This window comes from Kitasatospora sp. NPDC096077 (genome assembly GCF_040303245.1).
In the GTDB taxonomy this organism is placed as follows: Bacteria; Actinomycetota; Actinomycetes; order Streptomycetales; family Streptomycetaceae; genus Kitasatospora.
In genome coordinates this window covers 1-57,671 of record NZ_JBEOSV010000054.1, presented here as the reverse complement: position 1 = coordinate 57,671, position 57,671 = coordinate 1, and the positions used below count along the sequence as shown (strand labels likewise).

At 73.1% G+C, this 57,671-nt stretch carries 35 protein-coding genes and 1 pseudogene (1 of these 36 running past the window's edge); 13 read left to right on the top strand and 23 right to left on the bottom strand.

Annotated features, from left to right (window positions below; all coding sequences use genetic code 11):
- Window positions 1–1,575: the 3' portion of an FAD-dependent monooxygenase gene (locus ABTZ03_RS32680; protein ID WP_350516761.1), read on the top strand. Its footprint begins 75 nt before the window's first position; only the last 1,575 of its 1,650 coding nucleotides appear in the window; the start codon falls outside the window, past its left edge; its stop codon occupies window positions 1,573–1,575.
- 64 nt (window positions 1,576–1,639) lie between these two features.
- Here the strand turns inward: ABTZ03_RS32680 and ABTZ03_RS32675 are convergent, their stop codons facing one another.
- The 4 genes from ABTZ03_RS32675 to ddaH form a co-directional block, all read right to left on the bottom strand.
- A complete protein-coding gene (locus tag ABTZ03_RS32675) occupies window positions 1,640–3,160 on the bottom strand; it encodes an FAD-dependent monooxygenase (RefSeq protein ID WP_350516760.1) in 1,521 nt (506 codons plus the stop codon).
- A gap of 8 nt (window positions 3,161–3,168) precedes the next feature.
- Window positions 3,169–3,897 carry a VC0807 family protein gene (locus tag ABTZ03_RS32670; RefSeq protein WP_350516759.1) on the bottom strand — a complete coding sequence of 243 codons (729 nt, stop codon included), beginning with the start codon at window positions 3,895–3,897 and terminating at the stop codon, window positions 3,169–3,171.
- Window positions 3,898–3,952: 55 nt separating this feature from the next.
- Window positions 3,953–4,594, bottom strand: a complete 642-nt coding sequence (locus ABTZ03_RS32665) for a TetR/AcrR family transcriptional regulator (protein ID WP_350516758.1) — start codon at window positions 4,592–4,594, stop codon at window positions 3,953–3,955.
- A gap of 132 nt (window positions 4,595–4,726) precedes the next feature.
- Window positions 4,727–5,584 carry a dimethylargininase gene (gene ddaH, locus ABTZ03_RS32660; RefSeq protein WP_350516757.1) on the bottom strand — a complete coding sequence of 286 codons (858 nt, stop codon included), beginning with the start codon at window positions 5,582–5,584 and terminating at the stop codon, window positions 4,727–4,729.
- A gap of 336 nt (window positions 5,585–5,920) precedes the next feature.
- Here ddaH and dhbA point away from each other — a divergent pair, with 336 nt between their 5' ends.
- The 6 genes from dhbA (at window position 5,921) to ABTZ03_RS32630 (ending at window position 11,509) form a co-directional block, all read left to right on the top strand.
- The gene (gene dhbA, locus ABTZ03_RS32655; protein ID WP_350516756.1) at window positions 5,921–6,673 is read left to right on the top strand and encodes a 2,3-dihydro-2,3-dihydroxybenzoate dehydrogenase; all 753 of its coding nucleotides are present in this window, start codon (window positions 5,921–5,923) and stop codon (window positions 6,671–6,673) included.
- An 89-nt stretch (window positions 6,674–6,762) separates the two neighbouring features.
- On the top strand, window positions 6,763–7,941 hold the full coding sequence (locus tag ABTZ03_RS32650; RefSeq protein WP_350516755.1) for an isochorismate synthase: 1,179 nt from the start codon (window positions 6,763–6,765) through the stop codon (window positions 7,939–7,941).
- Window positions 7,938–9,530, top strand: coding sequence for a (2,3-dihydroxybenzoyl)adenylate synthase (locus ABTZ03_RS32645; RefSeq protein ID WP_350516754.1), 1,593 nt, complete (start codon window positions 7,938–7,940; stop codon window positions 9,528–9,530). The genes ABTZ03_RS32650 and ABTZ03_RS32645 overlap by 4 nt, the downstream gene beginning before the upstream one ends.
- Before the next feature lie 37 nt (window positions 9,531–9,567).
- Window positions 9,568–10,200: an isochorismatase family protein gene (locus ABTZ03_RS32640; protein WP_350516753.1), complete on the top strand. Its 633-nt coding sequence runs from the start codon at window positions 9,568–9,570 to the stop codon at window positions 10,198–10,200.
- Window positions 10,197–11,009, top strand: a complete 813-nt coding sequence (locus tag ABTZ03_RS32635; RefSeq protein ID WP_350516752.1) for an ABC transporter ATP-binding protein — start codon at window positions 10,197–10,199, stop codon at window positions 11,007–11,009. Before ABTZ03_RS32640 ends, ABTZ03_RS32635 begins: the two co-directional genes overlap by 4 nt.
- Window positions 11,006–11,509 carry a GNAT family N-acetyltransferase gene (locus tag ABTZ03_RS32630; RefSeq protein WP_350516751.1) on the top strand — a complete coding sequence of 168 codons (504 nt, stop codon included), beginning with the start codon at window positions 11,006–11,008 and terminating at the stop codon, window positions 11,507–11,509. Before ABTZ03_RS32635 ends, ABTZ03_RS32630 begins: the two co-directional genes overlap by 4 nt.
- Before the next feature lie 66 nt (window positions 11,510–11,575).
- Here ABTZ03_RS32630 and ABTZ03_RS32625 read toward each other — a convergent pair whose 3' ends face one another.
- The 14 genes from ABTZ03_RS32625 to ABTZ03_RS32560 form a co-directional block, all read right to left on the bottom strand.
- Window positions 11,576–12,703, bottom strand: a complete 1,128-nt coding sequence (locus tag ABTZ03_RS32625) for a FecCD family ABC transporter permease (protein WP_350516750.1) — start codon at window positions 12,701–12,703, stop codon at window positions 11,576–11,578.
- The gene (locus ABTZ03_RS32620; RefSeq protein ID WP_350516749.1) at window positions 12,700–13,764 is read right to left on the bottom strand and encodes a FecCD family ABC transporter permease; all 1,065 of its coding nucleotides are present in this window, start codon (window positions 13,762–13,764) and stop codon (window positions 12,700–12,702) included. The genes ABTZ03_RS32625 and ABTZ03_RS32620 overlap by 4 nt, the downstream gene beginning before the upstream one ends.
- Window positions 13,761–14,600, bottom strand: a complete 840-nt coding sequence (locus ABTZ03_RS32615) for a siderophore-interacting protein (protein ID WP_350516748.1) — start codon at window positions 14,598–14,600, stop codon at window positions 13,761–13,763. The genes ABTZ03_RS32620 and ABTZ03_RS32615 overlap by 4 nt, the downstream gene beginning before the upstream one ends.
- Before the next feature lie 97 nt (window positions 14,601–14,697).
- Window positions 14,698–16,452, bottom strand: coding sequence for an ABC transporter ATP-binding protein (locus ABTZ03_RS32610; protein WP_350516747.1), 1,755 nt, complete (start codon window positions 16,450–16,452; stop codon window positions 14,698–14,700).
- The gene (locus ABTZ03_RS32605) at window positions 16,445–18,265 is read right to left on the bottom strand and encodes an ABC transporter ATP-binding protein (protein ID WP_350516746.1); all 1,821 of its coding nucleotides are present in this window, start codon (window positions 18,263–18,265) and stop codon (window positions 16,445–16,447) included. The genes ABTZ03_RS32610 and ABTZ03_RS32605 overlap by 8 nt, the downstream gene beginning before the upstream one ends.
- Window positions 18,266–18,342: 77 nt before the next feature.
- Window positions 18,343–18,567, bottom strand: a complete 225-nt coding sequence (locus ABTZ03_RS32600) for an MbtH family protein (RefSeq protein WP_350516745.1) — start codon at window positions 18,565–18,567, stop codon at window positions 18,343–18,345.
- A gap of 56 nt (window positions 18,568–18,623) precedes the next feature.
- A complete protein-coding gene (locus tag ABTZ03_RS32595; RefSeq protein WP_350516744.1) occupies window positions 18,624–28,340 on the bottom strand; it encodes a non-ribosomal peptide synthetase in 9,717 nt (3,238 codons plus the stop codon).
- Window positions 28,337–40,783 carry a non-ribosomal peptide synthetase gene (locus ABTZ03_RS32590; RefSeq protein WP_350516743.1) on the bottom strand — a complete coding sequence of 4,149 codons (12,447 nt, stop codon included), beginning with the start codon at window positions 40,781–40,783 and terminating at the stop codon, window positions 28,337–28,339. The genes ABTZ03_RS32595 and ABTZ03_RS32590 overlap by 4 nt, the downstream gene beginning before the upstream one ends.
- A gap of 129 nt (window positions 40,784–40,912) precedes the next feature.
- Window positions 40,913–41,905 carry an ABC transporter substrate-binding protein gene (locus ABTZ03_RS32585; protein ID WP_350516742.1) on the bottom strand — a complete coding sequence of 331 codons (993 nt, stop codon included), beginning with the start codon at window positions 41,903–41,905 and terminating at the stop codon, window positions 40,913–40,915.
- A gap of 124 nt (window positions 41,906–42,029) precedes the next feature.
- Window positions 42,030–42,290 (bottom strand): phosphopantetheine-binding protein, encoded by a 261-nt coding sequence (locus ABTZ03_RS32580; RefSeq protein ID WP_350516741.1) that lies wholly within the window; start codon window positions 42,288–42,290, stop codon window positions 42,030–42,032.
- A 57-nt stretch (window positions 42,291–42,347) separates the two neighbouring features.
- Window positions 42,348–43,706, bottom strand: a complete 1,359-nt coding sequence (locus ABTZ03_RS32575) for a lysine N(6)-hydroxylase/L-ornithine N(5)-oxygenase family protein (RefSeq protein ID WP_350516740.1) — start codon at window positions 43,704–43,706, stop codon at window positions 42,348–42,350.
- 212 nt (window positions 43,707–43,918) lie between these two features.
- Window positions 43,919–44,827 carry an acetylglutamate kinase gene (gene argB / locus ABTZ03_RS32570; RefSeq protein ID WP_350516739.1) on the bottom strand — a complete coding sequence of 303 codons (909 nt, stop codon included), beginning with the start codon at window positions 44,825–44,827 and terminating at the stop codon, window positions 43,919–43,921.
- Between the two features lie 173 nt (window positions 44,828–45,000).
- The gene (locus tag ABTZ03_RS32565) at window positions 45,001–45,654 is read right to left on the bottom strand and encodes an HhH-GPD-type base excision DNA repair protein (protein WP_350516738.1); all 654 of its coding nucleotides are present in this window, start codon (window positions 45,652–45,654) and stop codon (window positions 45,001–45,003) included.
- A gap of 423 nt (window positions 45,655–46,077) precedes the next feature.
- Window positions 46,078–47,322 (bottom strand): RNA-guided endonuclease InsQ/TnpB family protein, encoded by a 1,245-nt coding sequence (locus ABTZ03_RS32560; protein ID WP_350516737.1) that lies wholly within the window; start codon window positions 47,320–47,322, stop codon window positions 46,078–46,080.
- Window positions 47,323–47,346: 24 nt separating this feature from the next.
- Between ABTZ03_RS32560 and tnpA the strand changes: the two genes are divergently transcribed.
- Entirely contained in the window at window positions 47,347–47,793 is a 447-nt protein-coding gene (tnpA, locus tag ABTZ03_RS32555) for an IS200/IS605 family transposase (RefSeq protein ID WP_350516736.1), read from the top strand.
- Window positions 47,794–47,834: 41 nt separating this feature from the next.
- On the opposite strand, the gene ABTZ03_RS32550 is transcribed toward tnpA, so the two are convergent.
- Entirely contained in the window at window positions 47,835–48,854 is a 1,020-nt protein-coding gene (locus ABTZ03_RS32550; RefSeq protein ID WP_350516735.1) for an ATP-grasp domain-containing protein, read from the bottom strand.
- 930 nt (window positions 48,855–49,784) lie between these two features.
- Here ABTZ03_RS32550 and ABTZ03_RS32545 point away from each other — a divergent pair.
- The 3 genes from ABTZ03_RS32545 to ABTZ03_RS32530 all read left to right on the top strand — a co-directional run bounded on the left by ABTZ03_RS32545 (window position 49,785) and on the right by ABTZ03_RS32530 (window position 51,798).
- Window positions 49,785–50,249, top strand: a complete 465-nt coding sequence (locus ABTZ03_RS32545; protein WP_350516734.1) for an RICIN domain-containing protein — start codon at window positions 49,785–49,787, stop codon at window positions 50,247–50,249.
- Between the two features lie 500 nt (window positions 50,250–50,749).
- Window positions 50,750–51,130 carry a tyrosinase family protein gene (locus ABTZ03_RS32540; protein ID WP_350516733.1) on the top strand — a complete coding sequence of 127 codons (381 nt, stop codon included), beginning with the start codon at window positions 50,750–50,752 and terminating at the stop codon, window positions 51,128–51,130.
- A gap of 248 nt (window positions 51,131–51,378) precedes the next feature.
- Window positions 51,379–51,798, top strand: a complete 420-nt coding sequence (locus ABTZ03_RS32530; protein ID WP_350516732.1) for a TetR/AcrR family transcriptional regulator C-terminal domain-containing protein — start codon at window positions 51,379–51,381, stop codon at window positions 51,796–51,798.
- Window positions 51,799–51,870: 72 nt separating this feature from the next.
- On the opposite strand, the gene ABTZ03_RS32525 is transcribed toward ABTZ03_RS32530, so the two are convergent.
- From ABTZ03_RS32525 to ABTZ03_RS32510, 4 genes are all read right to left on the bottom strand, one after another.
- Window positions 51,871–52,461: an NADPH-dependent F420 reductase gene (locus tag ABTZ03_RS32525; protein ID WP_350516731.1), complete on the bottom strand. Its 591-nt coding sequence runs from the start codon at window positions 52,459–52,461 to the stop codon at window positions 51,871–51,873.
- A 993-nt stretch (window positions 52,462–53,454) separates the two neighbouring features.
- Window positions 53,455–53,736: a hypothetical protein gene (locus ABTZ03_RS32520; RefSeq protein ID WP_350516730.1), complete on the bottom strand. Its 282-nt coding sequence runs from the start codon at window positions 53,734–53,736 to the stop codon at window positions 53,455–53,457.
- 332 nt (window positions 53,737–54,068) lie between these two features.
- Window positions 54,069–55,016, bottom strand: a complete 948-nt coding sequence (locus tag ABTZ03_RS32515; protein ID WP_350516729.1) for a chymotrypsin family serine protease — start codon at window positions 55,014–55,016, stop codon at window positions 54,069–54,071.
- 25 nt (window positions 55,017–55,041) lie between these two features.
- Window positions 55,042–55,491, bottom strand: a complete 450-nt coding sequence (locus tag ABTZ03_RS32510) for a fucose-binding lectin II (protein WP_350516728.1) — start codon at window positions 55,489–55,491, stop codon at window positions 55,042–55,044.
- Window positions 55,492–56,040: 549 nt separating this feature from the next.
- Between ABTZ03_RS32510 and ABTZ03_RS32505 the strand changes: the two genes are divergently transcribed.
- Together ABTZ03_RS32505 and ABTZ03_RS32495 are read left to right on the top strand one after the other, a co-directional pair.
- Complete coding sequence (locus ABTZ03_RS32505; protein ID WP_350516763.1) at window positions 56,041–56,685, top strand: ISAs1 family transposase; 645 nt, start codon at window positions 56,041–56,043, stop codon at window positions 56,683–56,685.
- Window positions 56,686–57,275: 590 nt separating this feature from the next.
- Window positions 57,276–57,671: pseudogene (locus tag ABTZ03_RS32495) on the top strand (hypothetical protein); the annotation flags it as partial.

The following is a 57,671-nucleotide window of genomic DNA, read 5'->3' as shown; positions in this document are numbered from 1 at the left end:
CGGCGGCGCGGGGTCGGCTGCCGCGTCGTGGACCGGCTGCCGGTCCGGGCGCCGTTCGCGAAGGCGGTGGGCATCCAGCCGCGCACCCTGGAGCTCTGGGACCGGACGGGGCTGGTGCGGGCGGCCGTGGAGGCCGCGGTGCCGATGCGCGGGCAGCTGACCTACGTCGACGGGGTGGAGGAGGGCCGGATGGAGCTGGCGCTGCCGCCCGAGGTGCCGTACGGCTTCGCCGCGCTGCCGCAGTACGAGACCGAGCGCATCCTCGACGAGTTCCTGGGCCGCTTCGGGACCGCCGTCGAGCGCGGCGTCGAGCTGGTGTCGTTCACCCAGCGCGACGACGGGGTCATCAGCCGGCTGGTCTCCTCCACCGGAACGGCGCAGGAGGAGGTGCGTTCGCAGTTCCTGGTGGGCTGCGACGGCGCGCACAGCCTGGTGCGCAAACAGCTCGGGCTCGCCTTCGAGGGCGGCGCCTTCCCCGAGGAGTACATGCTGGCCGACGTCGAGGTCGACTGGGACCTGCCGCCCGGCTACGGCCTGCGCGCCATGCACCGCGCCGCCGACGGCACCGTCGACGACCTGCTGGTCTGCATCCCGCTGCCCGGCCGCAGGCGGTACCGGATGTCCATGATGGTGCCGCCCGCGCTCTCCCGGGCCGGCGGGCACCAGGACACCGACGGCGTGGCCCACGGCCTGGAGGAAGGCGGCCGGCTCCCCACCCTGCCGGACGTCCAGGCGGTCCTGGACCGGCTGTCCCCGCAGCCGACCACCGCCTCGGCCCTGCGCTGGTCCTCGGTGTTCCGGATCAGCCACCGGCTGGCGGACCGCTACGGCGAGGGCCGGGTCCTGATCGCCGGGGACGCCGCGCACATCCACCCGCCGACCGGCGCCCAGGGCATGAACACCGGCATCCAGGACGCCTACAACCTGGCCTGGAAACTGGCCCTCGCCGTCCACGGCACCGCCCACCCGGACCTGCTCGCCAGCTACGGGGCCGAGCGCCGGCCGGTCGGCGCGGAGGTCGTCGGCCGCACCGTGCGGCACGCCGCCCAGGGTGTCCAGGCCGACCCCGAGGACCCGGCGACCCTGCTGCTGCGCGAGGCCCAACTGCTCGTCGGCTACCGGGGCAGCCCGATCGTGGCCCCGCCGGACGGAGACGGGGACGGCCCGCAACCGGGCGACCGGGCCCCGGACTGCGGCGGCCTCGCCCACGACATCGCGGCCTATCCGCAGCGCCTGTACGACCTGCTGCGCGACCGCGACCACGTACTGCTGCTGTACCAGGACGGCGGCGACCGACCGGACGAACTCATCGATGCGGCAAGAAAACTGACGTCGAATCAGATCACCGTGTACGTGCTCCTCGCCGCCGGAGCGCAGCCCGATCCGGCGGCGCCGCCCGGGTACCGCGACGCCGCGGGCGAGTTCGCCCGGGCCTACGGGGTGCGCGACCGCACGGCGTTCGTGGTCCGCCCGGACGGCTACCTGGGGGCCCGCCTCCGCCCGCCCACCCCCGAGAACCTGACCGCCCACCTCGCCCAGGTCTTCCGCGGCCCGCCCCCCGGCCTCGCGACCTGAGGCACGGACGGCCGACGGACCCGAGGTCCTCGCCTCGACGAGGAGGAGGTCCGCATCACGGCCGTCACCGCCGACCGGTCCGGTCGCCGGTCGGCACGGCGGCTGCGCCGAACCAGCCGGCGAGGGCGGCGTCCAGGCCGTGGGGCGCGTCGGCGCGGCCGACCCAGCACACGTACCCGTCGGGGCGGACCAGGGCTGCCTCGGCTTCGTCGACGACGGGCGCACCGGTCGAGCGGTCGAGGCGGTCGAGGCGGTCGAGGCGGTCGAGGCGGTCGGCCCAGGGTTCGGCAACGGCCGCGGCCGGGGATCCGGCGTCGGCCAGGACAGCGCCCCGGCCGGCCGGAAGCCCGAGGCCGGGGACTCTGCGCCCCAGCGACGGATGGTCCGCGGCTCCGGGCACCGGGTAGCGGATGTCCGTGCCGGCGATCATCGCGGCGACGCGCCGGTTGGCAGCCGGCTCGCCCAGCAGGTCGCTGAGCAGGTCGCGCACCACCATGGCGTCCGGGTCGGGGAGCGTCAGCACCACCTGGGCGCGGGTGTTGGCCAGGACTCGGGCGCCGACGGCGTGCCGTTCGGTGTGATAGGTGGCCAGGAGCCCCTCGGGGGCCCGTCCTCGTAGCGTCGCGGCGAGCTTCCACCCCAGGTTGAACGCGTCCTGCATGCCGAGGTTGAGGCCCTGCCCGCCGGCGGGGGCGTGGATGTGGGCGGCGTCACCGGCGAGCACCACCCGGCCCTCGATGTAGCGCTCGGCCTGCCGGGAGGCGTCGGTGAAGCGGGAGGCCCAACGGACGCGGCGCAGTTCACGGGACGGGCCGGGACAGCGGGCCAACGCCGCACGGACCTCGTCGTCGGTGACCGGCGCGTCACGGTCGGCGCCCTGCTGGTCGGGGCCGCCGAAGGTCAGCCGGTACACGCCGTCGCCGAGCGGGAGCACGAAGGCGACTCCGGCCGGGTCCGGGGCCAGGTCGGGCAGTTCCCAGGGCTCACCGGAACCGCCGGTCCCCCCGGCGGTGGGGGCGAGTTCGACGTCGGCGACGGCCATGCCGATGCGACCGTCCCGCCCGGGGAAGGGCGTGCCCAGGAGGCGGCGCACCGTGCTGCGCCCGCCGTCCGCACCCACCAGGTACCGGGCGCGCACGGTCTGCTCGGTGCCGTCGGGTCCGTGGAGGGTGGCGGTCACGCCGTCCGCGTCCTGCCGGAACGACGTCAGCTCGCGGCCTCGCAGCACCGGGACGCCGTACCGGTCGAGCCGGCCCTCCAGGAACTCCTCGACACGGGCCTGGGGGATGCCGACCTGGTACGGGAACGCGGTGTCCAGGGCGGAGTAGTCCAGTGGCAGTCCCGCGAAGTGGCCGGCGGGCAGGAGGGTCAGCGACCGGTCCAGGAGCGGTGCGAGCCAGCCGCGGCAATCCAGCACCTCGGCGGTGCGCGGTTGCAGGTTGAGGGCCTTGGAGTGGCCGCTGCGTCGCGGCAGTCGCTCCGCGACGGCAGCGCCCACTCCCGCCAGGCCCAGTTCACAGGCGAGCAGCAGACCGGTCGGCCCGGCCCCTGCGATCAGTACCTCGGTCTCGATGTCGGCGCCCATGATCGGCATCAGAGCTTCAGGCCGTTGCGGGTGACGTACCAGTTGTGGAAGCCGATGAGGCCGCCGAGCATCGCCAGCCAGAGCAGGGTGCTGGTGAGCGGGAAGGCGTCGACCGGGATCGTGTACACGAGCACGACGCGCAGCACGGCGTCGAGCAGGAAGACCGCCCCCCACACCGCGGTGAGGGTGCGCAGGTGGTGGCGGAACGTGGGCTCGGTGTCCCAGCGCGCCTCCCACTCGGCCAGGCCGGTCTGGCCGACCTTGGCGATGACGATGCCGCGCGAGGCGGTCATGATGAACGGCCGCCGGGTGAGCAGGGTGCCCAGCACCCAGCAGCCGATCGCCGCGGTGATCCAGCTGTCCCGCAGGTTCAGCACCCGCGGGCTGCCGCTGACCATGGACAGCACGGTGGCGATGACCACCAGGGAGAGCGAGAACAGGGCCATCGCGTTCACGCGCCGCTGCCGCACGATGCCGTAGACGATCCACGGCACCAGCATCAGGCCACTTGCGACCAGCGCGAACCACTGGCCGGTGCCGACGGCGCGCAGTCCGTAGTAGGAGCCGATCGGCAGGACGAGCTCGAACAGCAGCTGCGCGCCGATCTGCCGGCGCAGCGCGGTGGTGCGGCGCCGGACCTCGGCCGCTGCCGCTCGGTCGTCCGCCCTGGCCTCGGGGGCCTCGGTGGTTCCGACGGGCTGGTTCGGGTCGGTCGGTGTCGGCTGGTTGGTGGCCATGCTGTGTTCCCCCTGTGCGTTGGTGTCCGTGCTCGTGCTGTTGGTCCCCGTGTGGTCAGGTCGACTTCCGGGTGGCCCGGTCGAAGAGGTTCGCGAGTTCGTGTCCGGCGGCGTGTGCGTCCAGGCCGGGTTCGTCGCGGGCGCGGCGCACCACGTCGTCGATCGCGGCACGGATCGCCCGCATCATCACCCACGGGTCGAAGTCGCAGAACTCGCCCGCGGCCTGCCCCTTGTGAATCTGCTCCACCTGGAACGTGAGGATCGCCTCCATCCCCTCGGTGAACGCGACCATGCCCGGGTCGCCGCCGCGCAGGTTGCCCAGCACCTCGGCGATCGCGGCGAGGTGGTTCGGGTGGTCGACGAGCAGGTCGAGGTTGCCCTCGATGGAGGCGCGCAGCCGGGCCGCGTAGCTCTCGTGGGCCTCGATGCGCGGCCGCAGGTAGCTGTCCGCGACCCGCATCGCCTCGGCCACGACCTCGCGCATCAGGTCGTCCCGGCCGTCGAAGTGGTAGGAGATCATCCCTGTGCTGCTCAGCCCCGCCCGCTCGGCGATCTTCGCGAACGACGCCCGCTGGTAGCCGACTTCGGCGATCACGTCGATCGCCGCGGCGACGATCTGGGCACGGCGTCCCGTCTCCGTGAAGGACCTCGCTCGCCCCGCACCTCGCTGCTTGCCCGTGCTGTTTCCTGCTTGCATGAGCAAAACGGTAGTGCCGTTTGCTCGCCCGAGCAAGAGCGGGATCGACGGAACGGCGTGCCTCGCGAACTCGCAGGTCACCGGCCTGCCGTGAGCCCCCGCCGGGGGCGCCGACCGGCGCCCCCGCTCACCTCAGGAACGCAGTTCCAGGGTGCAGCACTTCACGCTTCCGCCCGCGTACAGCAGCTCGGTCAGATCCACGCCGATCGGCTCGAACCCCCGGGCCCGCAGCTTCCGCTGGAGACCGACGGCCGCCTCGGGGAGCAGCACGTGGCGGCCGTCCGAGAGGGCGTTGAGACCGAAGACCTCGGCGTCCTCGTCCTCGGCGATGATCGCGTCCGGGAACATCTCCCGCAGGACCGCCTGGCTGCCCTCGCTGAACGCGGCGGGGTAGTACATGATCTCGTCGTCGGAGAGGACCGCGAGCGCGGTGTCGAGGTGGTAGAACTTCGGGTTCACCAGGGTCAGCCCGATGACCGGCACCCCGAAGAACTCCTGGGCCTCGCGGTGCGACCGCGGGTCGGAACGGAAGCCCGAACCGGCGAGGATCCGGCGGCCGACGACGAGGAGGTCGCCTTCCCCCTCGTTGATGTGCTCGGGCCAGTGGAGGTCGCGGAACCCCTGCTCGGCGAACCAGGAGAGGTAGGCCGGACCCTCCGCGGTGCGTTCGAGGTGGCGGAAGCGGGCACCCAGCACCTTGCCGTCCAGGACGGTGGCCCCGTTGGCGGCGAAGACCATGTCGGGCAGACCGTCGAGGGGCTCGACGACCTCCACGGTGTGGCCCAGGCTCCGGTACAGGTCCCGCAGCGCGGTCCACTGCGCGAGCGCGAGCGCCGTGTCGACCGGCTTGCCGGGATCCATCCACGGGTTGATCGAGTAGGTGACGTCGAAGTGACGCGGCTCGCACATCAGGAAGCGGCGCGGCCTGGCGACGCGAACCCGGGGCAGGGCGGCGAGGCCGGGCATGGGAATGGTGTCCGTGGCGGGCATGGGGTCCTCTTGATGGTCCGTGAGGGGCGCGCGGGCCGACGGCGCCGCGCGGCGGGGGTGGAACGAGCGGGTTCGCCGTCCGCACGGGCGGAGGTCCGGCCGGAGGCCGGAGCCGGGGCGAACCGGGCGATGCGCACGGCGCTCGGGGTGAGCCCCGGCCAGCGCCTCGATGCGGTTAGGCTAACCTTACCTCACCGTGTCGCACACCTGTCCGCCGGTCACGGCGGTCCGATTCCCAGGAGTTCCCCCATGCCACCCGTCATCAGTCGGGACACCCGGCCGTACACCCCCGGCCGGACCGCAGGCCGTCCGGCCGCCGACACGGTCCGGTGACCGATGGAACGGATACCCGCACCCGCTGAGTTCGCCGGCCGCACCGTCCTGGTGACGGGCGCGGCCCAGGGCATCGGAGCCGCCGTGGCCCGGTTGCTGACCGCCCATGGGGCCGAGGTCGTCGCCTGCGACCTGCGCCCCTCCCCGACGGTCCGTCCGCTCGACGTCACCGACGCCGACGCCGTCGAGGCCCTCGTCGAGGACGTCGAACGGGAACACGGCCCGCTCGACGTCCTGGTGAACGTCGCCGGGGTGCTGCACGCCGGGCCCGTGCTGGAGACCGGCATCGAGGACTGGCAGCACACCTTCGCCGTCAACACCACCGGGGTGTTCCACACCTGCCGGTCCGTCGGCCGCCGGATGGCGGCCCGCGGGCGCGGGAGCATCGTCACCGTCGGCTCCAACGCCGCCGGCGTGCCCCGCACGAACATGGCGGCCTACGCCGCCTCCAAGGCGGCGACGACGATGTTCATGCGCTGCCTGGGCCTGGAGCTGGCCCGCTCCGGCGTCCGGTGCAACGTGGTCTCCCCCGGGTCCACCGACACCCCCATGCAGCGTGCGCTGTGGACCGACGAGGACGCCGAGCGCCGGGTCCTGGACGGCGACCCGGCCGGCTACCGGGTGGGTATCCCCCTCGGCCGCATCGCGGCGCCCGAGGACGTCGCGGAGGCCGTCCTCTTCCTCGCCGGGGACCGGGCCCGGCACATCACCATGCACGACCTCTACGTCGACGGGGGCGCCACCCTGCGGGCCTGACCCGCCGGGCCCCCGCTCCCCGCACCCGCACCTCCACCGTCCGACCGCGACTCCCACACGGCCCCTGCGGCGCCCCAGATCGGAGCACCATGACCACCGCTTCCGAGACCCGCTCCCCCCTCTCACCCCCGGCCGGCACCGACCTCCTGGCGGCCTACCGGCCGGCAGCGGACCGGGCCTTCCTCACCGGCCCCACCCACAGCCTGCTCGCCGAGGGCCGGTACCTGTCGGTCCGTGACCCCGCCGAGGCCGGCCGGATGCTGACGGCCGCCCGGGCCGAGCTGTCCGACCCCGTCCTGGTCGGCGCGATACCGTTCTCGCCCGACCGCCCCGCCGAACTCTTCGTCCCCGAGCGGGTCCACCGCGCCGCGCCCGTCGCCGCGAGCCTCCGCACCGTCCCCGTGCCCGACGCCTCGACGGCCGGTGCGTGGACCCGCAGACCGGTGCCGGCCCCCGCCGACTACCGGGCCGCGGTCGCGGAGGCCGTACGGCTCATGGGCGAGGACCCCACGCTCGCCAAGGTCGTGCTCGCCCGCACCCTCGAACTCGGTTCGCCCGGCCGCACCGACATCCCCGCCATGCTGCGTCGCCTGCTGCACCGTGACCCGCACGGCTACACCTTCGCGGTGCCCGCAGGCGGCACCGCCACGCTGATCGGCGCGAGTCCCGAACTCCTGGTCTCCCGCCGCGGCCACCAGGTCGTCTCGAACCCCCTGGCCGGCTCCGCCGCCCGCAGCAGCGACCCGGCCGAGGACCTCCGCCGCGCCGAAGCACTGGCCCGCTCCGAGAAGGACCTCGCCGAGCACGCCTTCGTGGTCGACGCCGTGCGCCGCGCGCTCGCGCCGCACTGCGCCGACCTCGTCGTCCCCGAGCGCCCGTCCCTGGTCCGCACCGCCGCCATGTGGCACCTGTCCACCACGGTCACCGGCACCCTGCGGAACCCCGCGACGAGTGCGCTCGACCTCGCCCTGGCCCTGCACCCGACCCCGGCCGTCTGCGGCACGCCCACCGACCGGGCCCGGGACCTCATCGCCGCCCTGGAACCCTTCGACCGCGGCCTGTACACCGGAGTCGTCGGCTGGGGGGACGCTTCCGGCGACGGCGAGTGGGTCGTCACCCTGCGCTGCGCCGAGGCGGACGGGGACCGGCTGCGGCTGTTCGCCGGCGCCGGGATCGTCGCCGCCTCCGTCCCCAAGGACGAACTCGCCGAGACCGGAGCCAAGTTCCGGACCTTCCTGCACGCCGTCGGACTGGAGAACAGCGAATGAGCCTCTACCCCGAAGAGGCGGCCGAGCGATACCGGGCGGCCGGCCACTGGACCGGCGAGAACCTGGACGCCATGATCCGCCGCCACGCCGCGACGGCCCCGGACCGGATAGCCGTGACCCAGGGCGACCGGCACTGGAGCTACGCCGAACTGGACGCCCGCGCCGACCGCCTCGCGGCCGGGCTGCTGGCCCGCGGACTGCGCAAGGGCGACCGGATCGTCCTCCAACTGCCCAACCTCGCCGAGTTCTTCGAGGTCTTCTTCGGCGCGCTCCGAGCCGGTGTGGTACCGGTGATGGCCCTCCCGGCCCACCGCCGGGCCGAGATCGGCTACTTCTGCGAGTTCGCCGGGGCCAAGGCCCTGTTCGTGGCCGACCGCCACGACGGCTTCGACTACCGTGAGCTGGCCGCCGAGGTCTGCGCGGCCGTCCCCGGACTCGGCGAGGTCTTCGTCGTCGGCGACCCCGGCCGCTTCACCCCGTACGCCGAACTCCGTTCGCCGGACGCCCCGGCACCGGCCGATCCGCCGCACTCCGGCGACCTCGCCTTCCTCCAGCTGTCGGGCGGCAGCACCGGTCTGCCCAAGCTCATCCCCCGCTGCCACGACGACTACCTCTACAGCGTCCGCGAGTCGGCGGTGATCTGCGAACTGTCCGCCGACACCGTGTACTTGTGCGCCCTGCCGGCGGCCCACAACTTCCCGCTCAGCTCCCCCGGAACGCTCGGCACCCTCCACGCGGGCGGCCGGGTCGTCCTCGCCCCCGAGCCGAGCCCGGCCACCGCGCTGGCCCTGATCGCCCGCGAACGGGTCACCATCACCGGTGTGGTCCCGCCGGTGGCCCTCGCCTGGGCCCTCGCCGCCCCGGAGAGCGGACACGACCTGTCCAGCCTCGAACTCCTCCAGGTCGGCGGTGCCAAGCTCAGCGAGCAGGCCGCCCGCCGGCTCGGCCCCGCCCTCGGATGCCGACTCCAGCAGGTCTTCGGCATGGCCGAGGGCCTCGTCAACTACACCCGCCCCGAGGACTCCGAGGAGACCGTGCTGACCACCCAGGGCCGGCCGATCTCCCCCGACGACGAGGTCCGGGTCGTCGACGACGAGGACGTCGACGTCCCGGACGGCGAGAGCGGCCACCTGCTCACCCGCGGCCCGTACACCATCCGCGGCTACTGGCGGGCGCCCGAGCACAACGCGCGCGCCTTCACCGCGGACGGCTTCTACCGCACCGGCGACATCGTGCGCCGCACGGCCACCGGCCACCTCGTGGTGGAGGGCCGGGCCAAGGACCAGATCAACCGGGGAGGCGAGAAGGTCGCCGCCGAGGAGGTGGAGAACGTGCTGCTCGCCCACCCGGCGGTCCACGACGTGTCGGTCGTCGCCACCCCGGACGAGTACCTCGGCGAACGCAGTTGCGCCTACGTCATCCTGCGCCCGGAGGCCGAACGGCCCCGCCCCGCCGAGCTGAAGTCCTTCGTCCGCGCCGCCGGACTGGCCGCCTACAAGGTCCCCGACCGCGTCGAGTTCGTCGACGCGTTCCCCAGCACCGGTATCGGCAAGGTCAGCAAGAAGGACCTCCGCACCTCCACCCGCTAGAGTCCGCCCCGGCCCAGTCCAGAAAGGCGCCATCCGCATGGCCCTGCCCGCCATAGCCCCCTACGGCCTGCCCGGCCCCGGGGACCTCCCGGCCCGGAAGGTGCCGTGGCACGTCGACCCGGCCCGGGCCGCGGTCCTCGTCCACGACCTCCAGAACTACTTCCTCGGCGCCTTCCCCGCCGAGGGCCCGCCACTGGCCCCGGCCCTGGCGAACACCGCCCGGATCCTGACGCACGCCCGGAGCCTGGGCATGCCGGTGATCTACTCGCACCAGCGCGGCGGCCAGAGCGCGGCGGAGCGCGGCCTCCAGCTCGACTTCTGGGGACCGGGCCTGCCCGAGGATCCCGCCGCCCAGGCCGTGCCCGCCGTCGTCGCCCCGGCCGGCTCCGACACCATGCTGCTCAAGTGGAAGTACAGCGCCTTCGCCCGCACCGACCTCGACGCGATCCTGGACGCGGCCGGCCGCGACCAGCTGGTGATCGTCGGCGTCTACGCCCACATCGGCGTGCTGATGACCGCGGCCGACGCGTGGTCGCGCGACATCCAGGCGTTCGTGGTCGGCGACGCCGTCGCCGACTTCTCCGCCGAGAAGCATCGCGAGGCCCTGCGCTGGGCGGCGGAGAAGTGCGCCGTCGTCCTCAGCACCGACGAACTCCTGGAGACCACGTGACCATCGCCGAAGGACGCCTGCTGACCGAACGGGTGACGCTGCGCTACGGCGAGCGGGCCATCGCCACCGAGCTGTCGGTCGCGGTGCCGGACGAATCCTTCACCGTGATCGTCGGCCCGAACGCCTGCGGCAAGTCGACCCTGCTGCGGGCGTTCGCCCGCCTGCTCAAGCCGACCGCCGGCCGGGTCCTGCTGGACGGCGAGCGGATCGGCGCCCTGCCCGCCAAGGAGCTGGCACGTCGGCTCGGCCTGCTCCCGCAGAGCTCCACCGCCCCCGACGGCATCACCGTCGCGGACCTGGTCGCCCGTGGCAGGTACCCGCACCAGGGCCTGTTCCGCCAGTGGTCCGCCGAGGACGAGCGGATCGTCGCCGAGTCCATGGCGGCCACCAACGTGGACTCGCTGGCGGACCGCTTCGTCGACGAGCTGTCCGGTGGTCAGCGCCAGCGGGTCTGGCTCGCCATGGCCATCGCCCAGCAGACCCCGCTGCTCCTCCTGGACGAGCCGACCACCTTCCTGGACATCGCCCACCAGGTCGAGGTCCTCGACCTCTGCGCGAGGCTGCACGAGGAGCAGGGCCGCACGCTCGTCGCGGTCCTGCACGACCTCAACCAGGCGGCGCGGTACGCCACCCACCTGATCGCGATGCGCGACGGGGCCGTGGTCGCCGAGGGGGCGCCGGGCGAGATCGTCACGGCCGAGCTGGTGGAGCGGGTCTTCGACCTGCCGTGCCAGGTGATCGAGGACCCCCAGACCGGTACGCCGCTCGTCGTCCCGCTGGCCCCCGCGCGCCGCACCGTCGCACGGTGACCGCAGCTCTGCGCCTCGCCCCGGCCGCGCAGGCCGTCCGGGCCGAGGCGGCGGACGCCGGGGCGCTGTTCGCGCTCTCCGCCCCGTTCATGCGCTCCGGCGAGCTGCGCGAGCGGGCGCCCGCGGCCTACCGGCGACCGGAGGAGCTGTTCCTGGTCGTCCGCGACCCGGCGTGCGACACGCCCGGGGCACCGCTGGACGCCTGCGTCGCCCTGCGCGTGCTCGCCCCCGAGCGCGGCCACCCCGCCACCGGACTGCTGCACAACCTGTGCGTCCGGGCGGACCGTCAGGGCCGCGGCCTGGGCTCGGTCCTCGTCGCCGCGGTGTCCGCGGCGGCGCGCCGGGCCGGTCTGCGCGAGCTGGTCACCGCGACCACGGGTGACGGGGCGCTGTTCCTGCGGCACGGCTTCCGGGAGATCCCGGCCGCGGCGGCCCCGGCCGCCTTCGCGGCCGGGCTCGACCCGGCCCGCGGCTCGCGGGTCTTCGGACGCCCGCTCTGACGGGAAGACGCATGCGAAGGGGCCGGCCGGTGGATCGTCCACCGGCCGGCCCCTTCGCATCCGCCGTCAGCCCCGCTTGGAGCGCCACTGGCCGACGATCAGCCAGACCAGGTAGCAGCCGCCCACCACACCGGTCAGCACACCGACGGGCAGCTGGGTGGGTGCCAGCAACCGTTGCGCCGCGAGGTCGCTCAGGGCCAGCAACAGAGCCCCCAGCAGGGTGGAACCGATCAGGTTGGGCCCGGTGGCCCGGGTGAGCCGACGGACCGCCTGGGGGGCGATCAGCGCCACGAAGGGGATCGGCCCGGCGGCGGCGGTGGCCGCCGCGGTCAGCCCCACACCGATCAGCACCAGCCACACCCGGGCCCGTTCGGTGCGCACGCCCAGCGAGGAGGCCGCGTCGTCGCCCATCTCCAGCATCCGCAGCGGCCGGCCGAGCAGCACGGCCGCGGGCAGCAGCAGGAGCAGGGCCGCGGCCATCGGCCCGCAGTGCTCCCAGCCGCGCGCGTTGAGGCTGCCGGTCAGCCAGACCGCGGCGCTCTGCGCGTCGCTGAAGGAGGCCCGGGCGATCAGGTAGGCGTTGAGCGAGGACAGCAGCGAACTGACGCCGATGCCGACGAGGACCAGTCGGTAGCCCTGGGTGCCGCCCCGCCTGGCGAGCAGGTACACCAGCACCGAGGTGAGCATGCCGCCCACCACGGCGCCGCCGGCGACCGCCGCCGCGCTGCCGCCGATGACCAGGATGACGGCCAGGGCACCGGTCGCCGAGCCCACCGTGAACCCGATCACGTCGGGACTGCCCAGCGGGTTGCGGGCCAGCGTCTGGAACAGCGATCCGGCCAGGCCCAGCGCGGCCCCCACCAGCAGGGCGGTGAGCAGCCGGGGCAGCCGCACCTCCATGACGATGTACCGGTCCGCCCGGCGGCCCCCGCCGGTGAGCACGTCGACGACGTCGGAGACCGGCATCGGGTAGTCACCGGCGGTCAGCGACCAGACGGCGGCGCCGACCAGGGCCAGGAGGATCACCGTGCAGACCACCGTGGCCCGCCGGTGCCAGCGCAGCGACAGTCCGCCGGGCAGGCGCAGCGCCCGCAGCGGGACGGCGCCCGGGCGGGTGCCGTCCGGGGTGCCGTCCGGGGTGGTGGCAGGGGTGGTCGGTGCGGCGGTCTGCTCGACCGCGGTGGAACTGTTCACAGTTGGGCGATCCTCCGGCCGCGTACCAGGGCGATGAAGAGCGGTGCCCCGAGGAACGCGGTGACGACGCCGACCTGGAGTTCGGCGGGGTGCAGGGCGATCCGGCCGACGATGTCGGACCCGAGCAGCAGCACCGGGGCGAGGACGGCCGAGAGCAGCATGATCCAGCGCTGGTCGGGGCCGCAGACGTGGCGGGCGAGGTGCGGAACGGCCAGGCCCACGAAGGCGATCGGCCCGACGGCCGCGGTGGCGGCCCCGCAGAGCAGGGTGACCGCCAGCAGGCTGAACAGCCTGGTCCGGCCGGGGTTGGCGCCGAGCGCGTGGCCCGCGTCGTCGCCGAGCGCCAACGCGTTGAGCGGCCGGCCCATCAGCAGCGCCAGCACACCGCCCGCCGCGAGGAAGGGCAGCACCTGCCCCAGCACCGCGCCGTCGACCCCGGCGAGGGTGCCGACCTGCCAGTAGCGGAACCGGTTGAGGGTCAGCGGGTCGAGCAGGATCAGGCCGTTGACGAAGGCGGTGAGCACCGCGGTGACGGCGGTGCCGGCCAGGGCGAGCCTGGCCGGGGTCGCCGAGGCACGTCCGCTGCCGCCGAGGAGCTGGACGACCAGCGCGGCGACGGCGGCACCGGCGAGCGCGAACCAGACGAAGGCCCCGAAGGTCTTCAGGTCGAACAGCGCGGTGCCGGCCGCGACGGCCGCCGCCGCCCCGCCGTTGACGCCGAGCAGGCCGGGGTCGGCCAGCGGGTTGCGGGTGAGCGCCTGCATCATCGCGCCGGAGACGCCCAGGGCGGCACCCACGGCGATCCCCAGCAGGGTGCGGGGGATGCGCGAGTGGTGCACCACGATCCAGTCCTCGGAGGTGGGGTCGCGGTGCAGCAGGACGTGCAGGACCTGGCCGGGGGCGACGGAACGCGCCCCGATCGCGATGCTGGCGAGGGCCAGGACCGCGAGCAGGGCGAGCGCTCCGAGCAGCCACGCGGTCCGGCGGGCGGTGCCGGACCGGCGCCGGGGGGTGGTCGCCGGGCCGGCGGGGGCGGGCTTGGGGATGGTCGGAGAGGTCATGCGTGGCGCTGGTGCTCGTCCTCGTGGTGGTCGTGGTTGACCACGCCCCGCTTCCAGTAGCCGTCGACGTCGACCTGGTTCTTGGTCAGACCGCACTCGTTGCGCAGGTAGCGGCGGATCGGCTTCAGGCTGTTCGCCTCGCCGGCGACCCAGGCGAAGCCCATGCCCTCGGGCAGTTCGGCGGCCCGGACGGCCCGCTCCAGCAGATCGGTGCTGCCGCCCTCGGCGTCGCCGCGGTGCACCCAGGTGATGGTGGCGTCGGTGCGGGTGGTCAGGACCTGCTCGTGCTCGGGGCCGGGGACCTCGGCGAACGCCAGGACCTTGACGCCCTCGGGCAGCATCTCCAGCCAGCGGGCGAGCGCGGGCAGCGCCGTCTCGTCGGCACCGAGCAGGTACCAGTCGTGGACGAAGGGGATCTCCTCGGAGCCGCGCGGGCCGAAGACGCCCAGGCGCATGCCGGGTTCGGCCGAGGCCGCCCAGGCGGAGCCGATCCCGGTGCCGTGCAGGACCATGTCGATGTCCAGCTCGCGGGCCTCGCGCCGGAAGTGGCGGACGGTGTAGTCGCGGGTCAGCGGCTCGGACATGCCCTCGGGGGCGTCCATCCAGGTGTCGTTCTCGACGACGGGCTCGACCGGGAGGTCAGCCCCGGGCTCGGCGAAGCACAGCTTCACGTGGTCCGTGGGGGCCTGCTCGCAGAAGCCCTCCAGGGCGTCCCCCTGGAAGGTGACCCGGACCGTCCCGGGGGCGATCCGGGCGACCTGCTTGACCTCCAGCAGGCGGTACTTGAGCGGGTGGCGGACGATCCGTATGCGCGGCGGTTCCGTGTCGGTGTTCATCGGTCAGCCCAATCCGTGACAGGGGCGCGCAGGCCCGGACAGCCGAGTGCCGCCGGCCCGGGGGGAGCCGGGCCGGCGGCACAGGGCGCATGTGCGATTAGGTTAGCCTAACCTGTGGTTCGTGGACCAGTGGGGTACCGTCCTGCGGCCCCGGCCCCGCCGGTCCGTCGCTCACCAGGCGTCCCCGCTCCAGCCGGACCACGCGCGGCAGCCGGGCGATGGTGGCCGGCCGGTGGGCGATGACCACCAGCGTGCAGTCGGCCCGCAGTTCGTCCAGGGCGTGCTCCAGGCGCCCGGCGGTCACCGGGTCGATGTCGGCGGTCGCCTCGTCGAGCACCAGGACGGCCGGGTCGGCCAGCACCGCCCGCACCACGCCCAGGATCTGACGCTCCCCGGCCGACAGGTTCCCGCCCCGCTGGCCCACCTCGGCGTCCAGCCCGCCGGGCAGGTCCGCCAGCCACTCCCGCAGGCCCAGCTGGTCGACGGTCCGTTCGATCCGCTCCCGGTCGGGCGTGCCCTGGACGAGCGCCAGGTTCTCCGCGACCGTGCCGGAGACCAGCCGCACCTCCTGCGGGACCAGCACCACCCGGCGGCGCAGCTCCTCCTCGGGGACGTCCCGCAGGTCGGTGCCGGCGAAGGTGACGATTCCGCCGTCCGGCTCGTAGAGGCCGCACAGCAGCTTGGACAGGGTGGTCTTGCCCGAGCCGGTCTCACCCACCACGCCGGTGCGGCTGCCCCGGGGGAAGTCCAGGGTCAGGCCGTGCAGGTCCAGGCCCTCGGCCCGGTAGCCGAACTCCACGGCCGTGCAGCGCAGATCGCCGCGGGCCGGCAGCCCGGCCGGGGCGGTCCGGGCCGCCCGGGCCGGCTCGGTGGCGGACAGCAGGTCGAGCAGCCGGGCCAGACCGGTCCGCGCGGTCTGCACCTCGCCGACGAGCTGGGAGAGGTCCGCGAACGAGTCGAACAGGTTGCGGCTGGCGACCACGAAGACCACCACGGTCTCGACGCCGACGGCGTCCCGGGTGACCATCCAGCCGCCGACCAGCAGCAGCACCACGAGGGCGGCGCCCTCGATCAGGCTGACCAGGTCGATCCGGTTCTCCACCCGCAGGGCGCGCCGCGCGGCCCGGACGGCGTGCCGGTTCTCCCGCTCGAACCTGGCGCTCCAGCCGGTCAGGCCGCGCGCCGTCTGGAGCGCCTCGCGGGCGGTCAGGGTCTCCGAGAAGGTGGCCGCGACGGTCGCCTCCGCGCTCGCCTTGCCGCCGAAGGCCGACGCGGCGTCCCGCTGGAACCAGCGGGTCACCAGCAGGGTCAGCGGCAGGAACACGGCGAGCTGCACCAGCAGCAGCTGCCAGGAGTAGCAGGCCAGCACGATCAGGGTGAACGCCAGCGTGGCCACCGAGGAGACCAGGCTGCGCAGGTGCAGCCGGACGAACGCGGCGAGCGCGGCGACCTCGCCGGTGGCCCGGCGCAGAAGTTCACCGCTGCGGTGGGTCTCCAGGAAGCGCAGCGGGGCGGTGGCCAGGTTCTCGACGGCCCGCTCCCGCAGGCCGCGCACGACGTCCTCGCCGCCCTTGATCAGCAACAGCTCCCCGACCCTGGCGAGCACCAGCTGGGCGAGACCGAGCGCGGCCAGCAGGGCCACGGCCAGCCCGAGGCTGCCGCGGTCGCCGTCGTCGAGCGCCGCGGTGGCCAGGCCGATGAGCGGGGCCACCGCCACCAGGGCGGCGGAGTCGGCCAGGCCGACCCCGAGCGCGACGGCCAGACGGGCCCGGTGCGGGCGCAGGAAGGGCATGGCCCGGCGCAGGACGGCCCGTTCGTCGGCCTCCTCGCGGAGCAGGGGCTGCTCAGCCACGGGCCACCTCCATCGACTCCTCGCCGGTCACGGTCTCGGGCCCTTCGGGGTCGGTGCCGCCCTCTCCCTCGCGCGCGGACTCCAGGGTCACGACCCGGTCGGCGGCGGCCAGCACGGCGGAGCGGTGGGTGGCGAACAGGATGGTGCGCCCGGTCCCGGCCCAGGCGCGCAGCCGGTCGAGGACCAGCCGCTCGGTCGTGGTGTCCAGGGCCGAGGTGGCGTCGTCCAGCAGCAGCACGGCGGGGTCGCCGAGCAGGGCGCGGGCGATGGCCAGACGCTGGACCTGACCGCCGGACAGGGCGGTGCCGCCCTCGCCGAGTTCGGTGTCGTAGCCGTCGGCCATCGCGGTCAGCTGGTCGTGGATGCCGGCGGTGCGGCAGGCCTGGTGGAGCGTCTCCAGGTCGAGGTCCCGGCCCAGGCGCAGGTTGTCGGCGACCGTCCCGGAGAGCAGGACGGGGCGCTGGGCGACGTAGGCCATCCGGGCGCGGACCTGGTCGAGCGGGACGGTCCGCAGGTCGGTGCCGCCGTAGGCGACCCGGCCGGTGTCGGGATCGTCGAGGCGGACGGCCAGCCGCAGCAGGGTGCTCTTGCCGGAGCCGGTGGCGCCGCGCACGGCGACGAACTCCCCTCCGGCGGCGGCGAGGTCGACCGGTCCCAGGACGGTGCGGCCGTCCCGCAAGGCGGTGACGCCGGTGAACTCCAGCGTGCCGTGAACGGGGAGGTCCTCGGCCGTGCCGGCCGCGGGCTCCGCGACGACGGGGCTGATCGACAGGGCCTCGTCGATCCGGGCGGCGGCGACGTCGGCCTGACCGCGCTCCAGCAGCCGGTCCACCAGGACCCGGGTGGCGAGCGTGACGATCGCCATCCAGGAGGTGAAGGCGACCAGTCCGCCGATGGTGAGGTGGCCGTCGAGGACGGCGAGGCCGCCGAAGCCGACCCCGGCGGCGACCGCGAGGCGGGGGACGAAGGGGGCGACGGCGGCCCAGCCGGCCTCGATCCGGGCGGCGACCAGGGTGCGTGCGGTCACCTCGGCGCTGGCCGCGTGGTGACGGTCGACCAGCGGCCGGTGGCCGCCGGTGCCCCGGAGGCCGGTGCCGACCTGGAGCAGGTCGGCCACGGCGTCGGCGCGGCTGCCGTGGGCCCTGGCGAGTTCGCCGCTGGCCGCGGCGAAGCGGCGCGGGTAGTGCAGGTTGACCCAGATCAGGAAGGGCAGGGTGCCGAGGGTCACCAGCAGCAGGCTGAGGTCCAGCGTGGCGATGGCGGGCAGCACGGTGAGGAAGGTCGTGCCGAGGACGACCCAGACGGCCAGGCCGTGCACCCACTCGCGGACCAGGTCGGTGTCGCGGGTGGCGCGCATGGCGAGGTCGCCGTGGCCGCGCGAGGCGAGCGCGGCCCGGTCCAGGCCGGACAGGTGGTGCAGCAGGCGGGAGCGCAGGTCTGCGCCCACCTTGGCGTCGGCGTAGCCGGCCCAGTACTGCCAGCCGTAGAGGCCGGCGAACTGGATCAGGGCGGCGAGCGCGGTGGCGCCGGCCCAGGTCAACAAGGCCCCGCTGTCGTGCTTCTGGAGTCCGTCGTCGAGGGCCTTCTGCACGCACCACGGGACGGCCAGCAGGGCGAGCTGGCGGATCGCGGCGGCCGCCATCGCGGCCGCCACCGTTCCCCGGTGGGGGCGCAGCGAGCCGCGCAGCAGGGCCTTGGCCCGACGGCGGCGTTCCGCCGAGAGGGCACCGGGTTCCAGGTCCTCGTCGGCTAGTTGCTCGGCGGTCAGGCCGTCGGGCGGGCCTGCGGCGGGTTCTGGCTGGTGGGTGCTCACGGCGATGGCCATCCGTCGGGTAGCGGTGGGAAAGGTGCGGGCGGGGACGGCGCTCGGCCGTCCCCGCCCGGAGCGGGTCAGGAGGACTGGGCCTCGGTGCGCGCGATCAGACTGGCCGGGCGCAGGTCGGTCCAGTTGGCCTCGATGTAGTCGGTGCAGGCCTGGCGGCCGTCCTCACCGTGGACGACGGTCCAGCCGGCCGGGACCTCGGCGAAGGCGGGCCACAGGGAGTGCTGGTTCTCGGCGTTGACGAGCACGAGGTAGCGGGCGTCGTCGTCCTCGAACGGGTTGGTGGCGCTCATCGGTGTCTCCTTGGGGTTCGTGGCGAAGGGATCGCGGGCTGTGGGGTCGGTGTCGGTCAGCCGGAGCAGGCGGTGCCGTCGCCGGGCTCCGCTCCGAGGGCGGTGTGGACCAGACGGTCCACCAGGTGGTCGGCCAGGGCGGCGACGGTCGGCCGGGCGAGCAGGTCCGCCAGGCAGAGGTCGCCCTCGAACTCCCCGCGCAGCCGCTGGAGCAGCGACATGGCGAGCAGCGAGTGGCCGCCGAGGTCGAAGAAGTTCTCGTCGATGCCGAGCGCGGGCAGGCCCAGCACCTCCGCGAAGGCCGCGTGCACCGCCTTCTCGCTCGGGTACCGGGGTTCGCGCTGCGATCCGGCGGTCGTGTAGTCCTCGGCGCCCGGCTCGGGCAGGGCCTTGCGGTCGAGCTTGCCGTTGACGGTCAGCGGCAGCGCGTCGAGGACGACGAACGCCGACGGGACCATGTACTCGGGCAGCCGGGCAGCCAGCATACGCCGGAGCTCGGTGACCTCGATAAGGGTACCCTCACTCGGCACCAGGTAGGCGGCGAGGCGCTTGACGCCGGGGGTGTCCTCACGGACCACCACAGCGGCCTGGGCCACGTCCTCGTGGGCGGCGATGGCGTCCTCGATCTCGCCCGGCTCGACCCGGTAGCCCCGGATCTTCACCTGGTCGTCGGCCCGGCCCAGGAAGTCCAGCAGACCATCGGCCCGCCAGCGCACCACGTCACCCGTGCGGTACATCCGCGATCCCGGCTCCCCGAACGGGTCCGCCACGAAACGCTCCGCCGTCAGGCCCGCCCGGTTCAGGTAACCCCGCGCCAGGCCCACACCGTTGACGTACAGCTCACCCGGCACACCCACCGGCACCGGCCGCAGATGACCGTCCAGCACGTGCGCCACCGTGTTCCAGATCGGCCGGCCAACCGTCGCCGTCGCCGAGTCCAGCGTCCCGCCGCCCAGCGTGTTGATCGTGTACTCCGTCGGCCCGTACAGGTTGTAACCCATCACCCCCGGGGTCTCCCGCAGCCGCGACCACAACGTCTCCGCCACCGCCTCACCCCCCAGCAGCACCAGCACCGGACGGTGCCGACCCTCGTCCAGCAGCCCCCGGTCGACGAGGGCCTGGGCGTAGGACGGGGTCACGTTGATCACATCGACGGCGTGTTCGGCGCAGTAGGCCGCGAGGGCCTCGGCGTCGCGGCGCAGGGCCTCGTCGAGGACGTGCACCTCGTGCCCCTCGACCAGCCACAGCAGCTCCTCCCACGACATGTCGAAGGAGAACGACACCGTGTGCGCGATCCGCAGCCGCCGACCGCCCGCCGACGCCACCACCGGATCGAAGATCTCCTGCCGGTGGTTCAACTGCATGTTCGTCAGACCCCGGTACGGCGTCACCACACCCTTCGGCCGACCCGTCGACCCCGACGTGAAGATCACGTACGCCGCCGCGTCCAGGTCGACCGTCAGGCCGAGCGCGGTCGCGGGCAGGGCGTCGAGTTCGGCCGCGGTCTCCGGGGAGTCCAGCAGCAGACGCTCCACCCCGGGCGCCTCGGGCATCCGGGCCTCGGCGGCGGTGCTGGTCACCAGGCAGACGGGGGCGGTGTCCTCCACCATGAACGCCAGCCGCTCCACCGGGTAGTCCAGCTCCAACGGCAGGTACGCCGCACCCGCCCGCAGCACCGCGAACAACGCCGCCACCATGTCCAACGAACGCGGCAGCCCCAACGCCACCACCCGCTCAGGACCGGCACCCCGCGCCACGAACAACCGCGCCAGCCGGTTCACCCGCGCATCCAACTCCGCATACGTCCACGCCACCGCACCCTGCACCACCGCCACCTCGTCCGGCACCAGCAGCGCACGCTCCGCCAACAGGTCCGCCACCGAAGCCTCCGGCAACCCACGACCCGTCGCCGCCCACTCCCCCAACAACCCACGCTCACCCGACGTCAACACGTCCAGGCCGCCGATGCGGCGGTGCGGGTCCGCGGCGACCTGCTCCAGCACGGCGAGCAGCCGCTCGACCAGGGCTTCGGCGGTGGCCCGCTCGTAGAGGTCGGTGGCGTACTCGAAGGCGATGTCGATCTCCTCGGTGGAGGAGGTCTCCTCGAAGTTGAAGTCGAGTTCGAACTTCGCGGCACCGAGTTCGAAGGGCAGGATCCGGCTCTCCAGGCCGAGCAGCCGGCCGGCCTGGCCGTCGTTGTGCTGGTAGCCGAGCATCACCTGGAACAGCGGGTGACGGCCGGGCACGCGGGGCGGGTTGACCGCCTCGACCAGCCGGTCGAAGGGCAGGTCCTGGTGGGCGAAGGCGGCCAGGTCGGCCTCCCGGGTGCGGATCAGCAGGTCCGCGAAGGTCGGGTCGCCGGCGAGGTCGTTGCGCAGCACCAGGGTGTTGACGAAGAAGCCGACCAGGGAGTCCAGACCGGCGTCGGAGCGGCCGGCCACCGGGGCGCCGAGCGGGATGTCGTCCCCGGCGCCGAGGCGGTGCAGCAGGGTCGCCACCGCGGCCTGCAGCACCATGAAGGTGGTGGCGCCGGTGGCCCGGGCGGCCTCGCGCAGCCCGCGGTAGACCTCGGGGGTCACCTGGGCGTACACGGTGTCGCCGCGGTGGCCGGCGGTCGGGGTGCGGGGGTGGTCGGTCGGCAGCGGCAGTTCCTCGGGCAGCCCGGACAGCGCCTCCTTCCAGTAGGAGACCTGGCGGGAGTGCAGGCTCCGCGGGTCGTCGTCGGCGCCGAGCAGCTCCTGCTGCCACAGGGTGTAGTCGGCGTACTGCACCGGCAGCGGGGACCAGGCCGGAGCGGCACCGGCCGCGTGCGCGGTGTAGGCCGCCGTGAGGTCCTCGATGAACGGGAGCATCGACCACTCGTCACCGGCGATGTGGTGGAACAGCAGGACGAGGGCGTGGTCCTGCGGACCGACCTCCAGCAGGGTGACGCGCAGCGGCGCCTCGGCCGAGAGGTCGAAGCCGTACCGGACGGCGGCCTCGACGTCGGCGGCGAGGGTGTGCTCGCCGGAGCGGACCACGTGTACGGCGTCGGCGGCGGCCGGGGCGTCCAGGACCCGCTGGAAGACGGAGCCGTCGCGCTCGGTGAAGACGGTGCGCAGGCTCTCGTGCCGTTCGGTCACCGAGCGGACGGCGGCGCGCAGCGCGTCCACGTCGAGCGCGCCCGTGACCCGGACCACCAGCGGCACGTTGTAGGTCGCCCCGGAGTCGTCGAGGTTCTGGAGGAACCACATCCGGCGCTGGGCGTGCGAGAGCGGCAGGTCGGCGGGCCGCTCGCGGCGGGCCAGGACCGGGCGGCGCTCGCCGTCGCCGCCCGCCCGGTGGGCGAGCCCGGCCGGGGTCGGTGCCTCGAAGAGGTCGCGGACCGTCAGCGGGCTGCCGAGCAGGGCGCGGACCCGGGTGACCAGGCGGGTGGCGAGCAGCGAGTGGCCGCCGAGGTCGAAGAAGTGCTCCTCGGGGCCGACCTCGGTCAGGCCGAGCACCTCGGCGAAGGCGCCGCAGAGGATCTCCTCGCGGGCGTCGCGCGGGGCGCGGCCGGTGGCGGAGGCGTCGGGTGCGGGCAGGGCGTTGCGGTCGAGCTTGCCGTTGACGGTCAGCGGCAGCGCGTCGAGCACGACGAACGCCGAGGGGACCATGTACTCGGGCAGGCTCCGGGCCAGCGCGTTGCGCACCTCGGCGACGTCGACGCCGGTTCCGGCGGGGACGAGGTAGGCGGCGAGGCGCTTGACGCCGGGGGTGTCCTCACGGACCACCACCGCGGCCTGGGCCACGTCCTCGTGCGCGGCGATCGCGTCCTCGATCTCCCCCGGCTCGACCCGGTAGCCCCGGATCTTCACCTGGTCGTCCGCCCGGCCCAGGAAGTCCAGCAGACCATCGGCCCGCCAGCGCACCACGTCACCCGTGCGGTACATCCGCGAACCCGGCTCCCCGAACGGGTCCGCCACGAAACGCTCCGCCGTCAGCCCCGCCCGGTTCAGGTAACCCCGCGCCAGACCCACACCATTGACGTACAGCTCACCCGGCACACCCACCGGCACCGGCCGCAGATGACCGTCCAGCACGTGCGCCACCGTGTTCCAGATCGGCCGCCCCACCGTCGCCGTCGCCGAGTCCAGCGTCCCGCCGCCCAGCGTGTTGATCGTGTACTCCGTCGGCCCGTACAGGTTGTAACCCGTCACCCCCGGGGTGTCCCGCAGCCGCGACCACAACGTCTCCGCCACCGCCTCACCCCCCAGCAGCACCAGCACCGGACGGTGCCGACCCTCGTCCAGCAGGCCGCACTCCACCAGCGCCTGGGCGTAGGAGGGGGTGACGTTGACGACGTCGACGGCGTGTTCGGCGCAGTAGTCGGCCAGCCGCTGGGTGTCCCGGCGCAGGGCCTCGTCGAGGACGTGCACCTCGTGCCCCTCGACCAGCCACAGCAGTTCCTCCCACGACATGTCGAAGGAGAACGACACCGTGTGGGCGATCCGCAGCCGCCGACCGCCCGCCGACGCCACCACCGGATCGAAGATCTCCTGCCGGTGGTTCAACTGCATGTTCGTCAGACCCCGGTACGGCGTCACCACCCCCTTCGGCCGACCCGTCGACCCCGACGTGAAGATCACGTACGCCGCCGCGTCCGGCTCGTAGGGCGCCGCGTAGGGCTCGGCGGGCAGGGCGTCCAGCTCCGCGCGGACGGCCTCGGCGTCCAGCAGCACGGTGTTGTGGTGGGCCGGGACGTGGCCGACGGCCGTGGAGTCGGTGACCAGGCAGACGGGGGCGGTGTCCTCCACCATGAACGCCAGCCGCTCCACCGGGTAGTCCAGCTCCAACGGCAGGTACGCCGCACCCGCCCGCAGCACCGCGAACAACGCCGCCACCATGTCCAACGAACGCGGCAGCCCCAACGCCACCACCCGCTCAGGACCGGCACCCCGCGCCACGAACAACCGCGCCAGCCGGTTCACCCGCGCATCCAACTCCGCATACGTCCACGCCACCGCACCCTGCACCACCGCCACCTCGTCCGGCACCAGCAGCGCACGCTCCGCCAACAGGTCCGCCACCGAAGCCTCCGGCAACCCACGACCCGTCGCCGCCCACTCCCCCAACAACCCACGCTCACCCGACGTCAACACGTCCAGGCCGCGTACGGGCCGGTCGGGGTGGTCGACGAGCTGGCCGAGCAGGGAGACCAGGCGCTCGGCGTGCTGCTCCACGGTGGAGCGCTCGAAGACGTCCGGGCGGTACTTCCACTCGAAGGAGAGCGCCTCGCCGGGATTGGTGATGAAGATCAGCGGGAAGTGGGTGGCGTCGACGTCCTCCACGTCCTGGACGCCCAGGCCTTCCCGGATGCGGTCGCGGACGCCCTCGTCGGCGGGGGTGTTGCGGAGCACCTGGAGGGTGTCGAAGAGCCGGCCGAAGCCGGTGCCGCGCTGGATCTCGCCCAGGCCGGTCTGGTGGTGCGCCAGCAGGGCGGTCTGCTCGGACTGCAGTCGGGTGAGGAAGGCGGTGACGCTCTCCGCCCCGTCCAGCCGGGCGCGCACCGGCACGGTGTTGAGGAACATGCCGATGGTGGCGTCGATGCCGGGCAGCTCGGCCGGGCGTCCGGAGACGGTGGCGCCGAAGACGACGTCCTCCCGGGCCGTCAGACCGGAGAGCAGCAGGCCCCAGGCGCCGGAGAGCACCGTGTTCAGGGTCAGACCGCGCTCGCGGGCGAACTCCGCGATCCGGGCGGTGAGTTCGGCGGATATCCCCGCGGTCACCTGCTGCGGCAGCAGGGCGGCTCGCTCGCGCGCCTGCGGCGCCAGCAGGGTGGGCTCGGTCAGCCCGGCCAGCGACTCGCGCCAGGCCGCCGCGCCCTGCTCGGCGTCCTGGGCGGTGAGCCAGCGCAGGAAGTCGCGGTACGGCAGGCCGGTCTCGGGGGCCGGCTGCCCGGCGCAGTGGGTCAGCAGCTCCTGGAGGAACAGCCCGGAGGACCAACCGTCCCACAGCAGCGCGTGGTTGGTGATCAGGATGCGCTGCCCGCCGCCGGGGGCGAGGACCGAGACCACCCGCAGCAGCGGCGGGGCGGTCAGGTCGAAGCGGGTCGCCGCCTCGCGCTCGGTCAGTTCGCGCAGCCGCTCGTCGAACTCCTCCGGCGCGAGGGCGGAGAGGTCGGTCTCGCCCAGCGGCACGTCCACCGCGCGGGGGACGAACTGCAGCGGCCGGCCGGGCCCGTCCTGGAGGAAGCCGGCCCGCAGGTTGGGGTGGCGTTCCAGGACGGCGGCGAGGGCCGCCCGCAGTCGCTCCAGGGGGACGCGGCGGGTCAGCGACACCACGTCGCGGGAGGTGTAGACGTCCAGGGAGCGGTCGTCGTAACCGGCCTCGAAGAGCAGTCCCTCCTGCAACGGGGAGACCGGCCAGATCTCCTCGATCTCCAGCTCCGGGACGACGGCGCGGACGGCCTCGGCCTCGGCGGCGGTGGCCTCGGGGAGTTCGGGCAGCTCGGGGGCCTGCTCCGCCGTCCCGCGGGCGTCGGCGAGCGCGGCCAGGGCGGCGGGGGTCCGGCCCTCGAACACGTCGCGCGGGCTGAGCGCCAGGCCCTCGGCCCGGGCGACGCCGATCAGCCGGATGGAGGCGATGCTGTCGCCGCCGAGCCGGAAGAAGTCGTCCTCGGCACCGGTCTCCGGCAGGCCGAGGACCTCGGCGTACAGCTCGCAGAGCAGCCGCTCCGTCTCGGTCTCGGCCGCGCGGCCGGCCGAGATCCCGGTGTAGTCCAGGGCGTCGTCGGGCAGCGCCTTGCGGTCGAGCTTGCCGTTGACGGTCAGCGGCAGGGCGTCGAGCACGGCGTACGCGGACGGGACCATGTACTCGGGCAGCCGGGCGGCGACGGCGTCGTGCAGGGCTGCGGTGTCCAGGCTCGCGCCCGGAGCCGGCACCACGTAGGCGACCACCCGGTCCACGGCGCCGCGGCGCACCAGCACGGCGCTCTGCGCCACCGAGGGCTGCGCGACCAGCGCCGCCTCGATCTCGCCCAGCTCGATCCGGTAGCCGCGGATCTTGATCTGGTCGTCCACCCGGCCGAGGTAGTCGATGCTGCCGTCGGCCCGGCGGCGGACCAGGTCCCCGGTGCGGTACATCCGCTCCCCGGGCCCGCCGAACGGGTCGGCGACGAAGCGCTCGGCGGTCAGCCCGGGGCGGTCCAGGTAGCCGCGCGCCAGCTGGACGCCGGCCAGGTGGAGCTCGCCGGGGGCGTCGGTCGGGACGTGCCGCAGCAGCCCGTCGAGCACGTAGGCGCGGCCGGCGGCCAGCGGGCGCCCGATGCTCGGGGTGTCGCTGTCGGCGAGGTCCGCGAGCAGCGCGTCGACGGTGAACTCGGTCGGGCCGTAGTAGTTCAGCACGGTCACGCCGGGCTCGGCCCGCAGCCTGGTCCAGAGCGGTTCGGGCAGCGCCTCGCCGCCGAGCAGCAGGACCGGCGGGCGGTGCTCGCCGGCCAGCAGCCCGGAGTCCAGCAGCTGCTGGGCGTAGCTCGGGGTCACGTCGAGGGCGTGGACGCGCTCGGCGCGGGTGTAGCCGACGACGGCCTCGGCGTCACGGCGGTCGTCCTCACCGAGGATGTGCAGCTCGTGGCCGCCGATCAGCCAGATCAGCTGCTCCCAGGAGGAGTCGAAGGAGAAGGAGGCCGTGTGCAGGGCGCGCAGCCGCTGGAGTCCGGCCGCGTCCAGGGCTGCCGCGAAGGGGCCGGAGAGGTGGTCGTGGGCCAGGTTGGCCAGGCCCCGGTGGGTGATCACGACGCCCTTGGGGCGGCCGGTGGAACCGGAGGTGTGGATGATGTACGCGGCCCGGTCGGGGTGGACCGGACCGCCGCGCTCGGTGTCGGCGAGCGGGCCGTCCGGCATCGCGGCCACGGCGCCGCGGGTCTCCGGGGCGTCCAGCAGCAGGACGGTGGTGCCGGGCAGGTCGGGCAGCCGCTTCGCGACGACGGAGGTGGTCAGCAGGACGGCCGGGCGGGCGTCGTCGAGCAGCAGGGCGAGCCGGTCGTCCGGGTGGTCCAGGTCGAGCGGGAGGTAGGCGCCGCCGGCCCGGAGCACGGCGAGGATCGCGGTGACGGTGTCGGTGGAGCGGGGCACGGCGATGGCGGCGACCCGGTCCGGTCCGAGGCCGCGGCAGAGCAGCAGCCGGGCCAGCCGGTCGGCGTCGGCGTCCAGTTCGGCGAAGCTCACCACGGCCGGGAGGCCGGACAGCGAGGGACCGACCAGTGCGCGGGCGTCGGGCGTGCGCCGGGCCTGGTCGGCGAGGCGGTCGGCGACGGTGCCGGCGGGCACCTGGTGCCCCGGGCCGGCCAGGGTGGCGGGCAGCGCGGCCCGCTCGGCGGCGTCGAGCAGTTCCAGCCGGTCCAGCCGGGTCTCCGGGGCGTCGGCGAAGGCCCCGAGCAGGGCCAGGAAGCGGTCAGCGAGCCGGGCGGCCTCGGCCGCGGTGAAGAGGTCCGGCCGGTACTCCAGTTCGACCCGCAGGTCGGTGCCGGGCAGCACGGTGAGGCCGAGCGGGTAGTGGGTGGCGTCGCGGGCGCCGAGCGCGGTGATGGTCAGGCCCTCGGCGGAGCCGAGGCTCTCGCGCAGCGCGTCGCCGCCGCCCTGGTAGTTCTCCACCACCAGGAGGGTGTCGAAGAGGTCGCCCTCGACGGCACTGCGGCGCTGGATCGCGCCCAGGCCCAGGTGCTGGTGGGCCATCAGCCCGGCCTGTTCGCGCTGCACCTCGGCGGCGACGGCGGCCAGCGTGGCGCCCGGGGTGAGCCGGACCCGGACCGGAACGGTGTTGATGAACAGGCCGACCATGGACTCGGCGCCCGGCAGGTCGTCGGGGCGGCCGGAGACGGTGGTGCCGAAGACCACGTCGGGGGTGCCGGTGAGCGAGCCGACCAGGACGCCCCAGAGGGTGTTGGCGACGTTGCCGAGGGTCAGTCCGCAGCCCCGCGCGGCGGCGGTGATCCGCTGCGAGAGTTCCTCCCCGGCGTACCGGGTGACCAGGCCGGGTTCACCGGCGGGGGCCGACGGCGCGCCGGGCGCCACCGGGTGGGCCTGCTCGACACCGGCCAGCGCCTCGGTCCAGGCCCGCTCGGCGGCGGCGGTGTCGCGGGTGGCCAGCAGCGCCAGGTGGTCCTTGTAGGGCCGGACCGCCGGGAGTGCCGAGGCGTCACCGGAGGAGCCGTAGAGGGCCAGCAGCTCCCGGAACACGATCGGCATCGACCAGCCGTCGAGCAGCAGGTGGTGGCAGGTCAGCACCAGCCGGGAGCGGCCGTCGCCGAGGCGCAGCAGGGCGAACCGCAGCAGCGGCGGGGTGTCGAGGTCGAAGCGCCGCTGCCAGTCCGCGTCCATGGCGGCGCGCACGGCGGCGTCCTGGGCCTCGCCGGTGAGCGCGCTCAGGTCCGTCTCCCGCAGCGGCGTCGCGACGGAGCGCTGGACGAACTGGACGACGGCCTCCGGGTCCTCGTACCAGAACCCGGCCCGCAGGTTGGCGTGCCTGGCGAGCAGCGCGTCCACGGCGGCGGCCAGTCGGGGGCTGTCGACCGGGCCGGCCAGGTCGAGGTGCGACTGGACGACGTAGACGTCGCGGGCGCGGTCGTCGTAGAGGGCGTGGAAGAGCAGGCCCTCCTGGAGCGAGGAGAGCGGGTAGACGTCCTCCAGGTCCGACGAGGCCGTGGTCCGGGAGTCGTCGATCGGGGCGGTGGAGTCGTTCATCTCGGTCTTCTCGGTCCTGGGGTCGGTGGGGCGGTGGTCGGTCGGGACGGGGGGTGCGGTGCGGTCGCTCATCGGCGGCGCCGTCCGCGCAGCCGGGACTCCAGCCGGTCGATCTGGGTCTGCTTCAGCGAGACCAGGCCGAGGTCGGACGGGGTGATGCCGCCGGCGTCGCCGGTGGCGGTGTGCCGGGCGAGGGCGTCGAGCGCGGCGAACCAGGCGTCCGCGAGCCCGGCGACCTCTGCCTCGGTCAGCAGGGCCTGCGGCCAGCTCCACTCGACGGCCAGTTCGGGCCGCCCGTCGGCGCCGGTCCGGACGACCGCGTCGATCTCCAGCGGGTAGCCGGCCGCCATCCGCGGGTCGGGGGCGGCCGCCGCCGCGACGGTGTCCCGCTCGGGCTGCGGGGCGAACGGCCAGCCACCGGCTGCGACGCCGGCGCCGTCGGCGCGGCCCCGGTAGTTGAAGAGCACCTGCGAGCGCGGGCAGGCGGCCAGCAGCGGGGCGGTCTGGGCGTTGAGGTGGCGCAGCAGGCCGAAGCCGAGGCCCTTGTCGGGTGCGGCGCGCAGCTGCTCCTTCACCAGCTTGAGCGCCTGCCCGGCGGCGGGACCGCCGGTGAGCGCCTCGGCCGGGTCGGTCCCGGTGAGGTCGAGCCGGACGGGGTGGACGGTGGTGAACCAGCCCACGGTGCCGGCCAGGTCGGGGGTGTGGTCCCCGTGGCCGCCGCGGCCGTGGCCCTCCAGGTCGACCTGGAGCGCGGGGGCTCCGCCCGGGCGGGCGGCGGCGACGCCGAGCACCAGTCCGGCCAGCAGCACGTCGTCGACGCCGGCGCCGAACGCCTTGGGCACCTCGGTGAGCAGCGGGGCGGTGCGCTCCGCGGGGAGCACCCGGCGCAGGGTCCGTACGGTGGCGACGGTGTCGCGCTCCGGGTCGGCGGCCAGTTCAGCGAGCGGTCCGGCCGGTCCGGCCAGGGCGGTGCGCCAGTGGGCGGCCTCGGCGGTGCGGGCGCGCCCCTGGGCGTGCGTCAGCAGGTCCTCCGACCAGGAGCGCAGGCTGTGGGCCTCGGGTTCGAGGGCGGGCTCGCCGTCCTCGGCGAGCGCCCGGTAGGCGGTGGCCAGCCCGGGCAGCAGGGTGCGCCAGGAGACCCCGTCCACCGCGAGGTGGTGCACGGTCAGCAGCAGCCTGCCCTCCCGGTCGTCGCCGGCGTCGAACCAGACGGCGCGCAGCACCCGGCCGGTGCCGGGGTCGAGCGCCGACGCCGCGGCGTCGGCTTCCCGGGCCAGCAGCGCGGTGAGCTCGGTGGTCCGGGCGTCGACCCGGCGCAGGGTGTCGGCCTCGGTGACCGCCGGTGCCTGGGCGGCCGGGAGGATCTCCTGGGTCCACAGGCCGTCGGTCCGGTCCAGGCCCAGCCGCAGGGCCGGGTGACGGACGGCCAGCGCCGCCAGCGCGGCGCGCAGCGGCTCCTCGCGCAGCCCGGCCGGGGTGGTGAGCAGCACCGACTGGTTGAACCGGTCGATCGGCCCGCCGCGTTCGCGCAGCCAGTGCACCACCGGCAGCGCGGGCAGTTCGCCGTCCGCCGGGGGCGCGACGGCCCGGGTCACGGCGGGGGCGGCGACCGCCAGGCCCTTGGCCTCGGCCAGGGCGGCGGGGGTCGGGTACTGGAACACGTCCTTGGCGGCCAGGTCGAACCCGGCCCTGCGGGCGCGGCTGATCAGCTGGATCGACACGATGCTGTCGCCGCCGAGGGCGAAGAAGTTCTCGTCCTCGCCGACCTCGGCCAGGCCGAGCACCTCGGCGAACACCCGGGCCAGGGCGGCCGCCGGGGAGGCCCCGGTGCCCGCGCCGGCGGCCGGTTCCGGGCGACGGCCCGGCAGCGGCAGGGACTTGCGGTCGAGCTTGCCGTTGACGCTCAGCGGCAGCGCCTCCAGGACGGTGACCACGACGGGGACCATGTGCTCGGGCAGGACGGCGGCGACGGCCGCCCGCACGGCCTCGGACGCCACGTTCGCGCCGGGCTGCGGGACGACGTAGCCGAGCAGCTGCCGGGCACCGCCTTCGGTGAGGGCCTTCGCGGTGACGGCCGCCTGGCCGACGCCCGGCACCGCGGCCAGGGCGGCCTCGATCTCGCCGAGCTCGATCCGGAAGCCCCGGATCTTCACCTGGTCGTCGGTGCGGCCGAGGTACTCGACCTCGCCGTCGATGCGGCGGCGCACCAGGTCGCCGGTGCGGTACATCCGCTCGCCGGTGCCGAACGGGTCGGCCACGAAGCGGCCGGCGGTCAGCCCGGGACGGCCGAGGTAGCCGCGGGCCAGCTGGACGCCGGAGAGGTAGAGCTCCCCGGGGACGCCGACCGGGACGGGCCGCAGCCGGGCGTCGAGCACGTGCAGGCGGGTGTTCCAGACCGGGCGGCCGATGGGCACGACCCCGGAGCCTGCCCAGGCGCGGTGGTAGGTCACGTCGACGGCGGCCTCGGTCGGGCCGTACAGGTTGTGCAGGCCGATCTGCGGCCACAGGGCGAGGAATCGGTCCACGGCGGTGGCGGGCAGGGCCTCGCCGGAGCAGAACACCCGCTGGACGTCGGCGAAGGCGCGCCGGACGGCGGCGTCCTGCTCGGCCGCGCCGGTGAACGCGGTGAGCATCGAGGGCACGAAGTGACAGGCGGTCACCCCCTCGCGGGCCACCAGCGCGGCGAGGTACTCGGGCTCGCGGTGGCCGCCCGGCCGGGCGAGCACCACCCGGGCGCCACTGACCAGCGGCAGGAAGAACTCCCAGACCGACACGTCGAAGCTGGCCGGGGTCTTCTGGAGGACGCGGTCGGCGGCCGTGACGCCGTAGACCTCGCGCATCCAGTCGAGCCGGTTGACGATCGCCCGGTGGGTGACCACGACGCCCTTGGGACGACCGGTGGAACCGGAGGTGAAGATCACGTACGCCGCGTGATCGGCGTCCGGGGCGACGGCGGGCGCCGCGCCGGCCGGCGCCTGGGCGTCGACGGTGAGCACCGGCACGCCGGGGACGGCGGGCAGGCCCGCCTCCAGCCCGGGCAGGGTGAGCACGCACACCGGAGTGGCGTCCTCGACCATGCCGGCCAGCCGTTCGGCCGGGTACTCGGTGTCCAGCGGGAGGTAGGCGGCACCGGACTTGAGCACGGCGAGCAGCGCGACCATCAGCTCGGCCGAGCGGGGCACGGCGACGGCGACGATCCGGTCCGGTCCGGCTCCGGCCGCGCCCAGCGCGCCGGCGAGGACCGCCGCCCGCTCGTCCAGCTGGCGGTAGGTCAGTTCGGTGCCCTCGAAGACCACGGCGACCGCGTCGGGGGTGGCGGCGGTCCGCTCGGCGATCCGGTCGAGCAGGGTCCCCCCGCGCACCGGGATGGCGGTGGCGTTCCACTCCCCCGCCAGGCCGCGGTGCTCCTGGGCGGAGGTGGGCTCGATGCGGTCCACCGCCCGCCCGGGGGCGGCGAAGGCCTGCTCCATGACCCGCATCAGCCGACCGCCGAACAGCCGGGCGGTGGCGCGGTCGAAGAGGTCCTGGGCGTAGATGACGGTCAGGTCGGTGCGGGCACCGTCGGCCGACTCCACGAAGGTGAAGGCGAGGTCGAAGCGGGCGGCGTGCACCGGGTCGGGCAGCAGGGCGGTGCGGGCGCCGAGCAGCCCGTCCAGGCCGTCGGCCTCCCGGCGGTGCTGGACCATCACCTGGAACAGCGGGTGGCGGCCGAGCGAGCGCTCGGGGTTGACGATCTCCACCAGCCGGTCGAAGGGCAGGTCCTGGTGGGCGAGCGCGCCGAGGACGGTCTCCCGGGAGCGGGCGACCAGTTCGTCGAAGGACGGCTCGCCCGACAGGTCGTGCCGCATCACCAGGGTGTTGACGAAGAAGCCGACCACGGACTCCAGCACCTCGTCGGTGCGGCCCGCGACGGGCGTGCCCAGCGCGACGTCCGCACTCCCGGCCAGCTTGCCGAGCAGCAGCGCGGCGGCCGCCTGGGTGACCATGAACGGCGTGGCACCGCTGTGCCGGGCGTAGTCACGCAGCGCGGTGTGCAGCCCGTCGGGCAGGCGCAGCCGGACCGCGTCGCCCCGGCCGGTGGCCTCGGCGGGGCGGGGCCGGTCGGTGGGCAGGACCAGCTCGGCGGGCAGGTCCGCCAGGCGCCCGCTCCAGTAGCGTGTCTGCTCGGCTGCCGGGCCCTGCGCCGCGGCCAGGAGTTCGCCCTGCCACAGGGCGTGGTCGGCGTACTGCAGCGGCAGCGGTGCGAACCGGGGGACGGCGCCCGCACGGCGGGCGGCGTACGCGAGGTCGAGGTCGCGCAGCAGTACGCCCTCCGACCACTCGTCGCCGGCGATGTGGTGCAGCGCGATGCTCAGCACGTGGCGGCGGGGACCGGCCGTCAGCAGGGTGGCGCGGACCGGGATCTCGGTGGCCAGGTCGAAGGCGTACGCGCCGGCCGCGGCCACCTCCGCGTCCAGGCGCCCCTCGGTGACCTCGGCGACGGTGAACGGCAGCCCGGCCGTCTTCGGGTCCAGGACGTGCTGGTGGGGCCGCCCCTCGTGGTCGGGGAAGACGGTGCGCAGGGCCTCGTGCCGGGCCAGCACGTCGGCGAAGGCGCTGCGCAGGGCGGGCACGTCCAGCTCGCCGTCGATGCGCAGTGCGCACGGAATGGTGTACGCGGTGCTGGGTCCCTGGAGGCGCTGGAGGAACCAGAGCCGGGCCTGGGCGGGCGACAGCGGGATGCGCTCCGGGCGCGGGCGGGCCGCCGGGGCGGTGCGTCCGCCCTCCTGGCCGTCCAGCCGGGCGGCGAAGGCGGCGGCACTGCGGGTCTCGAACAGGTCCCGGATGGCGACGTCCGTGCCGAGGGCGGCGCGCAGTCGGCCGACCACCCGGGTGGCGAGCAGGGAGTGGCCGCCGAGGAGGAAGAAGTCGTCGTCGACCCCGACGGCGGGCAGGCCGAGCACGTCCGCGTAGACGGCGCAGATCACGGCCTCCCGCTCGGTGCGCGGCGCCCGCCCGGCGGGGGCCGCGTAGTCCTCCGCACCCGGCTCGGGCAGGGCCTGCCGGTCGAGCTTCCCGTTGACGTTCAGCGGGAGGGCGGCCAGCGGCACGATGGCCGCCGGGACGAGGTACTCGGGCAGGGCGTCGGCGAGCGCCTTGCGCAGCACGGCGGGGTCGGCGACGGCGCCGGGCGCCGCGACGACGTAGCCGACCAGTCGCTTGACGCCGCCCGCGCCCGCGCGGGCGAGCACGGCCGCCTGGGCGATGCCTGGCTGGGCGGCGAGTACCGCCTCGACCTCGCCGGGCTCGACCCGGAAGCCGCGGATCTTCACCTGGTCGTCGTCGCGGCCGAGGTAGTCCAGACTGCCGTCGGGGCGGTGGCGGACCAGGTCGCCGGTGCGGTACATCCGCTCACCGGGCGCTCCGAACGGGTCGGCCACGAAGCGGCTCGCGGTGAGCGCGGGCCGGTTGCCGTAGCCGCGGGCCAGGCCCGGCCCGGCGATGTACAGCTCGCCCGCCACCCCGGCCGGGACCGGGCGCAGCCGGGCGTCCAGCACATAGACCCGGGTGTTGCCGATCGGACGGCCGACGAACGGGGTCGGACTGTCGTCCAGGGCCGCGCCGAGGGTGTCGACGGTGTACTCGGTCGGGCCGTAGAAGTTGTGCCCGAGCACGCCCTCGGTCTCCCGGATACGGGTCCACAGGGTGTCGCCGACGGCCTCGCCCCCGACCAGGAAGAGCAGCGGGCGGTACCGCTCGGAGTCGAGCAGGCCCCATTCCACCAGCTGCTGGCCGAAGGACGGGGTGACGTCGAGGGTGTCGATGCGGTCGGCGAGCAGCCGCTGGACCAGGGCCTGCGGGTCGCGGCGCAGGTCCTCGCCGTACACGTGGAGTTCGTGTCCCTGGATCAGCCAGAGCAGCTGCTCCCAGGAGGAGTCGAAGGAGAACGAGGCGGTGTGCGCGGCGCGCAGGCGGCGCCCGCCCGCCCGGGCGACGGCCCGGGCGAAGACGGTGTTGCCGTGGTGCTCCAGCATGTTGACCAGGCCCCGGTGGGGCACCTGGACGCCCTTGGGGCGGCCGGTGGAACCGGAGGTGTGGATGACGTACGCGAGGTCGTCGAGGTGCGGGCGCACCGGTTCGGCGCTCAGCGTGCCGACCTCGGCGAGGGTGACCACGCCCCGGCCGTCCGCGGCCAGTACGGGGTGGCGCCCGGCGGTCTCGGCCGTGGTCAGGGTGAGCAGCGGGTCGGCGTCCTCCAGCATGAGGGCGATCCGCTCGTCCGGGTGGTCGAGGTCGATCGGCAGGTACGACGCGCCGGAGGCGAGGACCCCGAGCAGGGCCGCGACCAGGTCGGCGGAGCGCGGCAGGGCCAGCGCCACGACCCGGCCGGGCCCGGCGCCGAGCGCGGCGAGGTGGCGGGCGGTGCGGGTGACCTGCTCGGCGAGCTCGCGGTAGCGGAGCCTCCGATCGCCGAAGACCACCGCGGTCTCCTCGGGCATCGCGGCGGCGCGGGCGGCGAAGGCGTCGACGACGGTGCCCCCGGGCAGGGCGCGGCCGGTCGCGTTCCACTCCTCCAGGACGGTGCGGCGCTCCTCCGGGGAGAGGATCTCCAGCTCGCCGACCGGGGTGTCCGGGCCGACGGTCATCGCGGTGAGCACCCGCAGCAGGCGCTCGCCGACGGCCGCCGCCTGTCCGGCGGTGAAGACGTCGGGTCGGTACTCGACGGTGAACCGCGGGGCCTCGCCGGGCAGGGTGAGCAGCGTCAGCGGGTAGTGGGTGGCACCGCGGTTGCCGATCCCGGCGACCCGCAGGCCACGGACGGCCAGGTGGTCCGGGTCGACGGGGTAGTTCTCGAAGACCAGCAGGGTGTCGAACAGGGTGCCGTGCCCGGCCAGCGCCTGGATGTCGGCCAGCCCGAGGTACTGGTGGTCGAGCAGCGCGGACTGCTGCGCCTGGAGCCGGACCAGCGCGTCGAGGACGCGCTCGTCGTCGCGCGGCTCGAAACGCACCGGGACGGTGTTGCTGAACAGGCCGACCATGGACTCCACACCGGGCAGTTCGCCCGGGCGGCCGGAGACGGTGGCGCCGAACACCACGTCGGTGCGCCCGGTCAGTCGGCCGAGCAGGATCGCCCAGGCGCCCTGGACCAGGGTGTTGAGGGTCAGCCCGTGCTCCCGGGCGGTGGCGGTGAGGGCCGCGGACAGCTCCGCCGGGATCGGCAGGTCGATCTCGCGGCCCGCCGCGGCGGTGCCGGTGGCCGGGGTGCCGAGCGCGTCGGCGAGCAGGGTCGGCGCGGCCACTCCGGCCAGCGCCCGCCGCCAGGCATCGGTGTCGGCGGCCGTGTCCCGGGCGGCCAGCCAGCCGAGGTGGTCCGCGTACGGCGCCGCGGCGGGCAGCCCCTCGACGCTGCCACCGGCCCCGTAGGCGGTGATCAGCTCGCGCAGCAGGACGGGCGTGGACCAGCCGTCCATGACGATGTGGTGGCGGGTCAGCAGCAACCGGTGGTGGTCCGGGCCGAGGGCGATCAGGGCGCAGCGCACCAGCGGGGGCCGGGCGAGGTCGAAGCGCCGGGCGGCCTCGGCGTCCTCGATCCGGAGGATCTCCTCCTCCCGCAGGTCGTCCGGGACGGCGGTGAGGTCGTGCTCGCTCCACGGCACCCGGACCCGGCCGGCGACCAGCTGGAGCGGCTCGCCGGAGCCCGCACCGGGGAAGGCGGCGCGCAGCGCGCTGTGCCGGTTGACGACCGCGTCGACGGCGTGCACCAGGGCGGTGCGGTCGAGCGGGCCGCGCAGGTCCAGGGAGGTGAGGGAGGTGTAGAGGTCGTCGTCGCCCTGCTCGTCCTGGAGGAGGGCGTGGAAGAGCAGGCCGTCCTGGAGCGGCGACAGCGGCAGCACGTCGCGGGTGTCCGGGTGGTCGGCGGCGACGCGGTCGAGGACGGCCTGGGTGACCGGGACGAGCGGCACGTCGGAGGGGGTCAGGCCGCCGGCGTCGGGGCGCGCGGCGTAGCGGGTGAGCGCGTCCAGGTGGGCGAACCAGTCCGCGGCGATCGCGCGGACCGCCTCCTCCCCGAACAGGCCCTGCGGCCAGGTCAGTTGGACGGTCAGCTCGGGGCCGGAGGAGCCGTCGTGGACGAACGCGCCGATCTCCAGGGCGTGGGCGCAGGGCAGCCCGGGATCGGTGGACGCGGTGATGGCGTCCCCGGCCTCCGGCGCGACCGTCCACTCCCCGCCGGCGGCGGCGAAGCGGCCGAGGTAGTTGAAGAGCAGCTGGGGCTCGGCGAGGTCGGCGAGGGCGGCGGCGGAGACCGGGTCCAGCCGGCGCAGCAGGCCGTGGCCGGTTCCGGCGTGGGGCAGGGCGCGCAGCTGCTCCTTGACCAGGGCCAGGGCACGCCCGGCGGCCGGCTCGCCGGCCAGGGCGGCGGCGGGGTCGACGCCGGTCAGGTCGAGGCGGACGGGGAACTCACTGGTCAGCCAGCCCACGGTGCGCGAGGTGTCGGCACCGGGGACGAGCGCGTCCTCGCGGCCGTGGCCCTCCAGCCGGACCAGCAGGTCGGCGCGGGCGTCGGCCCCGAGGCGGGCGCGGCGGCGGGCCAGCAGGGCGAGGGCCAGCCCGGTGAGCAGGACGTGGTCGACACCGGCCCGGCGGGTGGCGGGCACCTCGGTCAGCAGCGGGGCGGTGCGGTCGGCGGGCAGGGTCAGCCGCAGCCGCCGGGTGGTGGCGGCGGTGTCACGGGCCGGGTCGAGCGGACGCTCACCGAGCAGCGGGCCGCTCCCTTCCGCCGACACGCCCTGCCAGAGCGGGAGTTCGGAGCGGACGAGGTCGCCGGCGGCGGCCCGGGCGAGGCCCAGGGTCCAGGCCCGCAGCGGCGTGGCGACGGGCTCCAGGGGCCGGCCCTCGTAGGCGGCGCGCAGGTCGGGCAGCAGGATGCGCCAGGAGACGCCGTCGACGGCGAGGTGGTGCGCGGCCAGCACCAGCAGCCCGGGGTGGTCGGCCCCGGCGTCCAGGTGGACGGCCTGGAGGACCACGCCGAGTCCGGGGTCGAGGCGGTCGGCGGCGGCCTCGCGCTCGACGGCGGCGGCCGCGGCGAGCTCCTCCGGGGCGACCCGGAGGTGGCGCAGCCGGTCGGCGGCGGGTGCGGAGCCGACCGGGCGGACCTCCTGGGTCCAGCCGCCGTCCTCCGCGACGTGCAGGCGCAGGCGCAGGGCGTCGTGGTGGTCGGTCAGGGTGTCCAGGGCGTCGGCGAGGCGCTGGGGGTCGAGTCCGGCGGGCACGGTGACCACGGTGTGCTGGCCGAAGCGGGCGACGGGGCCGCCGCGCTCGCGCAGCCACTCGCTGATCGCCGTGGTGGGCAGGGGGCCGGTGGTGTCGACGGCCGGCCGGCCGGCCGGGTCGTCGAGGGTGGCCTCGGCGGCCGCGGCGATCCGCCCGACGGTGCGCTTGTCGAAGACCACCCGCGGGGTGATCCGGAATCCGGCGCGGCGGGCGCGGCTGCCCAGCTGGATGGCGGAGATGCTGTCGCCGCCGAGCGAGAAGAAGTTGTCCTCGACGCCCACCTGGTCGCCGGGCAGGCCGAGGACCTCGGCGACCAGGCCGGCCAGGATCCGCTCGGCCTCGGTGCGGGGGGCACCGCCGCCCGCACCGCCGCCGGCGGCGGGCGCGGGCAGGGCCTTGCGGTCGAGCTTGCCGTTGAGGCTCAGCGGAAGGGTGTCGAGGCCGACGAGGACGGCCGGGACCATGTGCTCGGGCAGGGTGTGCGCGAGTTCGGTGCGCAGCGCCTCGGGGTCGCCGGGCGCGGGGACGACGTAGCCGACCAGCTGGCGGGCGCCGCCGGGGGTGAGCTCACGGGCCGTCACGGCAGCCTGGACGACGCCCGGCAGGGCCTCCAGGGCGGCCTCGATCTCGCCGAGCTCGATCCGGAAGCCGCGGACCTTGACCTGGTCGTCGGTGCGGCCGAGGTACTCGACGGTGCCGTCCGGCGCCCAGCGCACCAGGTCGCCGGTGCGGTACATCCGCTCGCCGGGCGCGCCGTGCGGGTCGGCGACGAAGCGGCCGGCGGTCAGCCCGGCGCGGCCGAGGTAGCCGCGGGCGAGCTGGACGCCCGCGAGGTAGAGCTCGCCGGGCGTGCCGACCGGGACGGGCCGCAGGGCGGCGTCCAGGACGTAGAGCCGGGTGTTCCAGACCGGACGGCCGATCGGCACGACGCCGGCGGCCGGGGCGGTGTGGTGGTGGGTGACGTCGACGGCGGCCTCGGTGGGACCGTACAGGTTGTGCAGCGGCACACCGGGCAGGACGCCGTACCAGCGGTCGACCACGTCACCGGGCAGGGCTTCGCCGGAGCAGAACGCCCGGCGCAGTCCGGCGCAGCGCTCGGCGACGGAGGGCTCCTCCAGGAAGGCGCGCAGCATGGACGGCACGAAGTGCAGGGTGGTGACGCCCTGTTCGGCGATCAGGCCGGCCAGGTAGGCGGGGTCCTTGTGGCCCTCGGGGCGGGCCGGTACGACGGCGGCGCCTTCGCACAGCGCCCAGAAGAACTCCCAGACGGAGACGTCGAAGCTGGCCGGGGTCTTCTGCAGGACCCGGTCGGAGGAGTCCAGCCGGTAGGTGTGCTGCATCCAGGCGAGCCGGTTGACGATGGCCCGGTGGGTGACCACGACGCCCTTGGGGCGGCCGGTGGAGCCGGAGGTGTAGATCAGGTAGGCGGCGTGGTCGGGCGACACCTCGGGCAGCGCGGCGTCGGCGTCGGCCGCGTCGTGCTGCGCGTCGGTGGTGAGGGCGAGCGCGCGGGCGGCCTCCGGCAGTCGGTCGAGCAGCGCGGGGACGGTGACGACCCGGACGGGGGCGGCGTCCTCGACCATGTAGGCCAGCCGGTCGGCCGGGTAGTCGGCGTCCAGCGGCAGGTAGGCGGCTCCGGACTTGAGGACGCCCAGCAGGGCGACCATCAGCTCGGCCGAGCGCGGCACGGCGACGCCGACCACCCGGTCCGCACCGGCGCCGGCGGCCCGCAGGGTACGGGCCAACGCGTCCGAGCGGGCGTCCAGTTCGGCGTAGGTCAGGCTGCTGTCCTCGGCGACCACCGCGACCGCGTCGGGCGTCTCGGCGACCCGTTCGGCGATCCGGCTGACCAGGGTGCCCTCACGGACCTCGCGCCCGGTGTCGTTCCAGCCGTGCAGGACGTCGTGGAGTTCGTCGTCGGCGAGCAGCGGCAGTTCGGCCAGCGGGCGGTCCGGCGCGGTGGCCAGTCGGGTCAGCAGGGCCGCGAAGCGCTCGGCGTGGCGGGCGAGTTCACCCGGGCCGTAGCGGGCGGGGTTGGCGTCGAACTCCAGCACCAGCCGGTCGTCGGGCGTCTTGTGGACGGACAGCGCGAGGTCCTCGACGGGGCCGGAGGCCAGGTTGACGGTGGTTCCGGGGCTGCCGGCGAAGTCGAGGTCGAGGTCGAAGGGCTTGAGGTTGAGCATCGGGCCGTGCAGGCGCGCGTCGGTGCCCACCAGTCCGAGCTCGCGCCGGATGGACTCGCCGCGGTGCAGCTGGTGCCGGCGCACGGCCGTCAACTCCGCTGCGGAGCGCCGCAGCAGCGCGTCGAAGGTGTCCTGGCCGGTGACCGCCAGTCGCACCGGCAGGATGTTGACGGCCATCCCCGGGACCCGCAGCGTGCCGGGCGCGGTGCGGGCCATGACGTGCATGCCGAGGACGGCGTCGGTGGTGCCGGTCATCCGGTGGAGGTAGGCGGAGAACGCGGCGTTCGCGGCCTCGGCCCAGGTGGCCCGGGCGGCCCGGGCGGCGGCGAGCACGGCCGCGCTCCGCCCTTCGGGGAGTTCGACCCGGTGACGCAGGGCGGCGGGGCCGGCCGGCGCGGTGGACTCGGTGAGGCCGACGACGGCCGGCCGGTCGGCGAAGCGCTCCTGCCAGTACGCCCGGTCGGCCTCCGCGCGCTCGGAGCCGAGGTAGTCGCGTTCGGCGTCGACGAGCAGGGCCGCCGGGCGGAACGGGCTGTCCGGGACCGCCGTCCCGGTGGCGAGCGCGGTGTGGACCTCGGCGACCCGGCGGGTGAACAGGGCGACGCTGTAGCCGTCGACGACCAGGTGGTGGAACCACTGGAACCACAGGTGGCCGGTCGGCCCGGTACGCACCAGCAGCGAGCCGGTGAGGGCGTCGGCGCCGGGCCCCTCCAGGACGGCCGGGACGGCCAGTTGCTCACGGACCAGGGTGACGGCGGCCCCGACGGGGTCGGTGGCACCGCTGGTGTCGAGCCGGGGCAGGACCCAGGCGTCGGCGTCGAACGCGCGGGTCAGCGCGACGGTGCGCCCCTGCCGCTCGGCGAGCCGGATGTGCAGCCCGTCCGCCTCGGCGAGCACCCGGCGCAGCGCCGCCTCCAGCAGGTCGCCGTCGAACTCGCCGTCGATGCGCACGTACTGGCCGACGTTGTAGGCGGGGTTGTCCGGGTCGATCCGCTGGGCGGCGAGGACGCCCGCCTGGGCGGCCGTCAGCTCCTGGTGGGCGTCGTCGTGCTCGGCCTGCGTGGACGTGGTGGCAGCCATGGGTCGGCCCTTCCCGGTTCTCCGGCCCCGCCGACCGTGCCAGCCCGGGGCGCTCGTGCGCGTGGTGCGATGTGGGTGGTGTCGGGCCGGGTGGCCGCGTGACGGCGCGGCCACCCGGGTCCGGGTGGGCTAGAGGCCCTTGAGGATGGTCTCGATCTGGTCGAGGACGTTGATCGACGTCCCGTACCGGTCGGTGGTGGCGTACGTGACGGGGATGACCTTGCCGGCCTTGACGGCCTTGAGGTTCTGCCACGACGGCTGCTTCTCCAGGTCCTTGGTGTCCTGCGGGACCTCGCCGGTGGCGGCGGTCCTCGGCACCAGGATGATGTCGGCGTCGGCCAGCACGTCGAGCTTCTCGACCGAGTAGGTGACCTCGTGGTCGGTGGTGCCGGCGGAGGCCTTGGAGAACTGCGCGCCGGCGTCGCTCAGGACCCGGCCGACCCAGGAGGTGCTGGTGTCGACGAGGAACTCGCCGCCGCCGTAGGAGGAGGCGATGGTCCACTTGACGTTGTTGAGCTTGCCCGCGTAGTCGGCCTTGATCTTGGCGGCCTTGGTGTCGTAGTCGGACTTCAGCTTCTTGAACTCCGCCTCCTTGCCGACGGCGGTGGCGATCTTCTCCTGGGCGTTCAGCAGGTCGACCGGCTTGTCGATGCCGAAGTACAGGGTGGGGGCGACGCCTTCGAGCTTCTTGACGCCCCAGTCGAAGGCGGTGGCACCCTCGACGATGATCAGGTCGGGCTTGAGCGAGGCGACCTTCTCGATGTTGATCTCGATGCCGGAGCCGATCGGCTCGATCTTCTTCGCGGCCTCGGTCTGCGAGGGGAGCAGCTCCATCGGGTTGTTGTCGTCGATGGTGCTGGTGCCGACCGGCTGCACGCCGAGGTCGAGCAGGGCGCCGGTGGCGTAGGAGATGCTGACGATACGCTTGACGCCGGCCGGGACGGTGACCTTGCCGTTGGTGGCCTCGACCTCGACCGGGCCCGACGCGGCGGGAGCGCCCGACGCGGTCTCCTTGGCGTCCTTGCTGCCGCCGTTCGACCCGCAGGCCGTGAGGGCGAGCGAGGCGGTGGCGGCGACGGCGGCCAGTCTGAGGCTGCGGGACGTCAGGGCGCGGGTGTTCATGGTTCTCCTAGGTGGAACGTCTTGCGCGGCGGATCCGCCGGGCGCGGGGGCGAACCCGCCGGTGGGGGCGGGTGGGGGTGCTCCGGTCACGGGGCCGGAGCACCCGGGTGGCGCTCGGGTCCGGTCAGGTCCGGCCGAGGTAGGCCGACCAGGAGGCGACGGTCGGCGCGGTGCCGAGGTCGGCCAGTTCGGCGAACTCGGCGCGGGCGCCGCGGGAGCGCCAGATCTCGACCAGGTGCATCACGCGCATGGAGTCGAGGCCTAGGTCGCGCAGGTCGTCCTCGTCGGTGATGTCCTCGGGGCGCTCACCGAGGATCTCGGCGATGTCGGACCGGACGGTGTCCCGGTCGAAGCCGGTACGGGCGGAGGAGTGGTCGTCGCTCATGGGGAAGGTCCCTTCGGGCAGGGCGGGTTCGGGGTCCAGCGGGGGTCGGCCGCCGGCTCAGCCGGCCACGCCGAGTCGGCTCTCCTGCGCCCGCAGTTCCTCGCCGGTGCGACGCAGCAGCAGCGAGTCGCAGATCTCCCCGGACCGGACGGCGAGCGTGGACAGCAGCGAGGAGGTGATTCCGTGGGTGTGCTCGGTGCCGCCCTGGAGGTAGATGCCGACGCCGACGTGGTCCTCGGTCAGGACGCGGTGGTCGCGGTCGACACGCAGCCGGCCGAGGCCGTCGGTCAGGCACGCGGGGGCGAGGTCGCCCAGGAGCTCCCGCGGGTCCACGTGGGAGTAGCCGGTGGCGAGGACGACCGCGTCGCAGTCGAGCACGCGCTCCGCCCCGGTGGTCACGGAGACGACGGTGGCGGCGATCCCGTCCGGGCCGTGGTCGGCGCCGGTCAGCCGGGTGGCGTTGAGCACCCGCAGGCGCTCCTGGCCGGTTACCCGCTCCTGGTAGACGGTGCGGTAGAGCTGCTCGATCAACTCACCGTCCACGACCGAGTAGTTGGTGTTGGCGTGGTAGTCGAGCAGGGTCCGCTTGCCGTCCTCGGAGGCCGCGTAGAACTCGTCGACGGCGGACGGGTCGAAGATCCGGTTGGCGAACGGGCTGTCGTCGGCGGGGCTGTAGCCGTAGCGGGAGAGGACGGCGCAGATCTCCGCGTCCGGGAAGGTCCGGTGCAGGTACTCGACCGCTTCCGCGGCCGACTGGCCGGCGCCGACGACGGCGATCCGGCGGTGCCGCAGCGGCTGCTCCGCCAGCGCGGGGGCCTTCGTCAGCAGGTCCCGGGCGTGCCAGACCCGCTCGCCGAGGGTGATCCCCTGCGGCACGCGGGGGGTGAGCCCGGTGCCCACCGCGATGTTGCGGGCCTGACGGACCTCCCGGTCGCCGCCGTCGAGCGCCTCGGAGACGACCTCGACGCGCTCGATCCGGCCGCCGGACTCCACCGGGCGGATCGCGGTGACCCGGCGCCCGTAGCCGGTCTGGCCGGCGAACTCGGCGGCGCACCACTCGAAGTAGTCGTGGAACTCGAGCCGGGTCGGGTAGAAGGTCTTCAGGTTGATGAAGTCCGCGAGGCGGCCCCGCTCCTGAAGGTACGACAGGAAGGTGAAGCGGCTGCTGGGGTCACGCATCGTCACCAGGTCCTTGAGGAAGGAGACCTGCATCGTCGCGCCGTCCAGCAGCATGCCGCGGTGCCAGCCGAATCGTTCCTGCTTCTCCAGGAAACGGACCGCCAGCGCCTGGCCGGGGGCTCGCCGGTTGTGGTCGTCGATCGCGATGGCCAGGGCCAGGTTGGCGGGGCCGAAGCCTATGCCGACCAGATCGTCGACGCCCGCTCCCTCGTGGATTGCGCCGTTCTCGCGCGACATGACTCGTCCTTCCGTCCTTCTGCTGATCGTTCACAACCCGGGGGAACCCGGCTCGCGGCTTCGGCAAAGCCACCAACTCACCATGGTTAGGCTTACCTAAGTTCTCTTATGCGGGGTGGGCCAGTCAAGTTCGGCCGCGGTGATCTCCATCTCCGCCCCACCCGGCCTGACCTGCCTGAACCCCCGGACCCGGCAGCCCCGCCCGTTCCCGGTCACCCGGACGCAGCCCCGACGGCGGTCCGGGCCCGCCGACCTGCGGGCCGGACGGACGGCGGCGGCACGACCTCCGTACCCGGTGCGTCGGCACCGAAGGCCCGCACCAGGGCGAACCGTTCACGGCCGTCGAGAATCCGGACCGAGCCCACACCCGCGCCGAGGGCCGTCAGACAGGCCCTCATCTTCGGCACCATTCCGCCACCGAGGTCCGGCAGCATGGCCGTCAGCTCGTCGGAATCCAGGCGCGGGATCACACCGCCCCGGGGCGGCCACGAGGGATAGAGCCCCGGAACGTCGGTCAGCATCAGGAGCGCGTCCGCCCGCAGCGCTCCCGCGACGGCGGCCGCGGCGGTGTCCGCGTTGACGTTGTAGACCGCGCCGTCCGGCCCCGGTGCCACCGAGGACACCACCGGGATCCGGCCGGCCCCGAGCAGGGACTCGATGAGCGAGGGGCGCACCGCCCCGACGTCGCCCACCAGACCGATGTCCACGCGTTCGCCCGCGAGCTCGGCGAACCGTTTCACGGCCGTCATGGTGCCCGCGTCCTCCCCGGTCAGGCCGACCGCGAACGGCCCGTGGGCGTTGATCAGCCCGACCAGCTCGCGTTGCACCTGCCCCGCGAGCACCATCCGCACGACGTCCATGGCCTCCGGCGTCGTGACGCGCAGACCGCCGACGAAGGAGGACTCCAGCCCGAGACGGCTCAGCTGGGCGCCGATCTGGGGGCCACCGCCGTGGACCACGACCGGCCGCAGCCCCGCGTAGCGCAGGAAGACCACATCACGGGCGAAGGCCGCCTTCAACTGCCCGTCCACCATGGCGTTGCCGCCGAACTTGACCACCACGACGGCGCCTTCGAAGCGCCGGAGGTCGGCGAGGCAGGAGCCGAGGTCCGGGGGACGCACGTCCGCCCCGACCCGGCCCGCGCCAGAAGAACCCACACGCCCTCGGCTCACTCCAGCCCCCGCATCCGCGTTCCGGTTCCGTGCGGTGCCGGTGGCGCCGCCGCCTGCCGGAGCCCCGGATATCGGTCCGAAGAGCATCCGCCCCCACCTGGGGAATTTAGGCAAGGATTACCTTACATTGATCCTCTGATGACGTCACCCGCCGCCCGCCCCGGCCGCACGGTGACGGACCGCGTCGGGCCCTGGGGCCTGGCCCGCCTGGCGGCCAGCCGCTGTTCCTGCCTGGCGATGCGCACCCGCTCCAGCGACTCCGGGCCGGTGACGTCCGCGGCCGACCGGAACACCCCGTCCTCACCGTAGGGCCCGGCCGCCCGCGACCATCCGTCAGGCCGCACGCCGTACCGCTTGGCGAGCAGCGCCACGAAGATCTGCGACTTCTGCTGACCGAAACCGGGCAGTTCCCTCAGCCGTTTGAACAGTTCTCCACCCGTGGCGGCCCCCTTCCACACCAGGGCCGCCTCACCGTTGTGGCACGCGACCAGGTGCCGGCAGAGCTCCTGCACACGCCGGGCCATCAACGCCGGAGCGGAGTGCACCGCGGGCGCGGCCGAGAACAGTGCGGCCAGACCCGCGCGGTCGTGGGCGGCGATCTCGTGCACATCGAGGTCGGACCGACCCAGGCGCCGCGCGATCGTCAGCGGCGCCGCGTAGGCGCGTTCCAAGGGCATCTGCCAGTCCAGCAGCGTTCCGACCAGGACGGCCAGCGCACTGCGTCCCAACAGCGCATCGGCCTCGGCGTGCTGGGTGATTCGGACCACGACAGCCACGGGTGGACCCTCCTCCAAGCGGTCGGTCGGATGCCGTCCCAGTCTGACCGACCGCCACCGGGCAGGGGCGGCCGACACGCACGCCCCGGCACCGGCCCCCACGGCATCGGCACAGGTCACACCGCATCCGGCGGGTCCGCCGTCGGCACGGCGACGCGGGGAGCCGAGGCGGCCGGAGCCCGCACCCGGGCGTCAGCCGGGGCCGGGCCCCGGCCGGCAGGTCTACCGGCCGCGCGGTTCGAGGCTCGCGGACGAGCGGGTCGGGGTGAGGGCGGAGAAGCGTTGCCCGGTGGCGCGGAGCATCTGCCGGCGCTGCTCCTGGGTCTTGTCGGCGACGCGGTCGAAGTCGATCCACCGCAGGTTCCCGATGCCGATCTTGCCGAAGGTCCCCTTGAACAGGATCTTGTTGACGTCCTCCAGGTCCTAAAGGACCTGGATTCCTGCCACCGGAACGTGCCGGTCTGGGTGGGTTCCTGCTTCAACGCGCGGTGCCGGGACCGGAGCCCTGGTCTTACCTGCGCTCTGCGAGGCGTTCAGCCTGTCCGTCCGTCCGGCGGCCAGGATGTTGCGTGCGGCGTTGACATCGCGGTCGTGGACAGTCCCGCAGTCCCCGCAGGCCCACTCACGGACCGACAGCGGCTTGGGGCCGTCCTTGATCCCGCAGGCGGAGCAGACCTGGGAGGTGGGCTCGAAGCGGCCGATGCGGCCGAAGTACCGGCCGTGCCTGATGGTCTTGTACTCCAGCATCGCAAGGAACTGCGACCATCCGGCGTCGTGCACGGACTTGGCGAGGCTGGTCCGCGCGAGGCCCTTCACCGCGAGGTCTTCCACGTACAGCGCTTGGTTGTCGCGCACGAGTCGCGTGGATTCCCTGTGGTGCCAGTCCCGGCGGCGGTCGGCCACGCGGGCGTGCTGACGCGCGACCTTCCTGCGGACCTTGGCCCGGTTGTTGCTGCCCTCCGCGCAGCGGCTCAGGGCCTTCTGCATCCGCTTGAACCTTCGCTCCGCTTGGCGCAGGAACTTCGGGGCGTCGATCTTCTTCCCGTCCGACAGGACGGCGAAGTGGGTGAGACCGAGGTCGATCCCGGTCTCGCTGTCCAGGTCGCCGCCGAAGTCCAGGTCTTCGATGATCTGCGGTTCGGTGTCCACGACGAAGGATGCCCAGTACCGATCGGCGGCGTCCCTGGTGACCGTGACCGAGGTCGGGGCGGCCGGGAGAGGACGCGACCAGCGCACCTCAAGGTCGCCGATCCTCGCCACGTACAGACGGCCGTTGTCCCGCAGGGAGAACCCGTTGGCGGTGAACCGGACCGACTGCCGATTGTCCCGCTTCGACTTGAAGCGGGGGGGTGCGATCTTCGGACCCTTGCGCCTGCCGGTGACCGAGGAGAAGAAGTTCCGGTAGGCGGTGTGCAGATCCCGAAGGGACTGCACCAGCACCACCGACGACACATCCGCCAGCCACGCACGTTCCCCGGTGTGCTTCGCGGTGGTGATGACCTGCTTCTGCAAGTCGGTGTCCTTGACGTACGGCAGCCCCGCCGCACGGGCTTCCCGACGCGCCCGGAGGCCGTCGTTGAAGACCACCCTCGCGCACCCGAACGCCTGAGCCAGCGATCGACGCTGACCGGGCGTGGGATGCACCCGGTAGTTGTACCGGAGCTGCACGACCCTGATCGTATCTTCTGGTCCATGGCTGTCGAAACCGACTGCAGACGCGGCCGGCAGGTGATTTCCGCGATGCATGTCCACTCGGTCTTCGTGACCAGGTACCGGCGCGGTGTCCTCAACGACGAGATGCCGACCGTCTGCGAGGAGGCGATGCGGAAGGTCTGCATCGACTTCGAAGCCGAGCTGACCGAGTTCAACGGTGAAACCGATCACGTCCACCTGCTGGTGAACTACCCGCCGAAGGTCGCCGTCTCCAGCCCGGTGAACAGCCTCAAGGGCGTATCCTCGCGCATCCTCCGCCGGGACTTCACCGGCCGTGTGAACCGCGCCGTCATGCACGGCCACTTCTGGTCTCCGTCCTACTTCGCCGCGTCCTGCGGCGGCGCACCGCTTACGATCACCCGGCAGTACATCGAACAACAGCAGCGCCCGGTGCGACGCTCCGCGCTGACGGACCGTTCCGTCTAACCCCGCCCTGAAGGACGGGGCTCTTGCGCCGGAAAACCCGGTCATCGGACTTCAGCATCGATGGGGACGTCCCCCGCCGGGGAGAGCAGGAAGTCCACGAAGTGATCAGTCAGGGGCTCACCGACGAGTGGCTCCAGGAACAGGAACTGGCCCTGCGGGTTCACCTCGAGCCACACCGGCTCCCCGTCCGGCGTCAGTTTGAGGTCCACGATGCCCATCCGCAGTCCGAGCCGCCGCAGTACCGAGGTCACCCGCCGTGCCAGATCCTCCGGAACGTTCCACTTGGACATCGGGATCTTGAGGTCCGGGCGCCAGTCAAGGCTGTCGGTCTCGAGGAGGGCCGCATACATCCGCTCACCGAAGCAGTTGAGTCGCACGTGCCGGTGACCCTCGATGTATTCCTGGTAGACAGCGGGGCACACCTCGAACGACGGCACCGGGATCGTCATCGGATCCTCGATGAACTGAGTGAACATGAAGGGTCCGTAGGCTCCGATCACCGGTTTGACGACAGCCCGTCCGACCTGCTGGGCGAAGGCGACAACGTCCCCGCGCGACTGGGAGACGAGCGTCCGGGGCACCCGGAACCCGGCCTCTTTCGCCACCGCGAGCTGGTACAGCTTGTCCGCGGCGCGGCTGGTCGCGTCCGGGGGCGAGATCCACCGCCCGTGGAAGGCCGCGGCGAGGGTCCCGGCGAGCGCGCCGCAGCAGTCGTTGTTGACGAGATTCCTCTCGTGCTCGGTGGCCGCGTGCCTTGTGGCCTGTTGATCGGCTTTCACCCGCCGCCACCAGAGCACCGACACCTCACCGACGGGGATCGCGATTCCCTCGGATGTCAGGACAGTGGGCGGAGAGTCTCCGTGCGAGCGCCAGGACAGGCTTTGCCGACCGCTGATCCTGTCGCACTCGACGATGTGGAAGTCGCGGTATCCCCGGGTACGCGCCGCTTGCTGGATGGCGAGGGCGTGGAAGTCGTCCTGGACCGAAACGGTCAGGATCACTCCAGCCTGGCCAGGTCGGAGTCGTCGCAGCAGCCGGCCGAGCACGAGATCGTGCAGCACCGGCCCTCGGGAGCGGGGACATTGATCCCGGTGCTCACCTGCACCGCGGACTCCCATGCACGCAGTTCCTCAGGGGTCTCCAACCGGACGAACGAGTCGGGTTGGACACGCAGAACGACAGGGGGCGGCATCTTGACGAAAGCATCCGAGTTTTCGTCCACACGATCGCCAAGCTTGAGTCCGAACATCGACCTCACCTCCACAGCGCCTTGAACACTGACAAATCGCCGCACTCCACAGTTTAGTAGCCGCCTGCGGGCTACGCCATCCGTGGCTCTGCGCGCGCCATGTGGCCCTGCGCGACTGATGTGTGACGTTCTACGGCACAGGGCCAGCCCGGCCCGGCCCGGGAGAAGCCGGTCGGCAGACGGCAGACGTTCACTCCTCGTCGGCCCAGTCGGCCGTCGCCGGTGTGGGTCCGAGCACCATCGGCCACTCCTCCTTGTCGGCGAGCAGGCACGGTCTTTCGTCGTGGTGATCAGGGACTCGACACCTCATGATCACCCGAAGCCGTGCCTGCCTCCGTTCCCGAGCAATCCGCGAACCTCACTGCCACATCAGCCGCCTGAACCGGCACCAAGACGGACAGCCCACTTGAACGACGCCGCCCTGCATCTCCTCCTGCCGCTGTTCCGGGATTCCCTTCGCTTCCCATGGCCATCTCCCGACCGCTCCCAGTCCCTTGACTCGTCCCCCCGCGAAGCGCAGTCTGTAAGTGTACAACTTATATATCCGGTATATCCGTGCACCAGCAGCATATGCCGCGTGCAGCGCCTCGGGGCGGGCGACTCGGACCACGGAACGGGACACCGTACCCACTGCGCGACAGGTCACGGCCGAATACCCGATCCCGCTGCACGGCTACGGCGCCGGAGCCGGTGAAGCGAGCCGGCTTCATCCAACCATCCAGCAGTCAAAGGGGATTGAAGCATGCCTCTTCCTGGAAACTTCGTGGTTGTCTCGGCCAATCACACCAACATGGCTCTGTTCACAGAGAACGAACCCGGTGCCCCTGTGACCCAACAGCCCATCGGTCCGGATCTGCTCCAGGTGTGGACCCTGAACCCCTTGGGCGGCGAGGCGTACAGCATCCAGCTTGCCGGGCCGCAGAGCTTTCCGACCATGAGCTTGGACTTGGGTAACGGTGGGGTCCCCGCTGTGCACACCCCGTTGGTCGTCAATCCGGTCAACGATTCCGGATCTCAAATTTGGAATCTCGTCGAGGAGGCCAGTACGGGAAACTTCGCCATCGTATCGAGCCTAAGCAATCAGGGGCTGGTCGTTGATGTGGAAGGCGGAGGTGGCAACGCCGGCGCCGTCATCCAGCTTTTCGAGCCCTACAGACCGCCACACCTCAACCAGCAGTGGCAGTTCAGGTACACGACGAGGTTGTAGCCAGTAGTCCGCCCGACGACCTCGTCCACCAGCCGCTCAGCGGCTTCGGAACCGGGGCCGGAGTGACGGCAGAACACCCGCTGAGAGGCGGTGCGCGGCGCAGCACCGTTATGGCCAGATGCGATCAAGTGCCTGGCGCGAGAACCTGGGAGCAGGCGGTTGCGAAGGAGGTATGCCCCCGCCGGCCGCCCGTACGGATGTGCACCGCCGCACCGTGACGGCAGGTCACGGTCGGCCGGGTACGCGGCACTGCCTCGCCCCCCTCCCTCGCATTCGGCTCGCGCCAGGTGGCGTACCGGTGCCGGTTACCACCCGCCGAGACCGGAGCAAAGGGGTTTCTGTCATGGCCGGGGTCCGCAAGAACATCTTGAAAGACACCACGGCGCGCGACGACTTCATCGAGGGCATCCTGCGCCTCAAGGGGAACATGACCGGCTTCACCACCGGCATGTACGGCCATTCCCGGGCCCAACCAGCCGCTGTCCACCTGCGACCTCTTCGTGGTCGAGCACATCCGGGCGACGAGACAGGCCATTCCGCCGCCTGGGAACTGGATGATGCGCAACATCGCGCACCGCTCGCCGGCCTTCCTTCACAACCGGGTCCACGACTGGGTCGGCCTCGACATGATTCCGATTAGCTCGCCCAACGACCGGATATTCTACCTGCACCACTGCAACGTGGACCGAATCTGGGAAACCTGGATGAGCAAGAAAGGCCGCAGTTACGTCCCCGCCATGGACGCCCCACCAATATTCACCGGAATCCGGATCGACGATATTCTCCCCTTTCAGGGCTTCCCGCGCGACGACCCGCCAACACCGCGCCGTGCCCTCGACATGACTGCTCGCTACAGCTACGACCAGCTGGTGCCGACCTGAACCCCGGCCACCCACGCGAACCACCACCGTGAGCTCCAGCAGAACGCTCACGCCGAGCCGCTGAGCAGCCAGGGCCGAACCACCGGGCGCCCGTCACCAGGTGTTTCGCCGCGATAACGGGGGTCGGGTTCCGCGCCGGGGTCGGGGTGGTTTCACCAGTGAGGCGGCGGGTCGTGAGGCCGATCATCGCAACCTGGATCACGGCTTCCGAGCGAGCAGGGAGGGCTTCGTAGGGGAAGGTGCATTGGGTGGCAGGGCTCGCGTTCTCCTGGCTGCACCAGTTCACCCAGCCGCCCACCGGCGGCCCGGACACCGCCCCCGCCACCGAACAGGCCTGGCCCGACCGCCTACGGGAACTGGCCACCCGGGCCCGCGCGGCCATGCTCGCCCACCGCGACGGCGCCCGGCTCGTGGTCTCCTTCACCGCCCCGCCGCCCAACGCCGTCGCCTACTTCGGCGCCCTGATCGGCACCCTTCGCTCGGCCGGAGCCGATGCCCCGGCCGCCCACCTCGGCGCGGACGTGGTCACCAGCTTCGTCAACGGCTACACCCTCGAAGAACAGGCCCGCCAGGCCGCGCTGATCCCCCAGGACCAGCGCGACGCGACCTTCCGGCTGGAACTGGACATCGTGATCGCGGGCAAGCGCACACGACTGCTGCACGACTGAGCGGAGCCCGCCACGGCAAGCAGTACCGGGGCGGCTTGCCGTGGCGGGCCCGGGCAGCCGGACGCCCGACCGTCAGTCGTCCTCGTGGAGCAGTCGCAGGGCCACCCGGCGGCCGTGGCCGCGTTTGACAGCGAGTGCGAACCACAAGCGGGTCAGTCCGTCCACGACGTGGACGGTGTCGTTTCCCCCGACGTAGACCGGGCGCAGGCCGATGTCGGCGATGAGACGTTCGGCCGTCGCGCGGGTGTCGGCGTCGCAGGCGGTGAAGAACTGGTCGGCGGGGACGCCGTCGACGACGGGGTCGGCGAGCAGTTCCCAGCCGAGCGTGCTGAACGCCCGGATGTAACGCGCCCCCGCGTTCACCAGCGGGTCACGGCTGTGCAGGGCGTCACCGCCGAAGCGCACGGTGGCGTCGATGACAGGTTTCCCGGCCAGGGCCGTGCGGTGCCCTTGGGCGAGTTCGGGTACCGCGGCTGCCGGCAGAGCCAGCACGACGGCCTCGGCGTCGGCGAGGGCCCGGGGGACATCGGTGACGGTGGCGCCGGCGAGGCTGATCGGCTTGCCGGGGTCGCGGGCACCGAAGGTGACCGAGTGCCCCACCCGGAGCCATCCCGCGCCCAGCGCCCGGCCGATGTCCCCGGCCCCCACTATCGCGATCCTCATCTCTTGTCTCCTTCGCAGGACGCCGGTTGACGGAGGCACGTGGTACCGGCTGATGACGACATGTCACTCCAACTTACCGGCGGCGTCATGAATGCCGTGCGCCATGCAGCAAAGTGCCACCCGCAAAGTGCCACCCGCTGGCTGCGTGCCTCCTGGACAGAGGCCGTCACCAGCCAACCTGCGGAGGTCAGGCCGAGGCTTCTGAACGGCCGTAGTGCGCCCGGGCCACCCCCACCTGCACCTGCCCTTGCCCCCGGCCCGGTGCTGCACCAGAAGTCGCGGGACGGCCCCCGACGGCGGCCCGGACGGCGACCGGCACCGCCGGGCGCGCCAGAAAGGGGCCTGCGGCCCCCGCTGCCGACACCGCGACCGCCAATCCATACCACCCAGAAGATCCCGTGCGCCGTCAACGCGGCAACTCCCAAGGCAGCACCACCGAACCGAACACCGGGCAAGGACGGACCGGAACGGCGGCCAGGGCGCAGCAGCGGGCCCGGCGGGGCGGCCAAGCCGGGCGCAGCGGGGCCGACAAAGCGGCCGACGGCAGCCTGGACGACGAGCAGGGGCGCAGCAGCGGCCGGCAGGACGGCGACGGGAAGGCGGGGAGCCGCCGAGGCCGGCGGACCGGCACGGCCAGTGCAACACCGCACCGCACGCACCCTCCCCGCCACATGACACCTGGTCAGACCCGAAACGCCACCCCGCGTCGCACCCCAGCGCAACGCCGCGTTACACCCGTCACCAGACCGCCGAGCACCACCACCAGCAGAAGGCCGCCGAAAAGGCCAGCCTTCTCGGCGGCCGCCCGACCACCCGGACGGCGCCCCAGAACGGCCAAGCCCGTTACAGCAACGCTGGCCTGACGGCCGACCAGGACAACGGCCGCGACGTTCACCAAGAATGGCTTCGCCGCGGCTGGCACGATGCCATCGCGCTTAGACCGCCCACGAGGGAGAACCGGGCATACGGGTGGTCCGGCCTGGCCCCGTGCGGTCAGGTGATGTTCTTGTAGCGGTAGGCGGCGTAGTCGGCCTTTTGGTCCCAGTACGGGAACAGGACCTTGTGGTGCTGCGCGCGGGGCGGCGTCTGCTCGTACGCGATGTAGTGGGTGTGTGCCCTGTCTGCCCAGCCAGGGAAGAGCAGTACGTTGCCGGTCTTGACGTCGATCAGCGCGTCGTCGGGCTGGAGCTTTCCTGCCGTGATCCGCTGCGTCACCGCGGGGTCGGTGAGCTGCTCGGCGGTCAGTAGGCGGAGTCCGATCTGCCACTCGCTCACGCTCCCGCCGCCCTGGCAGCTCTGGCGAAGCACAACCTGCCGGTGACCGCCGAGGACGCCGCTGCGGTGCTCGCCGGCCAGGAACCCACGCTCCGAGAGACACTCCGCAGCCTGCTGGGAGCAGGACAACGACGCGAGGCGCTGTTTCTCCTGCGAAAGGCCACAGGCGTCGGCGTCGTCACCGCACGGCGAAATCGCGGCAGAGCTCGCCCCAGCCCCTTCCTAGACCCAGCCACACGAGGGGCCCGCCGGCCACGAGGGACCCGTGGCCGGCGAACACCGGCGCCGGGTTGCCGCCCCAATCGGTTGCCGCCGGCGCGGCCCCAAAAACCTCACAGGGAAATCTTGAGCGCCTCCATTATCTGCCCGATGGGATTGATGGTGGTGCGCCTGGCCTGGTCGCTGCCGGCTATCACGAGACCTATGAGATAGCCGTCCGAGTCCCGTACTGGGGATCCCGAGTCGCCGCTTTCCGCGAGAGCCGGATCCCCCATGAATGGAGGCTCTGCGGAATATTGATAATAGAACCACGTGGATCCCAGGCGCTGACTTTCTATCAGCACCGTTGTATTCGTGCTTTCAATGACGCCGCGCCGGTACTCCGTCGCCGCCCCGTACTTGTTCACCAGGTCCGCGATGCTCGCGTTCTTCGCGCCAAGCACACCCCCCACGGTGTCAATGTTCGGAGATGCCGCTCGCCCGCTTACCGTGGACACGGCGGCGTCGACATAGAGGTCATAACCCCAGGGAATGTCAACCTGTCCATAGATTCCCCGCACGACCTCTCCTATGGTGTCGCGCACCGGATCGCCCCCGTATGTCGGTGCCGGTTGCAGGATGCGCTTGTCGTATTGCTGCCACGAACGGTCAAGGCACATCACATGGAAAGCGCTCAGCCAAAGTGGATTCTGGCTCTGCTGGTCCTTGACCAGGAGGCCAAGCGAGCCAAATCCGGTGGCTAACCTGGCCGGGGCAATGCATGCCCCGCCGACAGCCGGGTCGTATCGTTTGGGGTCTACCAGGGACTTGAACGTGGCCTCGACGACGTCAGTCGGTATTCCGGATATACTTTTCGGAATCTCATCCTCGGGGCGATACTGCCCTTTCTTTCTGACGAAGACCACGATCGCCAGCTGGGACGTTTTTTCACCGGCAACCTGCTTGAATCCGATGTCTATGCCAGTCACGCCAGGCATCGTGACCAGCTTTCTCTCCGCCTCCTGCTTCGTCGGGAGTATTCGGGCCACCTGCTGTGGATCGGGAAACACGCTCAACACCATCCCGGCTCACTCGTACAGACTGCGATTAGCCACCCTCAAGCAGTTTCTTCCGAGCCGACAGTGCCGCATTGCGGACTGGCGGAGGATTATACCAGAGGAATTGGACGACGGCATCGTTCCAGTCCACATCGATCCAGTCCTCCGATGCGACGAGATACGTGGCCGCCGTCCACCCCAGGCTGCAGCCTGCCCCGGCCACCTGGGAGGCGGTCCAGGTGCTCCCGTCCTTGGAATAAGAGATATCGACGACAACCTGGTACCCGTTGAGGTGGCTCCCGGTGGACGGAGTGGTGTAGTCGAAGCTCGCCGGGCTTGTCGCCCTGTTCCCTTCACCTTGTCCGGTCAGCGTCTGCACCGTGCCGTTCTCAAACGTGACCCGGATGCGCTGCTGGTAGGCTGCATTCGTGAACCCGTATACGTATACTTTTGTGGCGAACGGCAAGTAGAGAGTCCACGGACTGAAAGCATCACTCATCTCATTCCGCCTCCGCTTCCTACGGAATTATCTGCCCATACCACGATTGTCCGCCGGTCGGGCGGAGGCCGGGAGACGGGCTAGGCCATCCGGGTGACAGGGCTGCGGCGTAGTCGGATGGCGTCCGGTTCGTGATGGTCTGTCGGCTGGTCGGTCCCGGAACGGAGGCAGGCACGGTTTCCAAGATCATGGAGTTCTCTACGCTGCCATGACCTGAGTGGAAGATCGCCGACGCCCCGGCCCACGTGCTGGAACAGCTCGGTCTGCGACTCGACCCGCTGCTGCCCCGCCGACTGGCGACCTCCGAGTCCGCGGTGCGACGGCTGCTGACCGGGATCGACGCAGACGCTCTGGAACGGGCAGCCGGACGCTGGCTCGCAGACCGCAGCCCGACACCACGGCACTCCACCGGCCTGCGCGGCCTGTCCGTCGACGGCAAGAGCCTGCGCGGTGCGGCCCGGACGAAAGGGCGCAAAATCCACCTGCTCGCCGCCGTGGAGCTCACCACCGGCCTGGTCCTGGCCCAGCTGGACGTAGGGCGAGAAGACCATCGAGGTCACCCGCTTCCAGCCCCTGCCGGACGCCGTCACCGACCTGGTCGGCACCGTCGTCACCAGCGACGCACTGCACACCCAGCGCGAGCACGCCGCCTACCTCCTCGACCGCAAAGCCCACTACATCGTGATCGCCAAGGGCAACCAGAAACACCTGCGCCACCAGCTCAAATCGCTGCCCTGGAAGGACATCCCGCTCCAGGACCGAACACGCGGCAAGGGCCACGGACGCTCCGAGATCCGCCGGATCAAGGCCTGCACCGTCAACAACCTGCTGTTCCCCGGGGCCCGCCAGGCCATCCAGATCAAGCGACGACGGACCGACCGCAAAACCGGCCGAACCACCATCAAGACGATCTACGTAGTCACCAGCCTCACTGCCGAACAGCCCACCCCCGCCCGACTCGCCCGCCTGGTCCGCGACCAATGGGGCATCGAGGCCCTGCACCACGTCCGCGACACCACCTTCACCGAGGACGCCTCACAGCTTCGGACCGGCAACGCGCCCCGCGCGATGGCCACCTTGCGCAACCTCGCCATCGGCGCCATGAAGCTGACCGGCGTCACCAACCTCGCGGCAGGCCTGCGACGCAACGCCCGCGACTCCCGCCGCCCCCTCGCCCTCCTCGGTCTCGGATGACCACAAACCGGACGCCATCCGACTACGCCGAAGCCCTGCACCGGGACCGCGAATCCGCACCGCTCCTACGGCCTCTACGAAAGCGTGGGGTGCCGGCACCGGAACGAATACGTGCGCTACCGCAAGCCGATCGATGTCCGGTCCGGCGGGGCAGCTCCGGACCGCCTCGGTGGTCCGGAATCCCGAGGATCAAGCCCAGCTTGATCGCCCGGACCGGTCCCAGGCGACGGGCACGAAGTTCGTGGGCGCTCAGGTCGTCCGCGTTCTCCAGGCCGTTGGTGTCATACCCCGATGTTTTGAGCGCGTCGAAGACACGGTCGCGCTTGTAGCGGTCCGTACTGGTGGCCAGCAGATTTCGGGCTCGGTCGGCCAACTCTCCTCAGTGCCGAGTGAGAGCCGGGTACTGCGCCAATGGGATGGCGGCAACGATGGCTGCGGCACGCACCCCCGCGTCGTCGTGGGCCAAAGGAGCAGTGCTCAGGACTTCTGGATCAGCTCCCGGGGGCGCGTGGAGGGCGTACCTTCCGGGTGATTGATCGAGAAGTCACCGAGTGGACCCGCGTTGCGGCGCGGGTCGGGAAGGCACGCCCGTGCTGAGCGTGGTCACCGCCGAGGGTTCCACCGAGTCCGGCTCCCTGATCGACGAGATCGTGCGCGAAGGCGCCCGCCGGATGCCTGCTGCCGCGCTGGAAGCGGAAGTCAACCGGTACATGGCCGACTTGGCCGCTGAGACCGACGGGTCCGGTCGGCGGCTGGTTGTCCGCAATGGGCACCATCGGCCCCGCAGGGTGGTCACCGCAGCCGGTCCGGTCGAGGTCACCGCACCTCGGGTGACCGGCCGGCCTGTCGCCGGCCACCGTCACCCGGCTGACGAAGCAGTGGGGCCAGGACCGGGCAGTCCCGCCGCCGCGCTCGCGATGGTGTTCGAGCTCGTCGCGTCCGCCCGGACACGCCGGCGCGCGATCACCGGAGCCCACCTCGTCGCA

Excerpts from the sequence above, each read along its gene's own strand:
- ABTZ03_RS32665 (WP_350516758.1), bottom strand. The coding sequence starts at position 4,594 with ATGCAAGCAGGAAACAGCACGGGCAAGCAGCGAGGTGCGGGGCGAGCG.
- ABTZ03_RS32640 (WP_350516753.1), top strand. The coding sequence starts at position 9,568 with ATGGCCCTGCCCGCCATAGCCCCCTACGGCCTGCCCGGCCCCGGGGAC.
- ABTZ03_RS32545 (WP_350516734.1), top strand. The coding sequence starts at position 49,785 with ATGCCTCTTCCTGGAAACTTCGTGGTTGTCTCGGCCAATCACACCAAC.
- dhbA (WP_350516756.1), top strand. The coding sequence starts at position 5,921 with ATGGAACGGATACCCGCACCCGCTGAGTTCGCCGGCCGCACCGTCCTG.
- ABTZ03_RS32650 (WP_350516755.1), top strand. The coding sequence starts at position 6,763 with ATGACCACCGCTTCCGAGACCCGCTCCCCCCTCTCACCCCCGGCCGGC.
- ABTZ03_RS32585 (WP_350516742.1), bottom strand. The coding sequence starts at position 41,905 with ATGAACACCCGCGCCCTGACGTCCCGCAGCCTCAGACTGGCCGCCGTC.
- ABTZ03_RS32595 (WP_350516744.1), bottom strand. The coding sequence starts at position 28,340 with ATGAGCGACCGCACCGCACCCCCCGTCCCGACCGACCACCGCCCCACC.
- ddaH (WP_350516757.1), bottom strand. The coding sequence starts at position 5,584 with ATGCCCGCCACGGACACCATTCCCATGCCCGGCCTCGCCGCCCTGCCC.
- ABTZ03_RS32620 (WP_350516749.1), bottom strand. The coding sequence starts at position 13,764 with ATGACCTCTCCGACCATCCCCAAGCCCGCCCCCGCCGGCCCGGCGACC.
- ABTZ03_RS32575 (WP_350516740.1), bottom strand. The coding sequence starts at position 43,706 with ATGTCGCGCGAGAACGGCGCAATCCACGAGGGAGCGGGCGTCGACGAT.
- ABTZ03_RS32590 (WP_350516743.1), bottom strand. The coding sequence starts at position 40,783 with ATGGCTGCCACCACGTCCACGCAGGCCGAGCACGACGACGCCCACCAG.
- tnpA (WP_350516736.1), top strand. The coding sequence starts at position 47,347 with ATGGCTGTCGAAACCGACTGCAGACGCGGCCGGCAGGTGATTTCCGCG.
- ABTZ03_RS32670 (WP_350516759.1), bottom strand. The coding sequence starts at position 3,897 with ATGGCCACCAACCAGCCGACACCGACCGACCCGAACCAGCCCGTCGGA.
- ABTZ03_RS32510 (WP_350516728.1), bottom strand. The coding sequence starts at position 55,491 with ATGAGTGATGCTTTCAGTCCGTGGACTCTCTACTTGCCGTTCGCCACA.
- ABTZ03_RS32645 (WP_350516754.1), top strand. The coding sequence starts at position 7,938 with ATGAGCCTCTACCCCGAAGAGGCGGCCGAGCGATACCGGGCGGCCGGC.
- ABTZ03_RS32675 (WP_350516760.1), bottom strand. The coding sequence starts at position 3,160 with ATGGGCGCCGACATCGAGACCGAGGTACTGATCGCAGGGGCCGGGCCG.
- ABTZ03_RS32515 (WP_350516729.1), bottom strand. The coding sequence starts at position 55,016 with ATGGTGTTGAGCGTGTTTCCCGATCCACAGCAGGTGGCCCGAATACTC.
- ABTZ03_RS32580 (WP_350516741.1), bottom strand. The coding sequence starts at position 42,290 with ATGAGCGACGACCACTCCTCCGCCCGTACCGGCTTCGACCGGGACACC.
- ABTZ03_RS32600 (WP_350516745.1), bottom strand. The coding sequence starts at position 18,567 with ATGAGCGCCACCAACCCGTTCGAGGACGACGACGCCCGCTACCTCGTG.
- ABTZ03_RS32525 (WP_350516731.1), bottom strand. The coding sequence starts at position 52,461 with ATGAGGATCGCGATAGTGGGGGCCGGGGACATCGGCCGGGCGCTGGGC.
- ABTZ03_RS32615 (WP_350516748.1), bottom strand. The coding sequence starts at position 14,600 with ATGAACACCGACACGGAACCGCCGCGCATACGGATCGTCCGCCACCCG.